We start from the raw sequence: 57,671 nt of genomic DNA on the forward strand, positions 1-57,671 counted from the left end.
GAACAAGCAAACGCAACGAAGGCATAATCAATCCGTTTTTTTGATAAGCCGGCTATGAAAAATAGCTGGCTTTTTTTACGCCAAAGATGATAATAGTAGTAGAGAATCCGAAGGAAAGGAGTAGGCAAATGACGAAACTCAGTATTGAAGACTTAGCAGCAGAATTGATCAGAAAGATCGAAGCGGGTGACATTGGAAATGAGCAGGGGAAGATGCCTAGTGAACGAGAGCTTTTGGCGATTTATCCAGTTTCTCGTTATACGTTACGTCAAGCCCTCAATAAATTGAGCAAGATGGGCTGGATCTACCAGATGCAAGGCCGCGGCTCGTATATTCGCTTTCAAAACAACCAAAAACCGACCATTGAACAAGGAGATCTTGGCTTCAATGAAGACTTGACACGGGGCGAGAAAAACATTCGAACGGTCAAAGCCTCAAAGCGGCTGGTCAAAGTATCAGAGGCGCTGTTTCTTCCAAGTCAAAAACAATTTGCGAAAGATCAACACTTTATCGAAGTCCAACGGTTTCGCACGCTAGATGACAAACCCTATTTGATTGAACGCTCCTATTATATACCTGAAATCGTAGGGGAGATCTCCGAAACGATGATGGAGGGGTCAATGTTCCAAGCTTTGGCAGAAGAAAAACAACTGTCAGTCGCCTTCATCGACAAGTTCATCCAAAGCAAACCGCTAACACAGGAACAAGCTGCGTTCTTTCATCTAGAAGAAGGCATGCCCGCACTGATCGTACGAGACGACAGCTATCTGAGAAATGGGGAGCTATTAGCCTTTTCGATGATCCATTATGATTATCGGATGGCGACATTATACATGCATAAAAAGTTGTTCGTTTAAAGAAAACTGATTTTCAAGAAACGGTTCTTTCTTTTTTTGAAGGCAAGAGAAAAGCAGCCCATTAGGGAGAAAAAAACTTACAGTTGCGGAGCAGCGGACTGGAACTTGCTTTCAAACTGAGAAAAAAGGGATCGCTTCCAATGGATGAAAGATGACTGAGCAAGAAAACTATATAATAGGTAAAGAATCGATCAGCGACCTTGGCTTATAAGGACGCTGATTTTTTTTGTGGGGATTGATCAGCGGTTAAGAAGGCGTGATTGTTGATTCAAGATAAAGATCGTTTAAAGCAGACCATTCGTTTCCTTAATACGAGGATATTTTGCTCATTTTTTAACAATATTGTGTGGATAATCGGCTTGCTCTGACAAATATTTCATCAAGTGAAGAAATATCTGATTTTTCAATCTGTTTTTGCTTTGATACTATCAAATAGACAACAGATGTTCTGCGAACGGAAGCCGTCTTTTCGTTTAATGGCTATTTTATTGAGAAACAGGCCGATTCACTTACTTGATTTCTATCTTCCAAAATAATTGGAGATCGTGGAAATGATGGGATGTGGTGGTTTTTGCTTTCTTTTTTGAGCGAATGACGGCAAGAAGGAAACGGACATCACTGCTCAAAAGGTCACAGCAGAAACGTCAGCTCGTTTGAAAGAACGACCGCGGATAGAACAGCCAAAGTGCAAACTTTCACGAAAGTAGACGTTCAAGCAGACCCATTTGTAGACACACTAAATTGTTCAACGAATCAAATCATCGATGAGTGAGGAATCAGGAGGGGTAACATGGCATTATTTCGCAAAAAGAAAGATGAAGAAACTTACGAAGGCGTTCATGTCTACGACGAGGAATATGATGAAGAAGAGTACGACGAAGACGAGTACGATGATGAAGAATATGATGACGATGAGTACGACGATGAAGAATATGATGACGACGAGTACGAGGGTGATGAGTACGAGGAAGAGGAATATGAGGAAGATGAGTATGAAGATGATGCCCAAGAAGAGCTACTGGCATTAGAAAATACCGTTTCACAACTGACCAAAACCGTCGAACATTTGACCAAGCAATTGGAAAACAAACAAGAATCCATCAATCGGATGGCTTCACAAGCGACGCAACAAGAAAGTATCATTTATGAAAACAAGCAACTGCAAATGCGTTACAACGAGTTACAGCAGCAGTTAAAAGAAGCAGAACGTCAACAAGAAGCCCTCAAAACCAATTATGAGCAGGAAATTGAGCAGTTGACAAGTCAAGAAGACGAATTGATCGAAGTAGAAGAAGAACTCGAACAATTGCGTCAAAGAGAAGATGAACTGCTAAAAGAATTAGAAGCGAAAAGCAAGCAAGTTCAAGCTTTTGAAGAAAAAGCGATTCATTTAGAAGAAAAAGCAGCGATTATCGAAAACTACAAATTAAAAGAAGTCGAAAGCATGCGGCGGATCACTTCGCTTGAAAATGAAAATCAACAGTTGAACTTGCGCTTGCAAGAAGCGGAAGCGAAATATCGGGATCTTGAACGTTCAAGAGTCGAACAACTGGCAGATAAGAATGTTTTACAGCGTGACTTGGAACGTGAACTGGCTAAGGTCGAACAAATGAAGGACGAGCTGGCGACGATTTTGATCGAAGCAAAAGAAAAAGCACGGGAAACCGCTGCTGAAGCAGAACTGGAAGCCGACAGAAGACGTCAAGTGGCGGAAAATGAAGCTCACAAAATCATTTCAGAAGCATCGATGGAAGTGATGAAAATCCGTCAAGAGATCAAGCAATACCAAGAACGACTTACGGCGTTTCATCATGAGTCGAAAGGGTTGTTTGAGCAGTTGATCCAGCATAGCAAAGTGTTGAATCTTCCAGACTAAAAAGAAGGTTATGAGTCGGAATAGACGAAAAGGTCTGCTAAATAATTTCCGAGAGCGACACGACAAAGGAGGGAAACCCACTAGGACCATATATGCTGTATAAGAAATCACAGGCAACAACTACGACTTGATTTCTTATGAGAATGTTGGTTATTGGGACGAATGTGACGAATGATATTTTAAAAATTGCCATCTATCCAACCTTGAGTCCAAATCTTGAGGAATTATTTTACAAACAAGAGGCACTTCCATCAGTAATCACTGCCTGTGACAACCTCTATCAAAAAAAGTGGCCGCTCAAATCGTCGATTCGCAAACAAGTGACGCATTACTTTGAGCAATTTTATTCCATCGAAGCCTTCACCCATCATATCGAGATGGAGATCTTACGGAAAAAAATCGATTACTCAAAATTACGCATTCCCTTGGAACAGCAATTTCCTCAGTTTGTGTGGACGCAAATCGGCATCAATCATGTGTCCGATGAGAAAAGCAATTTGTTTTTGGAGTTTGTACCAATCGCATACACAGAAGAAGAGTTTCCCTTTACGATTCAGTTGGATGCTAGCTTGCAGCAGCAAGCCCCCGCTGGTGTAAGTGATGCGAACGACTTTAAAGAGCAACTGGCAAAAATCGTACAAAGCGTGATCGACGAACAAAATGTCACGTTTGTGAGTCGCCCGAAAGCGCAAGTCCATGAAGAAAAACGGCAAGGCAAAACCGATGCAGTGAAAAAAGAGCTGGAAGACACGCTCGAGTTCCAAAAGGTCAGTGCGGATGAGCCACCAAAGTTCAAAAAGAAAGTTCGCAAAAAAAGCAGCAAAAAAAAACAGTCAAAAAAAGCCAAGCAATTGCCCAAAGTCAACGCCAATGAATTAGCGTTGGAAGAAGAGGCGAAACGAGAACGAGCAAGCAAAGAGCGCTTGCGCTTGGCCAATCAAAAGCTTGAGATCTACATCGAAAACTTAGAAGCCTCTTTGATCAAAAATAGTATCCACTATTTAAACAGCTTGACCGATGAAGAAGACGAGAACTGGCATACGCAATTGAAGATTAGCTTACGAGAATATACCTATCTTTTTCAAAAAGCCAAATACCTGGAACAGGTTTGGCGCATCAATGACAATCTCGTACAAAAGATCGAAAAAATGACGTTGAACGAAAAAGAGTTGACCTATGAGAGAGGACAAGTGCAGCAAGTGGTCGACAACAACCTTTCTGCTAAAGATATCAGCTTGGTTTTTTATGAGTGCAGCGTGATTGAGTCACGGGTCAAATTGTATGAGCGACCATGGTTTAGAAAACCCTACGCACGTATTATGAAGATGGACTATGACAATCTTTTACGAAAAGCCGCGTACTTTGATCTTCTCCAAAGCGAAAGCTATCTATTAGAAAAAAAAGCATTGATCGAAGGCAATACAGACGTTAGGAGCAGTCTATGAGAACCCAAAAGCAAAAACAACGATTCTTATTCTTATACCGCATCTACTTTATTGCTTCTTTGATCCCATTAGCGGTATTTTTGCAGCTGACCGCCTATTTTTATCTCTCTGCCTTTCGAGAATATGTCACTATCAGTCACTTGTTTTTACTCGCTCTTTTGCTAGGTTTTACGATGTATTTGCGGAACAATGCGTTTCATTATCAATTGCTACTTGTGCAGCTCGAGAAAAATGAAAGCAAAGACCATGAACGACCAAAAAAAGGCACCAGCAAGAACAGCCCCAAGGAGGAGGATCAAGAAGATGAAAAAGCCCAGAAGAAACGTAAAAAGTCTGTTAGCGATCGGAGCATTTATCGGAATCATCAATAATCAAACGATTTCTGAAGCCATGGTTCGATCGATCTTAGGTGTAGAACCATCTACTTATATGGAAACCATCGATGCACAACGAGAAAGTCGTGGACAATCGATAATGGATGCCCTCCGACCGGTCTCTTACGAAGGAGCTGACAGGATAACGGAGCCACTTGATACTCCTCCAGAACAAACAAATGAAGGCCTCCCAGAAGAAGCGGAGCAGGCCGAAAAAGGAACGGAAGTCCAAGTCGTAAATGATGTTGAACGACCAACAGATGATGGGCAGACAGACGAGGAAGAAACAGAGAGCGGCACGGATGAAACAGAAGATCAAGAGGCCGAAGACGTTCCGTCGACGCCAGAGCCTTCAGAAGGCGATCAACAGCCGAATCAGCCTGCTAGACCAGAAACAAATGAGGAAGAAACCAACAATACCAACAGCAGCAACAATAGCGGAAACAACCAATCAAATGGGAATCAAACCAATCAGGACAAAGAAAAAGATCCCGATCCAATCACTGAAGAACCAGAATCGCCGATTGATGAAGAAGAGCGGGAAAGCAACTTTCAGTTTTCGGTTTCTCGTAATCTAACGACACAACAATTCATCAATGAGATTGGTTCTGACGCGCAGGATGTTGCCTATAACAATGATCTTTATGCTTCAGTGATGATCGCACAAGCCATCTTGGAGACTGGCTCAGGAAATAGTGCCTTATCCAGTCCGCCAAACCACAATCTCTTTGGCATCAAGGGCAGCTTTCGTGGGCAAAAAGTGACCTTCAATACGCAAGAAGATGATGGAAGTGGTGCGTGGTATACGATCTCTTCCAATTTCCGTAAATACCCAAGTTACCGTGAATCCATCGAAGATTACGCTCGCTTACTAAGAGGAGGCATCACAGGCAACCCGCGCTTTTATGCCCCCGTTTGGAAAGAAAATGCCCCGACCTATCGGGAAGCAACTGCGTGGTTGACCGGGCGCTATGCCACGGACATCCATTATGACCAAAAGCTGAATGCGTTGATCGAGGCCTATGATCTAACCATCTATGACAACGAGCCGACCGAAGAGGTCTTGGAAGAGATTGAACGCACACGTGCACAAGCAATTGAAGCAGCCCGCAAGGAAGAAGCGGAGACGACCCGTTCGTTGTTTGAAGACTTGCAAAGAAGCTCGGCAAATCGTCGAGGCTCAGGGAATTTGCCAGCGTCCATTCGTACCGTCAAGGATCGCTTGCAGGAAAATGCCAATGCCAATACTTATGCAAACCAATTAAGAGGGATGGAACGAGCGGGCAGCGAGGTAGATGCCGATGAGTAATCAGTCGCAAGTACCTAGAAGGAAAAAACGCCCGTCACAGCCTGCCAATCGGGAAAAAAAACGAGAACAATCAGAGGAGACACCAAGAAAACCCAGAATCGAAAAGTTTCAGGCGGAAGGAAAAAAAGCCAGCACTTCTAGTGGCAAGAAACGACCAAAAAAGCCGACCCAAAAAGAACCGACAGGACAGGCGCCTGCGAAAAAGAAACGAAAAAAAGCGGCTGGCACAGCGAATCGCCCAAAATTACCAACCGAAAAGCAGCATCCTAGTAAGCAAAAAGAAAGAGCTGCTGCCAGTACGACCACTGAAACACCACGCAAAAAGAAAAAGCGTTCACCGCAGCAAGCACGTCCAAGCCAGCGCAACGAGCAGGGGAAAACCAAGAAATCAAGTAATCCGAATGCCAAATCAAAAGGGAGCCATAAGCAAGGCAAAAAACCAGCGGAGGTTTCCCAGAAACGACCAACCCCGCAAAAAGGCAAAGCTGCGACGAAGAAACCAACAGCTAAAAAGAAATCTGGTGATCTCGTACTGAAAATCATTTATCTGATTTTCTTGGTTTGTAGCATGACTGTCCTATTTACGTTTATCGGCTTATATGTGACTGATCAAAATGAGATGACGGTTTTCAATCATCGGGTGGTGCGTTTATCAGATAATGGGATGGCGAATCTTGACAGCTCCGCATTACGCACACAAGATTTGATCATTTTAAGAGAACAAGCTTTCACTCAAGTACAGCCAAACGGGATCGGAGTCTTTACAAATAGCTCAGGAACAGGCTATATTGCCCGCCGAGTACTATCGATCGAGGCTGACGAAGAGCAAGGCTATCATTTATCCGTCATTGGTGATGGACAGGCATTTGGGGAAGAAGCCATCGAAGCAGACCGTTTCGTTGGGGAAGTCTCAATGAGTATCAACCATGTAGCAGATGTGTTTCGTTTTATTGATCAAAACTTGATATTATCTATCATCTTCTGTGTATCATTGATCGCCTTATTCATTCTATTAGGCATTTATCTCTTTACTTGAGAGCCGTCATTACTTGAGAAAAGAGGAAACAAGGTTGCAAAAAAAAATAGTGTTAAGAAATAGTATCGCGGGTCTGCTTTTCTTTCTTTTGTTGCTTAGCATCTTGATTTGGCAGAATAATCAGTCTATTCATATTCGTCGTTTAGCGGATGAAAATGAAGTGTTCGAAAAAATCGAGATTTTGGAAGAATGGCAGGAACGAATGACCCTTACAGGGACGACGATCCAACGATCCGTTCGGGTAATGAACGCTAGTGAAGTGCCAGTCTTTGTCCGAGCAAGCTTTGAAGAAGTGCTGCGCTATATCGCGCCAGACAGTGAGGAAGCAGATTTTGAGCAGGCGGCAGATGCGAGTGATGCGCCAGACTTATTACCAGTACTGTCTCGCTTTGATGAAAACGAAATTTTAGCAAGAGGGTATCAGAACGTGACCCAGCAGATCCCAGAACTCATTGGAAATGCTCTTGATGGTCAAGTGATGGTTTGGATCAGCGATGAGACGATCGAAGAGTTGGCACCCACGCCTCCCTTGGATGCCTTCGATAGTGAAGAGATGCAGGAGTTATTGGGGGAATTAGACGCTGAAGAACAGGAAAATCCTGAGAACTTCTACGATCGCACCGAAGGCAATGAAGAAATGGAGGAGCCACCGTCATCAGACTTGATCGATGGTCCACCAGATCTCTGGCAAGAACCGGTCCTTGTCGAAGCTCACTTCAGCTATTCCTTTCGACGAAACCAACAACCGGTCATGCAGAAAATGAGTGGGGAACTGCTGCTGCTCAATCCTGCTGATCCGGTTGCTGAGTGGACCTTTGAAGCAGCCAACTTGACCTATAGTTATTATCTTGAAGGGTATCGTTATTTTGTTCGAAACTGGGCGGAGTCACAGCTAGCCAGCCCCTTTTCCACCGGTGAGGAACCTACGGGATTCACGTATCTCGGAGAACAGGGAACGATTGACCAGTCGTCATTTGATTACACGACGACAGAATCTGGGTTAGGCAGTGCCTTTCAATTGCCAGAGATGATCAGTGCGTTTCCCGATGCTGCTGGTTTGTATCCGACCCAAACGGTGAAAACGCTAAGCAGCTTTGTCTCTGAAAGTCCCGCCCAGATCGACTCAGAAGCCATCATGATCGAATTCGGCTCTTTGAGCGATTACCGTCAGATCGATCGAAATACTTGGATCTATAATCCCGATGATGGCTGGTTTTATTATAGTTTCCCTTTGGACCGATCCTATCAAAGTGAAGACGGTTATGGCGTCACCCGTTCACTGATCGAACAAGTGATGATCGATACAAGTGTCGCAGACGATAGCCATCTTGCCTACGAACTTTTACCGAAAGTCGAAGTCATTCAGGCTTCTGATCGACAATCATTAAGGGAGGTCTTTCAGTTAGACAATGATCGGCCAGAGAGTGCCACTGCGATCATCTATCGGCATTTGCACTCACTTCAATAAGTTGCTAGAAAATAAGTCAAGGAGAGATTCACGTGAAAATGGTCATTGAAGAAATTGAATACCGTTATTTTCTTCAATACGGGAAGTATTTGGATTATTTCTACCAACAATACATGCAAGCGAATGTCGAAGATCCTGATGTTGAAAAAGGGATCGCCGAGATTCAGCGACTGGTTGAAGAAGAAAGGTATCATTATATCAGGGAACGAATTCGCATCACACGCAAAGCCAAAAAAAGTATTCCATTAGCTGACTACCCTGATTTCAATAAACTGATTCACTGGGGGTTCACCCTTAGCAAATTATCTTTTCTTGACCCAGATACAAGTATCAACCAGCTAGAAGAAAAGGATTCTCCTTGATCGGGGGCTAGGCAAAAAGCAGGTGATGAAACTGAAAAACGGCAGACAAGCACATAGAGTACTTGATGAATCAGGGTTCAGCCTTGTTGAGATCCTTGGAGCGATCGTCATTCTCGGGATCGCGATGGTCATGATCGCCATGCTGATCATCCAAAACAACCTGATCCTTAGCTACAATACCCGAATGGAAGAGGCCATCGCAGCACGAGATGACGTCAAGGAATGGCTAATCTACCGAGCGCAGACCCAAGATTTGGCGGATTTGAATATCGGGATCTTTACTGCTCGACCATCTTGGATGATGGGCGATCCAGATGACCCCTCAGAAATTCGCAGACACCATTTGGTCCTCGATAATTCAGGGATTCAATACAATGCGCAAGGGCAACCGATGTATGAAGAAATCCCGATTGCTGTAGATGATCTCAATCGGGGACGATTTATTCGCAAAGTGGTATACGATCATTCTGGCGCTCATTTGCCGCAGCCCTTGGCAAATTCGGAAGAAAATCGCCTCTATATGGGAACGTACTTGTCGGAGAATGAAGAAACCACCAACTATTTAGTCAAGGTCTCCATTCGTGAAGACCCCAGGCATGGACTGCGAGAAGACAGTTATGATCGTCGGCAGCTGGGCATCGGACTTATTATTCAGGTCTTCGATAAACAAACGGGCGCATTTTTGACAGAAACGTATCTGCATTGGGTAGTTGACTATTGAAAGGGCTGGCTGTTCTTGCGGAAGTTGCAAAGGAGGGGCGCAGATGAAGCATCGGTTACAAGATGAGCAAGGAGTCACGCTTGTCGAATTGTTAGGGGCGATCGTGATATTCGGCATTATCATTGCTCTCTTTTCTGGGACACTCTTTCTGATCGTCCAAGCCTCTGTCCGTCAAGGTCGAATTGCTGCCTTTCAAGGGATCGCGAATGAAATCATGGCGCAAGCAGACCAAATCGCCAAAACTGACGGCATCTATGAGCATGCGGGGTATTTAGGAAAATATGATAGTCTTCTTTTCCATGAGGAACATATTGTCAAAACCATGCCCGAAGGAACCTTAGGGGCAGCAATTACGGAAGAGGGCAGTCCGCGAATGGTTGTGACGGATATCACAGATACCAACAATATCCGTGCCAGAGTCTATGATACGAAAGACCCTACCATTAAGTTAAAGATCATTCAACAAAAAAATGAGAATGAAGCGACGCTGACCCATCACTATACGCCAAATTATCGCGATACGTTCAGTATCCAGACCAAATTTTTCGTTTTATTTTACACGGAAACGATCAATTTTGCGGATTATTATGATGATTTGACTGGCTGGTGGCAGATGGAGGATCTGGTCACTGATTACCACGAGCAGATTATCTATAGACGAGAATTTACGATCAATTATCGGGACAATGAGAAAGCAAGAGGGGGGGTACCGGGGAATGGACGATGGTAGACAAAATGAAGCGGGTTTTGCGCTGATTTATGCCCTCGCGGCGATCATTCTTTCCTCTTTGATGATTGGCTTGGTTTTCCTAGTTGCTCGAAATGTCAATTCACAAATTCGAACGGTAGATAGCTTCCGTCGCGTGGAAGATGTACACGAGTATTCCTTTCAACTCGCTTCTCAGGACCTAAAACTGAGAATAGATGATTTAATCACTCGAACCATGCAATCTGGCGGCTTCTATTCTAATAATAATGAATGGATAGACAATCTAGATAACGAATTGAGATTTGTGCTGGATGAAGTCGATGTGAATGAGACCATCGATAATAAATTTTCTTTTACCTCCTCTATCGTTGACTATGAATATAATGAGATCGCCCCTTATGTAATGACGAAATCTGGTGGGGAGCAAGGATGGATCCAAGCAGCCTCGATGCTGCCAGATAAAACCAATCTTCAAATCATTATTCAAATTCAATCGCAAGTCACGGATCAGACGCAATTGGCTGAAGGGCAGCCGCGAGTACATACAGCTTCTGCCGAATATATCTATGAAATGCAGCTTGAAGAAGAAGACCTCGAACAAAGACAAACACAGCTGGATATTTGGCGAAACATTTTTTATCCCTATTACTTACCCTCTACAGTAGGACAAGCGGTATCCGCCGATACTTGGGTTCGAAAATTATTCGAAGTCGCCGATTTCCAGCGCGTACGCCCATCATTTGATTATCTCGCCTTTGAATCGGATGACTTCCTGCAATTTGGGTTTGCCAACAATGTCCTGCAAGATTTTCAAGACGGCAGATTTTTAGATTTTCGTACAAAGCAGATTCTTAATCGGCTGCATTTCGATGGTTCCTTTTTCTTTAATCATGGGGTCCAGATGGAAGGACAGGGAAGCGGGCAGTTTTCGGCAAAAAGTCTGCTTGCGATCCAGAATGATGGCGGACAGCCTAGCAACGGGTTGAACTTGATCAAAGACGTCTTCTTGCAAGCGGGGTTAGGAATGTATATCGATTTGGGCAGTCGATCTGGCAGCCGCTTGGTCTTATCACAAGCATATACGGATATTTTTGCTGGAAACCTATGGATCAATAATACCAATAGTTCGGCTTCGAGAGTTGAGCAAGAAGGAGTTCTCTTTGCTGAAGGGCATCTGAATGTTTCTGCAAATTCACCAGATGCGGGCTCTGGATTAGGCGAATTAAATAGCAATTATTTTAATTTCTATCATCGAGAAGCCACGAAACAAAACCCTGCAGCAGATGGTAGTTTGACGTTTATGAAGCCATCGATGGTTCTGACGAGCAGCAATTTTTATGCAGGGCCAGTCACGGAAGGCTCGATCGTGCATAGTACCGAAGATACGGAACGAAGAATTACTGTTTATGGTGATTTTATGCTGACGAATACGATGATGCCGAGTGGTGGAACAATCGATGATTTCTCGTATTTTCAGAATCAAAATCAATTCACAGTGCCACATGACCCGTCAAGAATAACATTGGATGGCAGCAATACCATGATGGAGGTTCACGGGCTTTCATTTATTGATGCGCCGAAGACTGCTCGAAGACTGGCATTAGCAGAAGCAGGCAGCTCAGCGGTTTTTGATTCTTACTATGAAGATCCAGCGTATTGGAATCAAATCTCCTTAAAAAATGGTGCCCAGCTGATCTTGGGTCATACAGGCGTTGAACCCTTTCATTTAGCTGTGGATAGAGAGTCGACCTTTGTCATGGAAATACTGCCAGATTTGGCATTATTTGACCCGACTTTTTTAGCAACAGGGGCTCATAACCGTCGTCTTGAAGGAACGGTCGTTCTCGTACCTTACTATATGGATGACCAGGTAGAACTGGAAAATCAACTGCAACAATTAGGCGTCAATTATCGCGTCCGCGACTTTGAAAGTCAGGCGCAACCGGGGGAGGTAACGATCCTCAGAAGTTTTTTGGATCGAAACATGTGGTCTGATGATGAAGCATATTTAACCGTTACACGAATGTTTGACTATATCAACAAACTCGATTATTGAAAGGAGGGCGCCAGTTGCCGCAATCAAGTGAAAGAACGCCACGTAGAAAACCTAGAAGGCCTCTCAAAAAGTCAGAGAGTAGTCCAAGTTCAACCACCGCTGAGAAAACACAAACAGGCAACCTGTTTGACTTAGAGATTAGCTCAGAGGTTTTGTCCCTGATCCCCCGCTCGTTTGCCAAACAGCACAGCGTCTTTCCGTTAGAGAAAAAAGGCAATCGTTTGACCGTTGCGATGGCAAACCCTGGAGATTATGCGGCGATCAATGAAATGCGTTTGATCACTGGGTTATTGATTCGTCCGCAAAAAGCCCACAATGCCGATATCCAACAACTGATCGTTCGCGATTACCCTTCTGAGATCAGTTTGGATGGCTTGAGCGACTCTCTCGTTGAAACCATCGATCCAGAAGGCGACTCAAAATTAGATGATTCGCCGATCGTCAAATTGGTCAATACCCTGCTGCAAGATGCAGTGGATCGTGGCGCCAGTGATATCCATTTCGATCCCCAAGAAAAAGGATTAGTCGTCCGCTTACGGGTCGATGGGGAGCTTCGCACCCATGAAAACTTGCCTAAGAGTATTCAGACGGGTGTTACTTCACGACTGAAAATCATTTCCTCCTTGGATATCACCGAAACACGTGTGCCACAAGATGGTCGGGCAATGATTCGTAACGGGGGCAACGTGGTTGATTTGCGGGTCTCGGTTTTACCTGTCATTCATGGGGAGAAAGTCGTGATTCGGGTGCTGGATCGCTCCAGTGGCATTCGACGCCTAGATGAGTTTCGCTTTGAACCGAAGGTATTGGCAACCTTTAAAGCGATTTTGCATAAACCCCACGGGATCATTCTTGTCACTGGGCCGACAGGATCAGGGAAATCATCTTCCCTGTATGCGGCGCTGCAAGAGTTGAACACGCCCGAGATCAATATTATCACCGTCGAAGACCCAGTAGAGTTTCAGCTGCAAGGTATCAACCAAGTGGCAGTTAACAGCAACGTCGGTTTGACCTTTTCCGCTGGGTTACGGTCGATCTTGCGGCAAGACCCCAATGTCGTGATGGTGGGAGAGATTCGGGATGGCGAAACGGCGGAGATTGCGATTCGAGCTTCCATGACTGGGCACTTGGTATTATCCACCCTTCATACCAACGATTCCGTCAGTACCATCAATCGCTTAGTCGATATGGGCGTAGAACCGTTTCTGGTCGCCAATGCGTTAGAAGGCATCTTAGCTCAACGGCTCGTCCGAACCCTTTGTTCTTCTTGTAAGACAGTAGGACCAGCCAGCGACAAGGACAAGCAGTTATTTGAATCCTATGGCATCACGGTTACGGAACTGGCACAGCCTGTGGGCTGTCCAAAGTGTGGCAATACAGGATTCAAAGGGCGAATGGCCGTCCAAGAGCTGTTGACGATCGATGCCAAGCTGCGCCGTATGATCACGAACAAAGCGACCAACGACCAGCTGATGGATTATGTTCAGGAACGAAAGATGCGCTTTTTGTTGGATGATGGGTTAGACAAAGTGCAACAAGGCTTTTCCACCATCGAAGAAGTCTTGAAGGTGGTCGCTGCAGAAGAGTGAGGCGCTGATTGATTTATCGGTGATCCAGGGATCACCGGAGAACTACATACATTGTTTTAAAAGGAAATGCACATAGAAAGGGGCTGGTTTAATGGATCAAACGAGAGTGGCAACACAAGAGCGAGCAACCAAAAGGGCGACGAGAGAAAAAACAGCTCCGACCCGTACCCGCATTCGGGAAAATCGTGAACTGAGAGAAAAAAAACGTGCCCACAGTCGCCAGAGCGATCAAGACCGATCTGTCTCGACGCGGGAGATCATTCAAAAAGCAGAACGGCAAGCAGTGACAAAAACGACGACTGCCAGCAGTACACAGGGCGTCAATCGCAACGAAGCGGCGCAATTTGCTGCCATGTCACCTAAAGAGCGGATCGATCATTGGTTGATGATCGCCGTCGAACAAAAAGCATCGGATATCCATTTAGTCGAAGGCGTACCGCCGATTTTTCGTCGCCACGGCGACTTGCTACCGATCGAAGGGGTGCCGACCATCGACACCAAGGACATCGAAGCCATTGCCGAAATCCTTTGCAACCAAAGGCAATGGGAGGAATTCAAGGGAAAAGGCGAGACCGACTTGGCCTACGAACTAGGCGACATCTGTCGCTTTCGGGTCAATATTTTCCGCCAAAAAGATACCGTTTCGATCGCCTTGCGGCAGATCCCCATCGAGATCCCGAAGTTAAGCAAACTCGGTATGCCGACCGTCTTGCGGACTCTGATCCATAAAAGCCAAGGCTTGTTCTTAGTTACAGGGCCGACCGGTTCAGGGAAATCAACGACACTGGCTGCGATGCTGGATTATTTGAATGATACCAAAAAGACGCATATTTTGACGTTGGAAGACCCGATTGAGTACATCCATAACCACAAAAAAAGCATCGTTGCCCAGCGCGAAGTCGGCAGCGACACCATGTCCTTTGGCAATGGCTTACGAGCTGCCCTGCGGCAAGATCCAGACGTCATCTTAGTAGGGGAGCTACGAGATTTTGAAACGATCTCGATTGCCTTGACGGCAGCGGAAACGGGACACTTGGTATTAGGAACCTTGCATACGTCAAGTGCCCCAGCGACCATTGAACGGATCGTCGATGTCTTTCCTGCCGATCAGCAGACTCAGATTCGTACACAGCTTGCTGGCGCATTACTAGGGATCTTGTCCCAACGCTTGCTGCCAACGATCGATGGCAACGGACGGGTAGCAGCAACCGAGATGATGCTCAATACCCGAGGAATCGCCAGCTTGATCCGTCAAGGGAAAACCCACCAGATCCATAATATGCTGCAGATGGGGAAAAACGAAGGCATGCATACCATGAGCGCTTCTTTAGAAGAACTGGTTGCTGCGGAACGGGTCGATGCCGATGTGGCAGATAACTTAATGGAGGAAGGGGGCGAATAGCCGATGGCACTCTTTGCCTATCAAGGCACCAATGTCCGTGGCGAAACGTTTTCTGGCAGCTTGCGTGCCAATTCCTCCGTCGAAGCCCGCCAAAAACTGCGCCAAAAGCACATCAAAGTCAGCAGCTTGATCGAACAGCCAGAAACCTTGGCGAATAAAGAGATTCAATTGTTCAACAAAGTATCTCTAAAATTATTAGTTGCATACTTACGCCAGTTTTCGACATTGATCGCTTCGGGGATTACGATTGTTGATGCTTGTCGGATGCTTGAAGAACAGCAAAAAAATCCGAATTTCAAGAAAATTCTTGGCGAAGTTCGGGATGAGATTGATGGCGGACGACCACTTTCAGAAGCCTATAAAGCCCACCCAAATGCTTTTCCAGTTTTGTTGACAAGCGTTATCGCCGTTTCGGAAATGTCAGGATCTTTGGAAAAAAACTTAACGGATATGGCGGATTACTATGAGAAAAGTGCTGAAAATCGGAGTGGTCTCGTAACAGCGATGGTTTACCCAATCATTTTGATCTTGATGACGTTTGTTGTAGGTATCATTTTACTAGTTATGATCGTCCCGATGTTTGTCGAAGTATTTGAAAGTTTTGATACAGACTTACCAAGAATTACTGTGATTACCATGGCTATCAGTGACTTTCTTCAAACTAGAGGATGGGTTTTAGCAATCTTTATTGTAGGCATTATGATCGGCTTTTGGCTCATCCGTCGAAATGAAAAAATCGATTTTGCCGTTCATCGTTTCATTTTAAAAATACCATTATTCGGTGAATTAGCGATTAAAAATAATTATTCACTGTTTATGACAACTTTGTCGACTTTACTGGGTAGTTCGGTTGGTATGGTCACAGCGTTGAATATGAGTCGGGATGTCGTGTCCAATAAATCAATCAAGCGAATCATTGATAATTGTGCCTTTCAAATAGAAGAAGGGGGCAAAATGAGTGATATTTTTCGTGGAAACATTAACGTTCCTTTATTAGTCACTCAGATGGTAGAAATCGGGGAAAGTACTGGTTCCCTTGAAGATATGCTGAAAAGACTAAGTATTATCTTTCAAAAAGAAGTGGACGAGTCCAGTAAACGAATCAAAACAGTTCTTGAACCGACAGTGATATTAGTTATTTGTGTCATTGTTGGCTTGATCGTCGCTGCGATCATGGTACCGATGTTTGATCTTTTTGGTGCTATTCAAGGATAACAATTTGGATATTAACAGAGTTCCTAGACATTCTGTTTGATATATATTTTTAGGAAAAGTAGGAGGAGTAAATAAAGTATGCTTAGTGCAATTTTAGTAGAAGAAAAAACAGAAAATCGTTTTAACAAATTAATGAAAGATGAGACAGGTTTGTCGCTGGTTGAGTTACTTGCTGTTGTTGTGATCATTGCGATTCTATCAGGGATTGGTGTGATTGCAATCGGAAATATTATTCAGAACGCCCGTGAAGATGCAGCGATTTCAGATGTTCAGACTGCTTATTCGGCAGCGGTATTGCACCAGTCAACATCTGAAGGTCTTGCTAGTGGAGGAAATAATAATACCTTCACACTTGCTGATGTAAATACTGCTGGTCTTTATAATGGAGGGGGCTTCGCTTCATTATCAACTGTGCAATTCACTATTACATCAGAAGGGACTTTAACAATGGATCTCCCAGCTGCTGCCCTATCTGCGGGAACAAAACCATCTGTTGCTATAACAGGTATGGATCAAGATGCAGTAAGCAGTTTAACACGTGCTCAGTTATTCGGTTCCGGAACACCATAAAACATTTAACATAACCATGAACCAAATTACTTAAGCACTACCACCCCCAGGAAAAAAGGAGTTTTTTATGAACGAAATTTTGCAACAGATCCCAATGGGCCTAATCATTGGATATCTTTTCATCATAGGAATGTGTCTAGGTTCTTTTTTCCTAGTGGTTGGTTGGCGGGTTCCCAAAAAGGAATCCCTGCTGACTCGCTCGCACTGTGATGACTGCCAACAGACATTGGGTGCAAGGGACCTCATTCCAGTTTTATCATACCTTATTTTAAAAGGCAAGTGCCGTAAGTGTCAAAAAAAGATCCCGCTGATTGCTTTTCTTTATGAAGTGTTGATCGGCATGCTATTTACGGGTACGACCTTGCTGTTTTGGGGCACTGCTGAAGTGATTGCCGCTTGGTGTTTATTAGCCTTATTAGCCATTATTTCTGCCAGCGACATCTTCTATCAGCTGATCCCCAATAAAGTGTTAGCCCCTTTTTTCGCCGGAGGGATCGGTTTACGGTTGATCCAACCGCAAAATGAATTTTGGTGGTATTGGCTCGTTGGCTTCTTTGCTGGCTTCTTGCCATTGTATCTCTTAGCGGAGCTCAGTAAAAAAGGCATGGGTGGCGGCGATATCAAATTATTTGCCGTCTTAGGTGTGTATATCGGCCCAGTGCAAGTCTTGACGGTTTTATTTGTCGCTTCTTGCTTGGCAGTGATCTTTTACGTGATCCAAATGCTACGGGGCAAAGTCAAAAGCCGCTACATTGCTTTTGGTCCCTTTATCGCCATTGCTACAGGCATGGTTTATCTTGGCAGCGGCTGGTTCCTTTGAATCGGGTTGCTGACCTTGGCGTTTGCTTGATTTGCTAAGCAAGCGTTGTACATAGAAATAACGTTGGTGCCTTCATAAAAACCAACAAGAAGAAAGCAGGTCCTCGTATGTTTGGCAAAAAAACAATTCCCCGCTTAGTTGGGATCGACATTCAAAAAAACTGCATCCGTTACTGTACCAAAAAAGGTGATCGCCTCAAATACGGCGAGCTGGTCGTGAATGGTACGATTTTTAAAGATGATAAGCTGCGCAATCCTGATAGTCTTGAAGCCGCCTTCAATGAGATTGCCAAACGCTTGGGATTACGCACGATGAGTGTGGTGATCACGGCGCTGAATTCTCGTCTGCTGATCAAACAGATCCCTATCGGCAAGATGAACTCGGAAAAAGAGATTCGCGAGTACTTGTATTTTGAATTGGGGGAGTCCATCTCCTTGCCTTTTGAAAACCCGATTTTTGATCTACTGATCCTAGGCAAAGGCAATAAACAAAAAGTGCCAAAAGAGAAAAAGAAAAGGGCCAGCAAGAAGGAAGAAAAAGCAGAGCCGCAAGCTGTGGTCATCCAGCGGAATCGGTTTACCATCAATGGCAATGTGCCAGTCGTGGTCACATCCGAGCCGATTTTGATTCAACTCGGCGACACATTGAAAAAAGGCGGCCATCAGCTGATGGGCGTCGATTGCAGTTTTCTGGCGTATAGTCGTATGTTTCAGCGACAGATCAACTGGAGTGAAAATTTCGTGCTGGTCGAGTTAGATGCTGGCATCGCCAATATCACCTTTTTTGAAGAATTGGTGCCGACCTACTTGCAGTATGAAGATTATAATCAAGCCAATTGGAAATATATTGAAAAAGCCCAATCTGTGCAAGTGAGCTTTAGGGAAAGCGCGGAGATCCAAGCTCTGGAAGGGTTGGCAGAAACCCTGAATTCGGTGATTGCTTACTATTATCAGGAAATCTCACCTGACTGTGAATTGAAAAAAATCTACTTAGTCGGCGGTCATCCAATGCTGCGGAAAGAAGTCCAAGAAATTTTTCATGACGTGTCTTCTTTGCCAATCAAAATGATTTCCGCAAAAGTAAGTGAAACCAGCAAGAAAAAAATTCCCGACCGCTATGTCTTGGCTGCTGGATTAGCGACGAAAGAGGTGTAACCATGAACATCAATCTATTGCCTAATAAATTTATCCGTAATCGGGCGTTTGAAGTCATTCTTTCGGTGTCGCTTCTCCTTTCGTTAGTTGTCGTTGGGGTTTGTGGGTTAGGCTTTTGGTATTATCAACGTTTGGTGACCAATAATCAAAGCAATATCATGTCTAGTCAAGCAGAGCGTATCGTCTTTCAGCGCCAGTTAGAAGAGATGTTGGCGTCAAAATCTCAAGACCTACAAGAATTCATTGCCCTGCAAAAGCAAGAGAAATATTTCACGGCACCTATTATGGAGACTTTTGAAGAAGTGGCATCAGGGATCAATGTGACCATCAATTCGTACAATTTGCTGCTAAATGGCGAGGGGACAATGTCCGAAACAGCCCAAGACGGCACACCATTGTTTCCTTCGGTGAACTTGGCGGTCCAAGGGGATGTTTATGAAAGTCTGATTCGCCTTAAATCGGCTTTTGAAGCAATTGATTGGGTACATCATGTGACTTATCAATCCTTCTCTCATAGTTCAACGCCGCAAGATGGGCGCATCACTGTCTACCTCTCACGAATCGATGCACCACAAGTGATCAGTGAAGACAGCGAAGAAGAAAGCGAGGTGGAAGCGGATGACTAGAGTCTTTTTCTCCAAAAAACACATCATCATCTCCGCGGTGATTGCACTAGTTCTTGCTACCTCCGTACTCATTTTCTGGCTATTTTTGCTGAACCCCAAACGTGCCGAAGGGATCGAATTGGCTCAGGAATTAGCTGGGATCGAAGCTGAGATCCGCGACATTCAAGAACAGCTGGTCTACCTGCAAGGGGAACCAGACCTTCTTTCATCAGAGACGGTCAATGAGGTGCCGATCATTCCCAATGGCATGGCGATCGAGTCTTATTTTACCGATCTCGCTGCCCTTGAAACGGAATTGCCGATCACGATTTTGCAATCGACCTTTAATGAGGAGATGCTTTACCCTACACCAGAACAAATGGCAGATCAGACTGGTGACAATCCTTTGGCTACGCAATTTCGGGTCACAAGGATCGGCTTTGACCTCCTGAGTGAGACGAATGAAGGAATCGTGCGTTTTATTGATCGGATGGAAAACCTGAATCGCTTTTTAAAAGTTGAATCAGTCGAATATCGGCAAGGAAGCAATACGTCAGGAGCAGATGCGTTTTCGGCAAGTGTCGTTATCAAGCTGTATTATCTATCAAGCTTTGAAACGGGACAAGAACTGTCGGAGTAATCAAAGGAAAGGGGTGCCTAGATGAAATCATTTACTGTTCTAGCGACTGTCTCGAAAATCAAACTGGCTGCCGCTGCATTAGGGGTTTTTATCGTTATTTCTGTCTTGTATGCGGTCTTTGCTATCCATGGTGGCAATTCTTATGAAGTGTCCGGTCACTTTGACCCAGAAACAGGACAATATGTATTGACGATCGAATCGGAACAAGCTGCGGGCGAGACGCTTTTCTTGATGGCGAATCATGAAGCGCTGGTGTCATTAGAAATGTTTGAAATGCTTGAGCTGGAAGAAGCGACCTTGCATCCAGCTGAACAAGAGGGTGTTTATGGTGTGGAAATCGAAGTGGCGCCTACGGAAGAAACGTTGTCCTTGGCATTACCAGTCTCTTTAGGAGAAGAAGACGCCATCGAATTTGTTCTAAAGCGGGGAAACCGGACGCTGCAAAAAATCGCTCCGCCTTCTCTCGAGGAACGACAAGCCTTGCGATTGGAAGCTGACAAGGCTGTAGAAGAAGCAGCCTTGCTTGACATTCAGCAGCAGGAAACCAATGAGTCAGCGGCAGTCGAACTGCTTTCAGAACGGGCGACGCAAGGAGAGCGTGCCGAAGTTTCGGACTATCAAGAGCTTCGGGCTGCTTTTAGTGATTCATCGATCTCTGAAATCGTGTTTCTCGCTGACATTACCGCTGATTATACGGATGAGGCCAACAATCGTTTAACAGCGTTGGATCGGTCGGTGTCCATCGATGGGAATGGCTTTACCTTAACCACACCGAAGCGTTTCAACACGAACGGGACACCAAACTATAGCACGAATCCTACTGGACGTTTCTTTGAACTGACGACTACCCATGATCATCAGCCAGCGGTCTTTGAGTTGAAAAATATGACGATCGATTTTCAGGGAAACAATCTAGGATTAAACGCGTTGATCTATCAACAATCGTTGGCAGCCTCAGCTTTTTGGACGGTCAAAATAGAAAATATCGAGGCAAAAAGTGGTGTGCTAGAGGGAAGTACGGGCAATAATTTCCTTTATTTGCAACAAGGAAATCTCGAGATTCGCGGAACGTTCCATTGGGTGGCTCACAGGAACCCAGCCGCGGGCAACAGTTCAGATACTGGCAGCTTTAATGTCAAAAGTGTCTTGATCACAGATGAGGCGGATGTCAAGATCTCAAATACGCAGCCGATTTTTCGGCTCCGACCAGACAACAATAATATCTCAACCTCGTTTCGGGTCAATAAGGGTTCCAAAGTAGACCTCTACAGCGTCCAGCGACAAGTAATTTGGGCGAATCTTGAAGGACGTACCAACGAGGTTATTTTTGAAGTCGAAGGTGAAGGCACCGTCTTAAATGCCTCGTCACAAATGGACTTAGCAGGAGCTGACGGTGCAATCATTTCCTTGATTGGACGGCGGGATGAAACGCAAAATAAGTTTTCTCGTACGATTATTTCTGGTGGTGCGGTCGTAAACTCGTATTCTAGAGCGCCCAGTCCCACGAATGGTGTACCGCAAGGAACCCCTTCTTTTGTCAATCAAATTTCAAAAGCGGGAGCGACCACCAAACTCGGTGGCAATGTGACGGTGACGGGAGAAGGGTCGCAGTTCAATCTGTTTGGCGATGGGCAAAATCATGACTATGCTTCTGTCATGCGGTTTCGCTTAGTAGGGGAACAGACCTTTGTGCTTGCCGACCAAGGGAGAATGAATATCGTCAAATACCATGGCAATGCGGCTGCAGTGCGGATGTATGGTCGAGATAACGAGTTCTATGTGGAGTCAGCCGGCCAATTGAACATCTTTAACCATGCAGGCACCAGGACTGCGGCAGATGACGGCATCTATATTGATGAAACAGGCTTTGCCGTATTCGATCAGTACAATGATGAAGAACGAGAATTTGATCCGTCAGCCGCTTCCACCATTACTGCCAGTAATGGTGCAGATAGAGCAGGTCGACAAGGGATTCAGTTTCCCCTTGATGGCAGTGGAACCTCGGTCTTTAATGCAAAAGACGAAAACAGTCGAATTCATATTTATGCTCACAGGGGACCAGCAGTTTGGGGACAAAGTGGTGGGTTCGAATTTCTAGCTGGCAAAGATGCTACCTTTCGAATGGAGGGGCATACAAGTGGAGCCAACAATGGTATTATCAGTTCCACCAATGTAAGTAATTTCACTATCGACGAACCACTGTTTTATGACTTCCGAAATAACCGTCCGAATGGCGGACAAGCATTCTCAAACACAAATCGCAACAGTACCTTTACGTCTAATCGTGTTGGACTAGCGGTTTGGGAAAAACGCAACGGAGTGAATCTAGATGGTGATCCGGACAATTTCTGGAATCCATTGAGCTATCAACTAGGCAATGTCAATTTTGCACAAATCGTTAGTCCGCAGCCGGGAGAGCCTTTTTCAAATGAATTCAACAGTACGACTTTTAGGGGCGGAAATGCCTACACACGATTTTCTGCTAATAATTACCCGCCAATGATCCAGCACTTAGTGACCCCGACCAATGCCGATAAAACCTTTTATGCCAAAGCGGTCGTTCCGTATGAATATACGGGGGCGATTCGTGATGCCTGGGAAGATGAAGTCTGGGTGGAAGTTGCTTTGAAGGACGAAGCAGGCAACCAGCTTGAAACGCAATGGCTTTCCTCCAAATCAACTGTCGATGTTTTTGGTGAGGTGCATAATGGTGTGATCGCATGGACGCGGGACGACTTTTTCAAGACAGGTCAACGTTTTGAAGTGCTGCGTGCCCATCGGGGATTAGACCCCACGATGGAGGGTGTTGACGATTCGATTTTTATTCATGCAACAGAAGAGAGTATTGCCGCTTTGCCTGATGCGGTCGTCGTGGATGTACGACCACCGACTGGTTTGCAAGTGGCAGAGGATCAGGTCTTTAATGAACGAACGACAACAGTTTCGGGGATCATGGATTTTCATTCTCCGCAAGACGACCAGTCAAAAGAGCGCGTCGCCATTTATGCGAGTACCGCACAAGGATTGATCCGTGATGCTTCAGGCGACCCATATGTCATTACGCTTGATGCCGAAGAGGGCAACTCCGTGCCATGGCAGTATCAATTGCCTCGTCGCCTTGATTCTGAAGAGGATGTGTATATCGAATTTTACGCGAAAGATTTCGCAAATGATCGTTACGACGATTTCGTAGGAACATTACCAGATACGACCACGACGGAACCCAATGGGCAGTTGGGGAGCACGAATCCTTCCGCCAGCGATTACGAGGACTATTTAGGGTATCGTGATGCCATTGGCGATGATCGTTTCCCACCAGCGCTCTCCTTTGAAGTCACCAGTATTCGACCTTCTGACCCATCGATTACGTTACGAGTACCGCAAAGCTTTGATCGTGATGAAGAAGGCAATCCGATTATCACCGTCGGCAATCAAATGATCTTGCGGACGATCGTAGAAAGCAACGATGCGCGAAATTCTGGGAAAGACGATATTGAGAATGCTGTCGTGACGCTAGATATCTCTCCGAATTTATTGACGTTCTTAAATGTCGATGCGCTCGTGTATCAAGACAATGTCGCCTCGGCTAGTCTTTCTGGCGATCGTATCACGATCCACTTAGAACGCCCGATCGCACCTGGAGATCGCATAGAATGGAACTTGACTGCTCGGGTGGATGAACAATCAGCTGCTGGGAACGGTCTGACCCCAGTAACGATCAACGGTAGAGTTTCGGGGAATCAGCCAGAGACGGAAAACATCCTGGTAGGGGAAGACAGTTTCACGCTACAGACAGGTACACGTGCTGTCACTGGTGAGTTGATCAACCTTGCTGTTCATAACAATCAGCTGCAGATTTTTTATTCCAATCTTAGTACCTTTGACGTCTATATGGATGGAACCTTTTATCGAACATACAACGTGCAGCAAAGACCCGTCACGGATTCTGTCACCCTTGATATTCCTGTCCATGACATCCGTAATTTGATTTCTGTGCGCTACAAAGATGAAAATGGCGCAGACCGTGTTTCTTATTGGAACAATATCTGGGACTTCATCGATTAAACGTGAATAACCTGTTTTAAAAGCTAGAAGAACAGTCTTTCACTGCTGGATCCGCTTATTGCTGACCGAATTGCCTTGGTCAACAACGTGGGGATCTATGTAGGAAAGGCTGTTTTTTGGTGGGGAAATGACTGAAGGAAAAGGAGAAAGCAGGGTTTTTGTTCCGCAGGTTTTTTCGTGCTAGACTAAAAAGCAGAAGCACGTGAAGCAACAGCAAAACGAAGGGAACAAAGAAAGGACGTGCCGCAATGGCAACAACAGCCAAAGAAACCAAAGTACATGATGTATTTGAATCGATCGCTTCCCGTTATGATCGAATGAACGGTATTATCTCCTTTCAGCTGCACAAACGGTGGCGCAAGGATACCATGAAACGAATGGCAGTACCAATGGGTGCGGAGATATTAGATTTATGCTGCGGTACCGGGGATTGGGCGTTTGCATTGAATGAAGCGGTCGGTCCGACTGGGCAAGTGACCGGCGTTGATTTTAGCGAAGAGATGTTAACGGTTGCCAAAGAAAAGGCCCAGAAAAAGCAACAAACGCAGATCCAGTGGCAGACTGGCAATGCGATGGCATTAAGCTTTCCAGACGAGCACTTTGATTATGTGACGATCGGGTTCGGGTTGAGAAATGTCGCGGATCGCCAACAAGTCTTGGCAGAGATCCATCGGGTGCTGCGCCCAGGCGGGAAACTCGTTTGTCTCGAAACATCACAGCCCACACTGATCGGCTGGCGGCAACTGTTTACTTTTTATTTTCACCATGTCATGCCGTTATTTGGCAAACTGTTCGCCAAAAGCTATCAAGAGTATTCCTGGCTGCAGGAGTCCGCACGTGATTTTCCTGACAAGGAGGCATTGAAACGAGAATTTCAGGCAGCTGGCTTTGATGTGTTGCAAGTCAAAAGCTATGCAGGGGGTGCGGCGGCGATGCATCTAGGGGTCAAACCCTAAGCTTGCTTTCCCTTTGTGCGAGAAAAAACGAAAAAATGAAAGAGACCATCATGCCCTTTATGGCTTGATGGTCTCTTTGCGTTGAGCAATTCAGAGAGTGATTGTTATTTTTTCTTTGGGTTTAAAACAATGTTGGTGTATAACCCAATGGTCACCACGTAATAAATGGCATAGAGGGCGATAAAGATGCCAAAAGGTAACCATAGGTCATGGTACGGATCGATCATCAAGGTGGTGAACATTTTTAGACCGAACAAGACATGGATCATTCCTAAGATACCAGGAACTAGGAAGAGCACGCCAATCTCTTTGCGGATCGAGCTTTTTAGTAAACGTGTGCGGGTACCGATTTTTTTCAGCATCGTGTAACGTTGGATGTCGCTGTTTGCCCCTGAAAGAATTTTGAACATCAGGCAGCTAGCTAACATCGTCAAGAAGGCGATACCCAGGAAGAAGCCCATAAATTCAAAACCAGAGAAAATCCCGTTATAGCTGTCGTAGGCGAAGACCCGTTGTGAGAAATTCATATCGGCGGTTTCTGAAGAATTTGCGTCTTGATTTGCTTGCGCCAAATCACGCAGCCCATCGTAGCTTGCTTGGAAGTCTTTGACTTGTACCATTCGCAAGCTGGTTTCCGATGCATTGACCGCATCAAAAGCGGTTTGATCGATGACTTGGATCTCCTTACCTCGTTGTTCTGGTAAGAGGTAGCTACGCAATTGGTCTTGGGCGGTCACATCAGAAGCTAATTGATCGCCAGTCAGCTTGTTGTAAGTAACATCGACACTCAACTGATCCATACTGGAGCTGAGCAAGTTGTTTTCGTTGAATTGTTCCTTCACGTAATAAATGGTGTCATCTGTTTCTTTCATGCTGTAGGTCACATCAAGGGTCGGGTTTAGCGCGTTGACTTTTTCGTCAGAGGCGTTTTGGGCATTGTTCAAATACAAGTCATAAGGGGCAACAGTTTTTGCTAGGATAGGGATCTCGTTTTTAAAGCCAAGACCAACCGTCAAGGCTCCTAATGCTAGAGCAAAAAGCATCGCCACCATCGAAAGCATCTGGGTATACTCACGAATCCGAAAGCTTAATTGCGACAAGGTGAAATTGTTTAACTTTTTCAACGCGATCGTATCGTTCTTCTTTAATAGGGATAAAAGAGCGATGATCACCGAACGAAAGACTAGGTATGTGCCAAGAACGATCGTGACAAGGGCGATGCCGATCCCGATCAATTGGAAGGTCATCAAATCGCTCATCATATAATAGCCGATGGCTAAGGAACAAAGACCTAAAATGGTTTGCAAGAAGAGCAAGAATGGCCGTTGTTTGACTTGTGCCGGCGTGCTTGTTTCTCGTAATAATGCTAAAATCGATTTTTTGGCAATTGCCCGTGCATTGAAGATGGCAGCAATCAAAAAGAGAACCGAGAAGAAGACGACGGTTACGATCAATGCTTCTGGACTAAATGCTGCATAATGGGTGATCTGCAAGTTTAATTGATTGACTAGCAAAGTATTGACACCACTTGCTAAGCCGATCCCTAAGATAGAGCCGAAGGCGGTGGCAACGATACCTACCATAAAGGTTTCGATAAAGATCATTTGGGCGATCTTTCGTCCTTTGGCTCCTAACATCATAAACATGGCATAGTCCTTTTGTCGCATCGCCATCAAGAAAGAATTGGCATATAAGATGTAGGCAAAGGTAATGATCCCTAAGAGGACCGAGCCAAAACGAAAGACGAAGACCACCATACTGATGATCGAGTTGCTTTTTAAAAAGGCTTCATTGCTCGCCATTGATTCGAACATATAAAAGATGGCTGAAGCCATGACTAGACCAGAAAAGAGGACGATATAATCCTTCAACCGAGCTTTGATCCCGGTAAGTGATAGTTTCCAAAGCATGTGTTCTTCCTCCTTATTGTTCCAAGTTTCCTAGAATGACAAGGATCTGGCGGTAAAACGCTTCGCGGCTTTGATCCTCACGTTTGACTTCTTGATGGATCTTTCCGTCCTTGATAAACAAAATACGTTGGCAATAGCTGGCAGAAAGGGGATCATGAGTGACCAATAAAATCGATACTTGGTCATTGGTATTCAAGTCGTCCATCATATTCAATAAGTCTTTCGCACTTTTTGAATCCAAGGCACCTGTCGGTTCATCCGCAAAAAGGATCGTTGGTTCCGTGATCAAGGCTCGAGCGGCTGCCACCCGTTGCTTTTGTCCACCAGAGATCGCTGCTGGATATTTGTCGAGAATATGTGTGATGGACAAGCGTTCTGCGACTCGTTTGATCCGTTGTTGGATGATCTTTGGTTTGACTCCTTGTAAAGACAATGGGACAGCGATGTTTTCTGAAGCCGTCAAGTTTTCTAATAGATTGAAGTCTTGGAAAATAAAGCCGATTTCACGGCTGCGGAAATCTGCCAAGGCATCGCCTTTTAGTTTGGTGATATCGCTATTGTTGATGCGAATGGCACCTTTTGTCGGATGATCCAACGTTGAAAGAATGTTTAGTAGGGTGGATTTCCCTGAACCAGAAGCCCCCATGATCCCAATGAATTCGCCTTTTTCAATATCAAAGCTGATACCTTTTAAGGCTTCGGTTTGTTTTTCGTTGGCTTTTCCGTATACTTTGGTCAGTTCATTTGCTTGAATAATTTTTTCCATCGTTGCGTTACGCTCCTTTTAATTGGGTTAATGCTTTGGCTGGGATGTCTTTTTCTTTGACCTCTTCATAGCCAGTTACCCCTTTTTTTTCGTTCCAAGTAAGCTTCAAATAGGCTTCTTTGCGCAATGGTCGTTCTTGGAAACCGTTGAAATCAAGGGTTTTGCTTTTGCCGTTCTCATCATACCCTGGCAATTCGTAATGGTATTGCGTATAGACATTCCCATTGTCATCCTTAGAAGTCGTCTTTTCACCATCTGTGGTGATTTGGACATAGTAGCTGTCGCCGCCCATGATGACGGTTTGTGCGACTTGCAATGCGCCGAACCCTATGAGGAGGAGCGCTGCAAGTCCAATCAGAAGTTTTTTCAACTATCGGTCACCTCGTTTTTTATTATGATGAAAGTATAACGCTGGTTTTCTGAAAAGTAGTGTGAAAAATCTATCAATAAACTTTCATTTTTGTCACGACAAACGAACAAAAAACGTTTCTAAAGGGTGAAGGTCACCGCTTAGAAACGTTTTTTGCGTAGGGCTTTTCAGTTGTATTTTTTGCGATACAATTCAACGATCAATTGCTTATCCTCGTACATAATGGATGCTTCGTCGATCATTAATCCTAATAGATAGTAATCTTTTTCTTCATGGATCGTTTGATGACCGCCTAACAGCTCCACATAATAATTTTCTAATGTGCTATCTCTTGGTGTGTTGAGCATGTCGATAAAATGTTCTAAATCAGAGGGCTGCTCTGGAAATTGACCTTGCACAACTGCTTTAAACCCCTCTGCTTCAAAGGCCATCTCACTTATTATCTTTTGACAGTCATGGGACAAAAAGTAGGTGACCACTTCATCGACGATTCGCCGTGCCCGTTCTTTTTCAATCATTTTCTTCTCCGCCTTCTGATTTGCTGGTATTCATCTAACAATGGTACCATTGCTGCCGCGACAAATCCACTGGAAAAGCCATTATTGTATAAGTTCAATCCTCCATGTAAATAGGTGATATTTGTGACCAAGGCTGCATGGACTACCCCAGCGATTACGCCAGCAATCGGACCATAGTACCCACTGATGGGGGCTAAACTGGTGCCGAAGATCGCTGTCAGCAATAAGCTGAAGGTCGACACGTCAGAGGTCAAACCGACCTTGGTTGCTAAAACCACCCCAATCATGACAGGCAAACTATTTCTCCAGTGATTTCCGAATGCACTGAAGCCAATCACGGTCAGTATTGCGCCTAAAAGGGGACCAGATAGTTCGCCTTGTAAGAAGAAGACAAAGAACAGCATCAACATCCCCATCATCGCCATGTTCATCATCGTGACCCCAAGGGAAAAAATCGTGACATAGTCCGTCATTAGTTTCCCTGACGTTTGAAAAAGCTCAGGCAAGCCTTTGAGGGATCGCTGGTTTAGAAGATACCCGATAAGAAACATGGCAAGACAAAGAATGAGCAAGAACCCAGTCAGGTAATAGTGATACTCCGTCGTCAACTGTTTGTTTGAATAGACTTCTAAGTCGAACAGGCGTAAAAAACTCGTGAAAAACATAGTGATGATGCCAGTAGCAAACCCGATATTATACAAAGAAAAACCTTGGTGGAATTGTAAAAATTGAGCTGCTAGAGGAGGGAGCGCCAAACCGATCAATAGACCGATCCCATAACCGAAAGCGATCCCGACTGGTAAAGGCAACCCTAAACCGAATGCTAAGTAACTGATCACCGGCGAGGCGGCACTGCCAAATAAGGCAACCAGTGAATATTGTGTTGCGGGGCGTTGCTGTATGTAAGAGTATAAATAGACACCAAGTGGAATGGGAATCGAGTTAAAGATGTTTTTTCCAAAAAAAGAAAAGCCAGATATGGTAAAAAAAGCAGCGATCATTGGTCCACTAATAATCGTTCCTTGCTTTTTCGCAAGGAGGATACTGATCAATGTCAATAAGCCACTGTTTAAAAAGGCGCTTCCAAGATTGCCGATCGCAAAATAATCAGAAATCAAATTGCTGGGGGCATTTAAGATTGCCAGCGAGCCTTGCCACAAAGCTTGAGGAGGGGAAGCAACCAAGCCAATGAGGATCAAGACGATGCTATACGCCAAAAGCAAGCGCTGGGTTAAGAGCTGTGAGATAGGTGCAAAGGGTTTCGATTTTGTTTGTAAGAAAACTCGTTTATCTGCCATAATTTCATTGAACGCTCCTTTTTTTCATAGTATCACACCTTTTAGCGACAAAAAAGTTTTTTTTGACAGTTTTAAGCAGCGGGAGGACAAGAGAAATGAGAACCAAAAAAGGGAGAAAAAGAAAAATTTAAGAAAATGCGAATAAAAATAACGGCGATCTATCAATGAGAATCGCCGTTTTGTCAATAATTTCATCAATCGGTGAAATTATTGACAGAAAGAATTTTACGAAAATTGTTATAATTTAGTTAATCTCGTTCAGATTTTCTAATAAAAAAGCCATTTTAAGATAAAAAAACTGTTTGCTTGGTTTTTTTATTCGAAGATCGAGTGGTCACTGAATCACGAGGAAGGGATTTAAATAAGGAGGAAGAGTATGAAGAAAACGAAGTTTGGCATGATTACTTTATTGGCAGCGCTTGTTTTAGGGGCTTGCGGACAAAGTAACGGAGGTGGAACAGGTTCGACAGATACAGGAGAGTCGTCATCAGACGCTGCAGCATCAGATATCGGTACTATGCCATTGGCAGTAGTGAACGATGGTGAAGTAATGGATGGCGGTACATTGGATGTGGCAGTCGTCATGGATACTCAATTCCAAGGATTGTTCCAATGGGAGTTCTATCAAGATACTTATGACAATGATTTTATGTTACCAAGTCACGAACAGCTCTTTTTAAGAGATGCAGATTTTAAAATCGTTGATGGTGGAGCGGCTGATCTTGATTTAGATATTGAGAATAACATAGCAACAATCACTTTACGAGATGATTTGAAGTGGTCAGACGGGGTAGATGTCACAGCCGAAGACGTTATTTTCTCATATGAAGTAATTGGTCACAAAGACTATACAGGAATCCGTTATGATAATACCTTTACGAATGTGGTCGGAATGGAAGAGTATCACAATGGAGATTCAGATACGATTTCGGGAATTACCGCTGTCAGCGATAAAGTTGTTGAAGTTGAGTTTAAAGAAATGCATCCAGGAATGATGCAACTAGGTGGTGGTGTCTGGTATTCGGCGTTACCAAAGCATACCTTTGAAGGCATTGAAGTTGCAGATATGGAATCTAGTGATCCTGTTCGTAGCAACCCAATTGGCTTTGGTCCTTACCAAATGAGTAACATTGTTCCAGGAGAGACTGTTGAATATACTCCGAATGAGCATTATTACGGTGCTACACCATCGTTAGATAAAATTGTAATGCGTGGCGTTCCTTCCGCATCGATCAATGAAGCATTGAATGCTAAACAATATGATCTTGCACTGAAAATGCCTACTGATACTTACGATTCCTATGCGGATACTGATGGATACCAAATTTTAGGCCGTCCAGAACAATCCTATACGTACCTTGGATTCAAATTGGGCACTTGGAATGAAGAAACAAATAGTGTCGAATACAATCCAGAAGCAAAGATGGCAAATAAAGCGTTACGTCAAGCAATGGGCTATGCAGTAGACAATGATGCGATTGGTGAGCGTTTCTATTATGGCTTACGCTCAAATGCTAGCACACTGATCCCACCAGTTTATGGCTCATTGCACAACTCAGAGCTTGAAGGATACCATTTAGATTTAGATAGAGCAAATCAATTACTAGATGATGCAGGCTTTATCGACGTAGATGGCGACGGCTTCCGTGAAGATCCAGATGGCAACAAATTGACCATCAATTTTGCTTCAATGGCAGGTGGAGAAACTGCGCAACCATTGGCGGATTACTATGTTCAACAATGGCAAGAAATCGGTTTGGATGTTCAGTACTCAACAGGGCGTCTGATCGACTTCCAAGCCTTCTACGACAAGTTGAAAAATGATGATCCAGACATCGATGTTTATCTAGCTGCTTGGGGAACAGGATCCGACCCGTCTCCAACCGGTCTATGGGGACCAAATTCTGCCTTCAACTACACTCGTTATGAGTCTGATCGCAATACAGAATTATTGGCAGCCATCGATTCAAATGACTCATTTGATGAAGAAAAACGCAAAGAAGCGTTTGATGCGTGGCAAGAATATATGTTGGAAGAAGCGTTTGGTATTCCAACACTTTATCGTAACCAAGTATTGCCGATCTCTGATCGTGTTGCAAACTTTACGTGGGCATATGATCCAGATCATAATCCATGGGCGACTATCGGTGTGACTTCAGAATCTCGTTAATCGGTTAGTAAATTACACAAATGAATCGGCAGCAGCATGCTCGTTGCTTTTGCCAAACAAAACCAGTTAGGTCTAAAACCTAACTGGTTTTTTTCTTGGTCCATGCAGACGGAAGAAGCAAGTCGAATGTTGAACCCTTCATTTCGAGCGGGTGTTTCGTGGGCGGGTTGGAGTGACATTGACGAAAAAGCTGAGCTCCGTTGGAAGATCAGCTTTTTTTGTTAGATAACATTACATAAATGCCCATTTAATAAGCGGCTAAATCGCACGATTGGTAACAGCAGCAAGCAACTGTTGGAGATCGTCTTTATGGTTCTGGTAACCCGCTTGTTCAATAACGACTAAGGTGTTTTTTAGAATCTCTTTGTTCAACTGAGCGGATTGCAAATACGAGTATATTTCCTGATACAGCACTTGATGGATTTTCAAATAAAAATAGAGGGGTGTATTGGGGAGCGGTTCAGACAAGAGCAGAAACTTGTTTAGTAGATAGGCATCTTTATTTTCGCTGGCAAAGGCACAGCCGTTTAAGATCACGACACTTAACAGATTTGCATAAAATGGATCATTGGCGTAGTGAAGAATTTTTTTGATCCCATGATCTAAGTAATAACTGATCGTTTCTTGGTCAAAAATAAATAACAAATTTGAGAATAAATTTAACTCAAAGCGCCCCCAGGTTTCGATATCAAACAAGTATTGCTTTACCAGTTCGACTTCTTGGGTGTAAGCTCCTTGATTCATCAGAAATGATTCACGGTTGAGCAGCAGCAATCCTTGGACATACAAAGAATAATAGAAAAAATTTTGTGTCTCAAAGTAGCGTTTTTCCAGGCTAGTCAAGTAGTCGAGAGTCAGTGTTCGCTCATAGTAACGGGTATAGAAATCTTGCACCAGCTGACGTTTCTGATCCGTGACTTCGCTGTCGATCAACAGACTGAACTCATGAACCGTAATATTCATTTTGTCTAAGTAGTCAAACAAGGTTTGTGAAGAGAGGTTTGTTTTACGATTTTCGAATGAAGAAAGGGTGGTGCGTGAGGAAATACCTTCGGCAAGCTTGGCTTGCGAGATTTTGCGATCTGTGCGCAGTTTTTTGATTAAAGAGCCTTGCTGTTTCATGGGGGACCTCCTTAATTGTGACGCATTTCTGAACAATGTGATTTTAATAACATGTTATCAAATATAATAAGGTATAGCAAATAATAAAGGAGGTAGTTTTTCATGGAATTTGAACCATTCGGCCCTTGGGAAATCAACCCATTTAAAAACTAGTACTGCCTTTTCTGCGAAACCTTATCGTTGACCTTTCAATGATAAGTCTTGTGACTGTTTCCTTTATGATAGGAACAGCATTTTCCTCGCTTTCTGCGGTCTTTATCGCAGGAACGAGCAACATCTTGAAGAATCGAAAGGGTATTTGATTGCTTCCCCCTCTCAAAGACACCTTTTCGTTTGTGGAAGTCATGAAGCGCATGAATCGCTAAAAGCGGTCAGTCACATTGAATGTCTGTCATGCACCAGACCTTCCCCAATTCTTTGATTCTTTGTGATTGATCGTTTTTTGTAAAGCATCATCCTTCTAGCTATGACCGTAATGTACGAAGATTACGGTTTTTTTTGTTGTGTGCTGTTGGATAAAATCTGCAAGAGTTGTCACAGAGGGTTTATACAGAAAAACCCCTCACTATCAGTAAAAAATCCACTTCAAATAAGAGTGAAACAAAGCCGAAAAGGAAAAAAGAAAAACGTTTGCAAAAAAAGTGTTGACATTTTTTCTCAGAATGAGTACTATTATCTCAACGGAACATGAGAGTGTTCTCATTACTGGATTCGTTACTGTTCGGCAGGCAAGACCAGAGGAAAAAAGTGCGTTGATTACCCAAAGTTTCTTGGGTTGTACACTTTTTTGCTTTGGTCTTCTTTTTTTGCTCCATTATTTCTAATAGCTAAAAAAAGAACCGGTTCCAAGGTAAGGTCCAGTCATTGATCAGCAAAGGAGGGGAGAAGTAAAACGCAATGAACTGCCAGCTAGTTTTGACGATAGCCTGCAACACTTTCTAGAGCAGTCAATCACCTCGTCACTTAACGGCATGTCAGAGAAAGAAAAAAATACAAGACCTTCTGCATAGACGTCAAAGGATGCAACGTTTTTTACGGGCTATGCTGATCAAGGAGGATCGTTCGTGAAGATTATCAAGAGGATCAACAACAATGTTGTACTTTCAAAAGAAGATGAAGTTGAAGTGATCCTAATGGGAAAAGGGATCGGCTTTCAAACGAAACCGGGTGACCCGATTCCAGCTGAGCGAATCGAAAAAAAATACTATCCAGAAGATGATTTGACAGTGGAACATATGTCGAAAGTCATGACGAAGGCTGACGAAAAACAAATGGCCGTCATTTATGAAATCGTGCGTCTTTTTCGGGATAGTGTTGGAACCGATTTCAATCCAAATGTTTATTTCACACTGATGGATCATATCTTGTTTGCCATCAGTCGTCAAAAGCAAGAAATTGTTTTGACCAATCCCATGCATTGGGAAATCAAGAAAATTTATGCCAAGGAATATGCGGTCAGTGTCCAAGCGGTCGAGTTGATCCGCAAAGAGCTGTATCCCGATTTTTCACAAGAAGAAGCTGCGTTTATCACTTTGCATTTCGTCAATGCGCAAATTGAAAAAAGCGCCAATCAAAGTGCTTATGAGCACACCGAGTTGACGAACAATATTTTACGGATCGTTAAGTACAGCATGAACATCGAGTTTGATGAGAATTCTTCCTACTTCCAACGGTTCGTGACCCACATTCGCTATTATTTAATTCGACAAAGTCAAGAAAAAGAAGAGCCAGTATTGGCAAATCCAATGATTGCCTTGGCCTTCAGCAGCTATCCAAAAGAAAAAGAAACCGCAGATTCGATCAAAGAATACTTATTTGAACAAAAGGGCTGGCATGTCAACGATATGGAATTGATGTATTTGATTCTGCATATCGGTAACTTAGCCGCTCACTCAAAATTAACCTAAGAATGGAAATGGATTCGTTACAGTTCGGCTGGCAAGACCTGCACTTTCTTACAATACTCGATGAGGAAACCCGTCACTCTTTTTTTAGGGGATCTCTCATGCTTGTTTATTGTAGAAATGGCTGGTCTTTTTATTTTTATTAAATGACCAATAAAAAAGGAGCAATCAAAATGGCAAAATATACTGAATTAGCGCAAGACATTTTGGCCCACGTTGGTGGCAAAGAAAATGTCTCATCTGTAAAACACTGTGTGACTCGCTTACGATTCCACTTAAAAGACGAAAGCAAAGCGGACACTGATTATTTGCAAAAACGTGACGGTGTCGTGACCGTCGTCAAAGCAGGCGGACAATACCAAGTCGTTATCGGCAATCATGTGCCAGATGTTTATGATGAAGTGTTGAAAGTCGGCGGATTAGCCGATGGTGGCAGTCTTGATATCGATGAAGGCGACGGGCAAAAAGGCAGCTTGTTTGACCGCTTTATCGATGTTATCTCAAGCCTGTTCCAACCGTTCTTAGGTCCATTAGCGGCAGCCGGTATCTTAAAAGGGATCACGGCGTTGCTGGCAGCAACTGGGATGGAAGCGACCAATGGTATCTATGTAGTAATGAATACTCTAGGCGATGGTTTGTTCCAATACTTACCAATGATCTTAGCCGTCACTGCAGCGAAGAAATTCAAGATGAACACCTATACAGCATTAGCGATCGCAGGGGCGATGGTCTATCCTGGCTTAGCAGAAAGTGTGGCTGAAGCGAGCAAAGTCTTCGGTCTAACCTTGACCTTACCAGCAGGTGGCTACTTTAACAGCGTACTGCCAATCATTTTAGCGATTTTTGTCGCTTCGAAAATTGAACAGTTTATGCGCAAAGTTACACCTGATGTAGTCAAAATGTTTGTGGTTCCGTTTGTAACGATTTTGATCACTGTGCCGTTGACCTTCTTTGTGGTAGGTCCAGTCGCAAATACAGCATCTAGCTGGATCGGTGTTGCTTTCCAAGCGGTGTACGATTTCAGCCCAATCATTTACGGCTTTGCTTTAGGGGCATTATGGCAAGTATTAGTTATGTTTGGTCTTCACTGGGGTCTTGTACCATTGGCGATCATGGATATGGCACAAAACGGCTCTTCGATTATTTTGACCGCAGCAGTGCTACCATGTTTCACGCAAACGGGTGTGTTAGCAGCGATTTGGTTGAAAACGAAAGAACCAAAAGTCAAACAAGGCGCAATGCCAGCATTGATCTCATCGATCTTCGGTGTGACTGAACCTGCGATCTACGGGTACACGTTGCCAATGAAAACACCATTTATCGTTTCTTGTTTAGTTTCAGGTTTCGTCGGTATCTACTTGTCAATCTTTAACGTCACTGGTTATGCAATGGGTGGTATGGGGATCTTCTTGTATCCTGCATATATCGATCCAGCAACAGGCAGCTTCCATAGTGTGATCCACTTGGCGATTGGTACAGTGATTGCGATCGTAGCGTCATTTATCATCATGATGTTGTTGAAAGTACCAACATTGTATACAACTGTTGATTCACCAGTCGACGGTCAAGCAACACCAGCAGCGCCAGCGCCAGAAGCAAAAACCGTTTCTGCCAGCGTCAAAGATGAAACAGTCAAAAGCCCAGTAACTGGTCAAGTGGTTGCTTTAGCAGATGTGGAAGACAAAGTCTTTTCTTCAGGTGCTATGGGAAAAGGGATCGCCGTTGAACCAGCGATCGGTGAAATCACTGCGCCAGCAGATGCAGAAGTCAAAATCTTGTTTCCAACAAAACATGCCATCGGTTTAGTGACAGAAGATGGAACAGAACTATTGATCCACATCGGCATGAATACGGTAGAACTTGAAGGCAATCACTTTACTGCCTACATCAACCAAGGAGACAAAGTCAAAGCTGGTCAAAAATTGATCTCTTTTGATACAGAGGCGATTCGTGCGGAAGGCTATTCCTTGCTGACACCAGTCATCGTCACGAACTCTAACGACTACAGTGACATCCAAACGACACAGTCAAAAGAAGTAACAGCGCAGGACGATTTGATCGAAGTCGTAAAATAAATGCGTTTAACGGCACGTCGCTGGATCAGTAAGAATGCTTTCTTGCTGATCTGCTGTGTCGATTATTAAAGAAAAAGAAAGTAGGCTAATCATGACAGAAAAACAATTTCCAAAAGGCTTTTTATGGGGCGGCGCCACTGCAGCCAACCAATTTGAAGGAGCATGGAACGAAGGCGGACGTGGTCCAGCGACATCCGATACAGCGATCGCTGTCAAACCAGAAGACCGCAAAAACATGGCAGAATTTGCTGCACCAATGACACGGGAAAAAGTTTTGTTTGCCTTAAATGACAAAGAAGGCTTGTATCCAAAACGTTGGGGGTCAGACTTCTACCATCGCTACAAAGAAGACATCGCCTTGTATGCAGAGATGGGCTTCAAAACCTTCCGTCTGTCCATCGCTTGGTCAAGAATTTTTCCAAATGGTGACGATGCTCAGCCAAATGAAGAAGGCTTGCAATTTTATGACAATGTGTTTGATGAGTGTGCGAAATACGGGATCGAACCCTTAGTGACTCTCTCTCACTACGAAACACCTATTGGGATCGCGTTAAACTATGGCGGCTGGAAAAATCGCCAAGTGATCGATTTGTTCGTCAAATACGCAGAAACCGTGTTGACCCGCTACAAAGACAAAGTCAAATACTGGTTGACCTTCAATGAAATCAATATCATGGGGATCTCTGGCTATGTTGGTGGTGCCTTGTTATCCGAAGACGGCACACAAAACCTTTCTGACATGTATCAAGCCGTGCATCATCAATTTGTGGCTTCTAGTTTAGCAACAAAATTTGCCCACGAAATCAATCCTGACATCAAAGTAGGGATGATGTTGGCACGGATGCAAGCTTACCCAGCTACACCAAATCCAGCAGATGTGATGGAAGAAATCAAACGTGACCACGAGAATCTCTTCTTCTCTGATGTCCAAGTTCGTGGGAAGTATCCAGCATATACGAAGCGCTTCTTTAAAGAAAACGGCATCGAAGTGACCTTCGAAGACGGCGATTTAGACATTCTTGCGCAATACCCTGTCGACTTCATGTCCTTTTCTTACTACATGAGTTCTATTGCCCGCCACAATCCTGAAGAAGGCGGCGAAGCAACTGCTGGCAACTTTTCTTTAGGTGAATCAAACCCTTACTTGGAAGCCTCTGACTGGGGGTGGCAAATCGATCCAATCGGCTTGCGTGTGACTTTGAATAACTTGTACGACCGCTACCAAGTACCGTTGTTTATCGTTGAAAACGGCTTAGGTGCCTTGGATACGGTGGAAGAGGATGGTTCGATCCATGACAGCTATCGCATCGATTATTTGAAGGCGCATATCGAACAAATGTATGAAGCGATCGAAGATGGTGTGGAATTGATGGGCTATACGCCTTGGGGTTGTACCGACTTAGTATCGGCTTCCACGTCAGAAATGTCGAAACGCTACGGCTTTGTCTATGTAGACGCGGATGATGAAGGAAACGGCAGCTTTGACCGTTCCCGCAAAGATAGTTTCTACTGGTACAAAGAAGTGATTGCCACCAATGGCGGTAGTTTGTTACAGGATTAAAAACTACACCAAAGCGGCTCTCTTTTGTGAGAGCCGCTTTTTTTGCTGGGTTTAGAGAACAAAGAAGAAAAAGGGAATCAGCAGCTGCCATCCCAGATAAATTAAAGATACAGTCAGCGCCCACTTCTTCATTTTCGGCTTAGGCACAACGGATTCAGGCATCAAATACACAAGGGAAAAAACCGTGAGAAGAAATAGCAGGGTCAGTGGTTGGACGACAAAGGTCAGCCTGTTCATAGGAAACGCTCCTTTCAAGAGGTTTGATGATTCTTTGTTACGATGTGGTAATTTACAATTTTATTATATATTTAATGTTTTGGAAACGCAATGTGTACGTGGGGAGCGCAAGTGTCACAACGAAAGGAATCAGAGAGCAAGGCTTGGCATGCCGTTATCGGCGAAAAGTGATTTTTTCATCAAAGCAGACTGAATAAGAATGAGTGAGGATGAACAATAAAAAAATCCCCTTGAAAGGGGATCATGAGCCGAAATCCTTACGAAGGGGATGAAAGGAGCTACTTCATAGGTATAGCTCGTCTTTGTTGTAGTCAAAAGGCATTAAGAGGGCGTTTTGGCGGGAGTCAGGCGCAGCTGCAGTCAACGTTTTCTACTACGCAAATAAAAAATATACCCAAGCAGACTAGCAGAAATCAAGAAACCCATAAAATAAACGGTTAGTTTCATATCTGGCATGACATAGGAGTATTCTAAGATTTTACAAACAAAGATGATCAAAGAAACAGTGATCGTTAGAGAAACCCATGTGAAACGCGGCAGTCGTTTTGTTAGGAAGACCAAACCTAACGAAAAAAAGATGACTGGTACCCAAAAGATCAAGCGAGCAAGTTGGATCATTTTATCTCTCCTCATTCTTTCTTATTTGAGTAAAAGGATAACGTAAATATTCATTTTTTTTAAATAATATCCATTGGTTGTGAAAAAAATAGTTAATAATCAGAAGGGTATGTGAAGACCCGCTAATGTTTTTAGTGCCGCGAATAAACAGCATTTTTTTTAGAAAACGAGCATGCTTTTTATTACTTTAGAAAGTTTCAGCACATATTACAGACACCAAACACTGGATGATCGACAGCCACCACAGTCATCCCGATGTTTTTCTACAGACCGCAAAGGAGATGGAGGCCTTTCGTCGGGCACTCCTCGAACTGCTAGAAAAGTAGCAAAATCAACCACTGCACACAAAAATTTCATTACGATTTCCCAGCAGAATGATGAGATACCTGGGGGCGTTTTCACTACTGAGTCATGCAGCATTTTCGTTTTACTAAGCATCTGTTTTCTTACAGATGCTTTTTTTCTGGTGAGCGTTTCGTTTCTCATTCGCTCCATCTTCCTTTACACTTTTAAGTAAGGTCATAACAAACGATGACAAATAAGAAGTAGAAATAATCAAGGAGGAAACGAGCATGTCAGAAAAAATCAACAATCCGTTAACGAAGTATTATGATGGCAAATTTGAAAAACAGGTGCAAGAAGCACCGGCGATTCAAGGAAAGATGCAGCCAGTACCTGATTGCGGGGAAGAAAGCTACGCAGGTTCAGGCAAATTAGCTGGACGCAAAGCATTAGTGACCGGTGGTGATTCTGGTATTGGTCGAGCAGCAGCGATTGCTTTTGCCAAAGAAGGCGCCGATGTTGCAATCAACTATCTTCCTTTTGAAGAAGAAGACGCGCAAGAAGTCAAGGCAGTCATTGAAAAAGCCGGACGCAAAGCAGTTTTGATCCCAGGAGACTTGAAAGATGAAACTTTCGCTCGTCAATTGGTTCATGAAGCAGCCAAAGAATTAGGCGGGTTAGATACGTTGGTTCTAAATGCTGGGATGCAACAAGCGGTGAAGGACATCAAAGAGTTGACTACGCAACAAATTCAAGACACCTTTACAACGAATATCATCTCGATGTATTGGACAGTCCAAGAAGCATTGGATTACTTACCAGCTGGTGGAAGCATCATCACGACCACTTCGATCCAAAGTGCGGAACCAAGCGCCCATCTTTTAGACTATGCAGCCACGAAAGGTGCCATTACTTCCTTTAGTAAAGGGCTAGCTGCGCAATTAAGTGAAAAAGGCATTCGGGTCAATACCGTTGCGCCTGGTCCAATCTGGACGCCACTTCAAATTTCTGGTGGACAACCACAATCTGCGATCCCAGAATTTGGTCAAAAAGAATTGATGAAACGTGCTGGACAACCAGTCGAATTAGCACCAGTCTACGTTTTCCTAGCCTCTGATGAAGCAAGCTATGTAACTGGTCAAGTGTACAGTGTAACGGGTGGTAGCTTCTTCGCTTAACAATCCCTGGATAAACTTGTAGGAAAAAAGCTCGAGCAAAGATGCTCGGGCTTTTTTTGCGGATGAAAAGGGAATCGGCAGCTTACTTTCCTTGTTTGGCAAACATCTTGGTCATCATCAGTTGATTGATCTTTGCAAAAACGGCTGCCCACTCTTGTTCGGCTTGTAGGTTAGACAGTAAGACTAATTTTTCGGAAAACATCACTTCTTCATAGCTATCGGTGATTAAAAGATCGGCTGCTTCCATCTGGTTAACAAAAGTCACTGATGCTTTGGAATAAATCGAACGGATCCTTGTCTCGATCATTTGCTTTGTGCGGTATTGGATCGTCGTTTGAATATAGATCGACACGGTCGGGGGCGTATTCATCTGTGTTTCCAAATACAAGAGATGCGCGAGATAAGGCAACTGTGTCTGTTCAAAATACTCTTTGTCCAAGTCAGCAAATGGATACCTTTCAACATGGGTCAGTAAAAGTGTGCAGATTGCTTCATAGGTTTTGTCTTTCGAAGGAGTGTTTTCGGTCAACAGTTGGTGTTCGAGCTGCCACACTTCCAGAAGATCGATGCCGATAATGATCGATAGATTGAAGACCAGCAGACAGCTGCTTAATAGTTTTTCAAATTCGGCGACTTCTTGACTTGGAGCAAAGGTATCGTGCCAATCTTTGATCATTGCAGTGAAAAAGCGCACAAGATCGGTATCAGAATGTTTGATCTCTTGGATGATCGCTTGATTCTTCGCTTGGGGAATCACCCCTGGCAAAAACACATGCAAAAAGAAATTTAAGTAAAGATATTCTGACTGAAGCGTCTTTTCTGAGGCATAATCGGCACTCAAAAAAAGCGATTCGAGGATTTCCTCTGGTAAAAAACAATAAAAATTCATCAATCCCATGTATTTTTCAGGGATCGCTGGCAAATATTTTTTCTGGATCGTTCGGCTGACCACTGCTTGCCAAAATGCAGCGAGTTTATTTTTCGTCAACGGATCAAAGTGAGAAACAGCAAAGAACGCTGTAAACTCTTCGACATTCTTATGGGAAACGCTCGGCAATAGCCACAAATCAGCAGGCGCACTTTGGGTCAAGAAACTGTAGGTGAAAATACGGATATCAAGCTCTTTTCCAGCAAGAACGATGCGATTATTCAGGTCTGTTCGAATTTGGATTTGAAACTTTTCCAATAGTTGATTGATTTTCTTGATCAACCGATACATATGCGATTGGCTGACATGCAAATCCAAACATAATTGCGTCAAGGTCATTTGCGGGCGCCCAATCAAGTAATGAATCAAGGTATATTGTGTGGAGTTGAGCAAATAATGATACATCAATTTTGCATAGAAAGGTTCATCGTCATCTGCTCGATCAACAAAATACTGATTGTAATGATTTTTTGATAGAAGCAGGTGAGGGGAGAGCAGCTGCAAATCTTCATTTAAAAAATAAATATATTTTTGCAGACTTTTTTGTGGGATGTTCAAAACTTCTGACAGTTGGACCAATGTCACACCATTGGAATTACAGACAACTTTGAAAATCTCTAATTTCTTTTCTTCTGCGGGAGAAATGAATTCTCGATACATAAGGGATTCTCCTTTTTGGCGTTTTTTTTACGCTAAATCTGTGAACCGTATGATAACCATGATGGATTATACTTATGATAGATGAGAATAGAATGAAAAAACACCAATTAAATTATTATTTTTTAAGGCTGTTTTTTCGATTAACCTCGGTTTCTCATTAAAAAAAGTGAAGGAAGAGATGAAAATGAACAAAAAGGCAGTAATGTTAGGTTTGGTCGGAATGGGTTTAGGAATGGCGCCGACTGCGGCAGCTGCAGCAGAAGCGAATCCAACGGCTTCAATGACGAGTCAAGCAACGCTAACGATCGAACAAGGAATCTTGTCACTGGATCAGGTGACTAATTTTAACTTCGGTACAAGCAGTATCCAAGAGATCGCTACCGATGAACAAGTGATTCAAACAACGTCGAATGAAGTGACATCGATCACGGATTACCGTGGGCCGAATCAAGCTGGCTGGCAGTTGACGGCGCAATTATCGAAAATGACGAATGCGAGCGATAACGAGCTGGCAAATGCCAAAGTCACTTTAAATGGTACAACGGCTTCTGGCGATGCAGCGCTAGTCTCGGGCACCGAATTGATGGTAGGGGCAACAGATCCAACGCTGATTGCTTCTGCTAATGGCACAACTGGCTTAGCAACCAATGACTTTAACTTTTCCAATGCTTCATTAACCGTACCGAAGCAAAATGTGAACAGCGGCACTTATAGCGGCACGATCACTTGGACATTAGCGAACACGTATCAAGCAGAGTAGGAAAGAAAGGGCGACAATGAAAAAACAAATCAAGTGTTTCATACTCATTAGTTTTTTTATCAGTTTGTGTTGCGTTACGAAAGTCACCGGTCATGCACAGACCACACGGTTCACTGTAACCCCTGAACTTCCCCAAAATCAAGTCAGTGACGTCACTTATTTCGACTTACTGGTAAATCATGAGACCGAACAGAACTTGACCGTTGCCCTTCATAATACAAGTCCAGACCCGTTGACCATTAAAGCATCCGCACTAAATAGTTATACGGCCTCTACTGGGATTATTGCGTACCAAGCAGAACAGACCGCCGAAGAGAATCAAGGAATCTCTTTTAGTGAATTGATTGAAAATCCAAGGCAGACGATCCAACTTGCCCCTGGAGAAAGCTATCAGGTTCATTTTACCCTTTCAATGAAAGGAAAAGAATTTGCAGGAGAAATACTTGGTGTGTTTGCCTTTGAAGAAGAACCGTCAGAGACAACTGAAAGCCAGCAAACAAATCTGCAAGCCAACTATAAAATTCAGCAAGGGGTCCGCTTGCGTCAGAATGTGGCAACCATGCCTGATCCCCAATTGTCTTTGATTAATTCTGAGGCGGCGGAAAGAAATGGTTCTGCTGCTCTCAAAAGCAGTATCCGCAATAGTCAGCCCACAGCATTTGGCAAAATATCTGTGAAAACGATCATACGTGAGCAAGACAGCGGCAACAAAGTTGGTGGTTTTTCTGCAGAGAATTTTCAAATAGCTCCAAATTCGGTTTTGGAGCTATTTAGTGCCTTTGATCAGAACATTCTCGAACCGGGGACCTATCTGTTACGGATCGAGTTGAATGCGCCTAAAGGAACGTGGGTGTTTGAGGATTCGGTGGTGGTTGATCGCAAGCAAGCCAACCTTATCAACCGTCAGACAACATTAGGTGCAGCGTATCTTCAAAAACAGTACTGGTTCTATGCTTTAGGGATACTACTCTTCCTGCTTGTCTTGCTTCTTTTGTTCTTTTTGTACAAGCGACGCAAAAAAGCAGAAGCAGATGATGCACCGGCAATGCAAGAAGAATCAGAATGAAGAAAGTAGGGGACAGCGATGAAAAAGTTTGGCATTAAACGATGGTTCTATGTACTTCTTTTTAGTTTCTTTCTGATGGGCTGGCGGCAAGAGACAATCTATGCTGCGGTATCTGTTCCGGACTTTCCTACGTTGGCGATTGACGATTCTTTGATCACTCCTGTGGGGCAAGCGGGTTCGCCACAAGGAGAGTCAGGATTCAATTATGTTCAGATCAATGATGGAACTACTACCAATTCCAGTGGTGGTGTTTGGTTTAATAAGCCAGTTTCCTTTACTCGCTCCTTTCGCTTAGAAATGGCATTTTGTATCGATAATACAGCAACGGACAGTGATGGGATCGCTTTTGTGATGCAAAGCAATGGTTTAAATGCACTGGCGCAACAAGCGGGACCGACGATTGGTGTCTGGTCAAATTCGGGAGGAGCGACTCCTTTAAGTACTGGGGCGATCCCCCAAAGTTTTGCGATTGAATTCGATACATTTTATAATAATGCAGGGTTGACGGGGGACGGAATGATGGATCTTGATGTTCCTTCCGGCCATCATATCGCTTGGAATTTTCCAGGTTCAAATGACGCATATACCACCGATGGTTGGCTGATTATTGACAAAGTCTTAAACCATCGAGATACGGTATCCGTACCAGATATTTCCGATGGGCAGTGGCATATTTTTACAGTAGTCTTTGATCAGCCGACGCAAACGTTGCGTTACACCGTACCAGATTTCGGTGTTGATGTGACGGTTCCTGTTGATGACACCTTCAAATCGAATTTGAATCTCACCAATAGTGCACCGGTCTATTTTGGTTTTACAGGTGCAAACGGGGGCTATGTTCAAGAAAAAGCTGTGGCCTTTGTCGATGTTGAAGGACTAGTAGAACTTGATATGCGAACCGGTGTTTTTGAAAAAGACCCAGTCAAACTATTGTTGGATACTGGTACGACACTTGCCCAGCCAGCCACTGTCGACAATAGCAAAACCATTACTTATGCGACCTATCTCTCCTATAAAAGCACCAGTGATCTAGCTGACTTGGAATCGGGAATCTTGCTCTCATCGCTTTTTCCAGAAGGACTATCATTAGTTCCCGAGGCGGTTTATTTTGGGAAAGCCAGTGAAATCATGGTTAATGGCATGCCTGAAGGCGGAACTGCCTTGCCCTTTGCCATTGAAAATGGACAATTGGTTGTGACACTGCCCGACATGGTCAAAGGGAATGAATACATCGTTCACTTTTCCGTCAATTACACAGAAGCTCCGCTCGATCAGAATTTAGATGTAGCCATCCCTGTCCAAACTGTTTTTAATGGAAATGCTTTTGTTTCCAGTATGACATCAGGTGATCCAGAAACTCATTATTATCAAATGACCGGATCCTTTCCACCGACTCTTTCAACAGGTTCGGCGTCATTGGCAGAAGCAAAAGCAGACCTGCAGATCGTGCGGCAAAAGCGCAATTCCTACATACCGATCACGATTGATGACCAAAATTCGACCCAAGCCAAAATATATGTCACGGATTTCTTTACGGAGGATAAGACAATCACCGAAACGGATTTCTCTGAAGCAGCGTTGGTTGAACGGGGAACATTGTCGGAGCCATTGTCGGATACATTGGCACTAGACACCTCAGATCTAGAACCGGGCACAACCTATTATCTTGCGTCTTATGTGATCGATACAGAAGGCAATCGATCGGCGACACGTTATTATGGCATTGACTTTCGAGGAATCGTGGTATTTGAGCGTGCGCCTGCTTCAATCAACGCAGCGGCAGTGACCTTGAATGAACTCGCAAGATCCATCAGAGACGATGGCTTTGCTTATTTAACGATTTCTTTTGATCAAGAAGCCCTTTTGTCTGTCAGCAATACCAGCGAAGGGACCTGGCAGTTAAGCGGCCAGATGACTGATTTTATGCAAAATCAGCAACAATTAGCGGAGGAAATCCAATTGGTCCTCTATGATCCGGTGACCAATCAGCTGGTGGCTTCTGTCACTTCTGAAGAACAAGTGATTTTCCAACAGCAGCCAACAGGATCAACGGACTTAACTCTGGATCTTCAGGAATATGATTGCTACTTTCGCTTTGTTCCCAAGTTGGATTTGATAGAACCTGGTACCTATTCAGGTACGGTCAATTGGCAGTTGGAGAGTACGATTGTAGACAAATAAAAAAACGCCATTACGGCGTTTTTTTTATTAAAGTTCTCAGTCGATCACTGCTAAGCTTGTCGACTTTTCGCAATTTTTAAAACTAATGATAGGCCTGCTAAAGCAAAACTGCCGTATTTAACGAATTTTTCCAAGGAATCTAAAGTTTGCTGTTTTTTGCGTTTGCAGTCCGGACAGCTTTTTTCATTGCCAGTTAACTTCTTGCCGCATTTACAATGGTTCTTCATCTTTGCTCCACTCCTCGTCTCGTTTATTTTGATGATTTTCTCTACTTTAATTATACATGTTGCTGAAGGTTCTGTCTGAAATTATGCTGTCTCCGTTTTTTGTGAAGGGCAATAAGGGCTGCTGGTTGTTTGTTTCAAATCGATCGCTGATAAGGGATGCGATCCTTGGCGGTTGATTTTTCGTATAGAAGAGAGGCAATCTATCTAAAAAAGGAGGGAAATCTGACAAATTTCTCATTTTCAGATGTTGCTGATTCGCTTTGCTTATCAGTTCAGCAAAATTTTGCTATTGTGGAGTAAGATTGAGGAATCAAAAAACGACTTCTCCTTTTTTTCTTGATTCTATCCTTAATCTGAGAACGAAAATCACCGATAGTATGCTATATATAGGAACAGGGAGCCATCCTTGACGATGTCGAATATGGCATTTGAATGAAAGGATTGATGAAATAAGTGATTTCTTCAATAATCTATACGGACACAAAGGCTTATTTGGATAAGGTGGTCGATCAAGCACTGTTGGATTTGTTAAAATCTGATTATCCCAAAGTCTATGATCATGTACAACAATTGATTGCTAACTTTGAAGAAACGATCCAACAAATTGATCACTCAAATTTTTGGCAATTGATGCCAGAGATTTTAGGCTATGATTCACGCTTTGTCTTGTTGAACTCGCTGCAATTGTCAGAAGACAAATTTTTGACGGAAATCGAGGTTATTCAGATGATCGAACGCGATTATCCGAATTTGAATAAAGAGTTTTGTGGCTATTCCTTAAAAGAAAAAGAGCACGAAAGCCTGATCTTCAACATCCAATAAGCGGTTCTTCTTAGGATCACTTGATAGAAAAGAAAGCGACTAGCGCATCTAGTCGCTTTTTTTTTATGGAGAAGAAGGAGAATTAAACGTGTTATTTATCATTAAAATAAAAATTATTTTGAAATTATGAATAAAATAGATTATTATTGGTATATAATCCTTTTAGTGAAAGAAAAAACAATCGTAAAATGAAGAGGATAGATAGCTTATGTCAATAGCTAAGATTGTTTTGATTAGAAAATAAGAACCAGCCTGATTGGCATGGAAAGGAGCAGTTATGGATTACTTGAGTTTTTCAAAAAAAGAGTGGGAAGTCTTAGTTTGTTTTTGGGCTGTGGATGAGCCGCTATGCTGTACCGAATTTAGTGAACGCTTCGGCTTGAATCGCAACACGTCATTGTCAGTGATTCGTAAGTTAGTTAATAAAGGGATACTTGAGATCGCAAGTATCAAGATGAGTGGATCAGTTTTGGCTCGTCGTTTCCAACCAGCCGTCACCGAATTGGAGATTTTGCAAAGTGGTTTGACGGAGGAACAAATTTTTGAACTGGTAAAAATTGCGATCAAAAAAATTGAAGACCCAGAACAATTAACTCAGTTGCGAAGTGTTATTGGCGAATTGAAAACCAAAGCTTCGTAGGTCATCCCGTTTTCTTCGCTGTTTGTTAGTGAAGGTTTAAAAGATAAAAAAATGATCCACTGTGAAAACAGCGGATCATTTTTCTTGTTCTTGAAATTTTTGGACCATTTTGGTCGTCAATTCGTGGAGGACTGACAGTTCTTCCGGTTCAAGGGGCAAGAATTCAGTTACTTTGTAGGGGATCTCTAGCGCTTGTTCATGGAGTCCTTTGCCTAAATCAGTCAAAGTGACCCGCAAGGAACGTTCATCGTCTTGATTTCGATTTCTTACTAGGTATCCTTTTGCTTCAAGCTTTTTTAAAACCGGTGTCAGTGTACCAGAATCTAGACATAATTGCTTCCCCAATTCTTTGACACTGATCGCTTCATCTTCCCATAACACCAACATCACTAAATATTGGGTATAGGTCAAATTCAACGGGTCCAGTAAGTCTTTGTACTGTTTGATAATTTCTTTTGAAGCGGCGTATAGAGGAAAACATAATTGGTTTTCTAACGCTAAGACATTCATGTTTTCACCCCTTTTTCTAACATCCGCCTCTTATCATAGCTGTTTTTTCAACGAAAGTCTACTCGCTAACGGCTTTGACAGTCACTTCAATGTTGCCAGCTGTAGCTTTTGAGTAAGGACATACGGTATGAGCGATTTCAAGCAATTCTTGTGTTTCTTCTGTTGATAAACCTTCGATTTGACCTTCGATCTCAACGCCTAAAACAAAGCTTGATTCACTTTCTGCGTATAAAGTCACTTGTGCACTGACAGTTGAAGCACCGTCGATTCCTTTGTTGCTTTTCACTAATTCAAGGGCACTATTGAAACAAGCACTAAACCCAGCCGCAAAAAGTTGTTCTGGATTGGTGGCATTTTCAACACGTTTGCCAGGTGCAGTGATGTTTAGCTCAAATGAATGATCGGGACTGTGTACTTCTCCTGAACGGCCACCAGTGTTAATCATTTTAGTAGAATACATTTTTTTCATCATTTCTTCACTCCTATTTTTTATATTTTGTACAATTAGATTGTATGCAATTTAATGAGAAAATGCAAGGAATTGGTTTTCGTTCTATGTTTTTTTTCTAAAAAAAAGCGGAATCTGCATAAGTTTACTGTTCTCTTGGGTGAAACATGCTATCATAGTTAGTAACACTTGTAATAGATTAACAAATGAGTTTGAAGCTTCAAATTTACTGCATGAAGGCAAAGAGGGTGAAAATCATCGTAGATTATATGGAAAAACGAGCGGTTGGACGTTATTTTCGATCGCTGACGGATCATTATTCAGGCTATATCCGTCTTTATGGCACCTACACAGAATATCGGGTGATTGCAGGGATTCCTGCTGAAAATGTCATGTTAGAAATTATCGGGGTTGAAAACGGTGTCTTATTGACCCGTGTTAACAATACATTATTTGAAAATGGAAGAGGGTTTTTACAATGATCATTATCCAAATTATTTTAGTTATCTTCGTATTAGTGGTTCTGATTTGGCTGATCGCAAGCACTGCTGTGATCGTTCGTCAAGGGGAAGTCAAAGTTGTGGAAAGTTTTGGGAAATATGTTCGAACGTTGGAACCAGGTCTTCATTTTCTTGTTCCGATTTTATATACCGTAAGAGAAAGAGTGTCCTTGAAACAGATTCCTCTGGAGATCGAACCGCAAAGTGCAATTACGAAAGACAACGTAATCGTGCAGATCGATGAAGCAATCAAATACCACGTCACAGATGTTCGTGCCTTTGTTTACGAAAATGAAAACTCCGTTATCTCAATGATTCAAGATGCCCAATCAAACTTACGGGGGATCATCGGGAAAATGGATCTGAACGAGGTTCTAAATGGAACTGAAGAAATCAACGTGGCTCTATTTACTTCAATCAAAGACATCACTGCTGGCTATGGGTTAGCGATCGACCGGATCAATATCGGGGAAATCAAAGTTTCCCAAGAAATCATTGAATCAATGAATAAATTGATCACAGCTTCAAGAGACAAAGAATCCATGATCACAAGAGCCCAAGGGGAGAAATCTTCTTCAGTCTTAAGTGCCGAAGCCAAAGCTTCTCAAATGACGATCGACGCGCAAGCTCGGGCAGAACAAACCCAAATCGATGCAGAGGCGCGGGCAAAACGTGTACGGATCGATGCTGAGGCAGAAGCGGAACGAATCGCGAAAATCACTGAAGCTGAACGCAAACGGATTTTAGCTATCAATGAAGCAATCAAAGAAAGCCAGCTAGACGAGCGCTCCTTATCTTATCTAGGGATCGAAGCCTTTAAAGACGTGGTCAACAGCAATACCAACACGGTCATTCTACCATCCAATATGACGGAACTAGGAAATATTCCAGTCGTCAAACAACTTTGGGAAAACGCACCATCTAAATCAGCAGAATAACTTCTAAGCGCAACAAATGAAAAAAGCTCAAATGCACCGAGAACAAACCGGCGCATTTGAGCTTTTTTATTTCGTTTTGTCTGCCGATTGATTATCGACGATCAACAGGGCAATCATGACATAACCGATCCAACTGTCCCGAGAATATAAGATGTAGCGAGGGGACCAAGAAGCGGCATATTTCTGTTTGTATTCTCGTAGCCCTTCAAAAGAATAGAAGCGAGAACCAAACGTGTAAACGAGATAGGCGATCCGCTCTTGCAAGAAACTACTGCGGAACGTACCAACATTGGCTAATGGTGCCATACCTAAATCGAATTGTTGGTAGCCTTGTTCTTTAAAATAATCAAACAGCTGAATAAACAAGAAATCCATCGTTCCGTTCGGGGCTTTTTCAGGATCGTGACGCATCAGATCAATGGAAGCTAAGCCTGTCTGATAGGTTGGCATAAAGGAGGCAAACGCGACGATTTCTTGTTGCTGATTACGGACGACTGCAATTGGTGCGGTACTCAGATAGGATTCTGAAAAGAATCCAAGGGAGAACCCTTTTTCTTTCCGTCCATCTAGCCAGTTATCAGAAATTTCCTTAAGAGTGGCAAAGGTTTCGGCTGAAAAGGGTGGGGTGAGCACATCAAAGGTAAAGCCTTCTTTGGTGATCTTGTTGTTCAAAGCCCGCTGTCCCTTCATTTTCTTTCCTGAGAGGGTGAAACTAGGCAGATCCACATAGGCTTTCTCACCGAATTTGATAAAGTCATACCCGAATTCATGCAGCAGCATCACCATTTCTTCACTACTTTCATAAAAGACTGGCAAGTAATTCCACTGATCCATCTCTGTTAGAAAAGTTTCCAGTGCCTGGGGAAAGTCTGCTTGCTTCCCAGAAGGATCACCCATGACTAAGCATTTATTATTAAAGGTCGTAAATTGAAAAAAGACCGTCGGCTCGCCGATTTCTGGATAAACGTACACTTGCTTGTCTTTTAAATAGACAAGATGGCTGTCGCTATTGCCGCCATAAGTGTTCAAAACATGCTTCACTTTATCGGTGGCGGCACTGACGCCGAGTTGGTGCTTTGGTCCCATCAAGTAGCGTGCAAACAACAGCATCGCAACGGCGACGAATAAAATCGCAACGAAGCCTTGGAGCCATAATTTTTCAGAAGGGAAAAGCAAAAAATCCATCGAATGGTGATGTGTCGGATGCCGATTGATATGGGGCATATTGTAGACCCCGATAATGACATAGAGGATCGTCAACGAACCAATCAGCAACCCATCGATCGTTAGCCATTCCCAAGCGAAAACCAGTTGTTTTCGGAATAACTCGCTTTTTGAAAAAATCATGATCGCCAGTAATAATAGAAGAAACAGCATGGTCGAAAAGCGGAAACCCGCAAAAATAGCATAGCCGATCGTTGCTGCAATCAACAAAAGCGTCGGCATATACGCGCGACTGACACGGGCAGAGATGCCGCGACCGGCGATCAAAAAGAGATAGCCGAGAAAGATACTCGGGTACTGCATCACAAAATTCAAGCGAATCGGATTGAGGTGGGCTAACCATTTGATTTGATCAAAGGCTTCTGGGATCGTGGCGGAAAGCACCAACATCGTTCCAGTCAGATAAAGCAGCAACACTTCGATCTTGTGGAACACTTCCAACAACAAGCTTTTTGGAATACCAGAAAAGCGCTGGTTGAGGGAGACACCGACATTTTTTGAGAAAAAAAGCAAACCGATCAAAAAGGGAATGATGTAATAAAACAGACGGAACAGCAAGAGCCAGGCAATGACACTTTCACGGGGAATCTGTAGTGAACCCATTCCCATAATCATCATGACATCAAAGGTTCCCAGTTCGCCAGGAATCATCGAGACGATCCCAATCACGGAAGCAGCGATGAAAAGCGGCAACAGTTGAAACACATCGACCGAGAGACCCATCAACAGACCCGTCGTAAAGAAGGCGGCAAAAACACCTAGCCATTCCAATAAGGAAGCGGCGATCAGCTGCAGACGATCACGTCGTTGCAGCCCACCTAAGTAGGCATTTTTTTTGGAAAAACTAAGCGCATAGACGATTGGAAAATAAAGACTGCCGCCTAAAAGCCAGATCCAATACTGTTGGAGATAATCGGTCGTGGGACCGAAGAGGACGAATGCCAGCGCTGCAAGCGATAAAATCGAAAGACCAGACATCAAGTAGATAAAAATCTTCGATATTGCTTGGGCAACGTCTTTGCCTTTTTTTCCTTTGCCATAAAATTCCGACCGTAACCCGATACTGATGAAACCGCCAAAGCCGATCAAATTGTTCATGGTATTGATGATCCAGCTGGTTTCTAGTAAATAACGGCGATCAGGCTTGTCCCCTAGCAAGCGATTCAAGACGATATCATATAAGACCATGGGAAAGACACACAGTAAGCCAATGGCAGCCATTAAAGCCACTCGCCAAAGAGATAGCTGCGCAAACAATTGTTTTAGTTGATCAATCGAGATCGTCTTGCTTAACGAAAGCAGCTCGCCGAACACGATCACGGCGACTGCAATTAAGAAGAGTGTTTTAAACAGTGAGCGGTGGTCGCGGAGCCAAGTAAAGATTCTCATAGTTATTCACCGACCTTTTCTAAAAAAGATAATACTTTCGTGTTAAATACCTCTGGATTCTTTCGTGCAAAACTATGTCCTTGTCCTTTGACGACGATAAAATTGGACTGAGGGATACTGTTTGCAATATAAAAAGAATGGGAAAGCTTGATCGAATCACGTTTGCCGACCAAAATCAATGTCGGCACACTGAGGTGATTCAAATCGGCTGTAGATAAACCGATTGGACGAAACAACAATCCCAAAATAGGCAGAAAGCCCCGCATGCCTTTGGAGAATGGGGAACAAAGCCAAACGATCAGATATTGCAAGACACTGCCGATTCGAGAAAAGAGCCTCACACCTCGCGGTTCCGTGTTGCCAGAGTTTAAAATCATGCAGCTGACATGCTCTGGGTAAAGATGGCAAAAGACCATCGCCAGATTGGCACCATCGCTAAATCCTAGTAAGGCGATTTTCGTTAGCTTTTCTTGCTGAATAATTGCTAAAAGATCTGTTGCCATTTTAAAAAAATCGATTTTCTTCTGCGTATTAGTGGATTTGCCATGCCCTCGACTATCGATTAAATACAGTTGATGTTTTTGACGCAAGGCGTCGACCTGCTTTGAGAAATAGGCACTGCTGCCGCCATTTCCGTGCAGTAAAAAAAGAGGGCGTCCTGAACCGGTTTTCTCGTAATAGAGGACAGACCCGTCCGGTAAGGGCGCGTAACATTTTTCAACTTCCATTTTTTCACCTACTTTCTAAGAGTATACCTTGAAGTCAGGGACGATCACAAATATATCACTAGATAAAATGAGAAAAAATAACAATCTGCTCATCTTTTTTTTACCAGAAGTTCAGGAAAAGGCTTTTTTCTTTACAATGTAAAGAAAAATAATTGGTAAACATAATTAATTTGTTTTCAGAAAATTCTTTACAAATGGACGATCGTTGTCTATAATCGAACTAACTAATTGAGAATGATTTTCATTTACGAAAGAGAGGCTAGCCAATGACCACTATAGCAGATGTTCTGATTATCGGCGGAGGACCCACTGGACTCTATGCGAGTTTTTATGCTGGATTACGTGATCTATCGGTCGTATTGTTTGAAGCACAAGCCGAATTAGGCGGGAAGATCAATTTCTATCCTGAAAAAATGGTCTGGGATGTGGGTGCATTGCCGCCAACCAAGGGAAAGAAAGTCAAAGAACACTTGATTGAACAGGCCAAGTTGTTTGATCCAACGATCTATCTGAAAACGAAAATCATTTCATTGACCAAGGAAGACGACCTTTTTTATGCAGTGGATGACCAAGGAAGGACCCATCTTGGACGCACCGTTTTAGTCTGTATCGGCGGCGGTGTCGTTTCTCCGCAAAAATTGCCATGTTTCATCCATAATAATGTCGACAACTATATCCACTATCAGTTTCCTGACCAGCAAGCGATCCAAGGCAAGCATCTAGTGATCTCTGGCGGCGGTGATGCGGCAGTGGATTATGCGATCGAAGCAGTGTCTTATGGTGCCAAAGTCACCCTGTGTTACCGAGGAGAAAAATTGAAAGCCCATGAAGCACAAGTAAAGAAGATGAAAGCAGAAGGGATTCAAGTGCTGATGAATCACACCATCGATGGGGTGAATCAAGCAGAAACATTCAATATGGTTCTACGACTAAAAAACAGTGCCAACCATGAGACGATCGATTTTTTATGCGATCATCTACTGATCCAACACGGGTATGACCGTGACAGTGGCTTGTTAGATAAAGTCTCCTTTGATCTTGCACGCCATGAAGACTTTTACCTCAATTGCGAGATTCCTACAAAAACTAGCCATCCCGGTGTTTTTGCAGCTGGCGACATTCATTATTTCAAAGGCAAAGTGAATCTTTTGGCGGGAGCCTTTCAAGATGCTGCGCAAGCAGTCAACCAAATCAAACACTATTTAGAGCCGACCAGTGTCCCGCAGGCGATGGTTTCTTCCCATAATGAGAAATTTAGTGAAAGAAATCGACAGCTGCTGGTGAACGAGTAGCAGCGATTCTTTGTGAAAGAAAAAAAGCAAAAAACAGGATTCCCTTTGGAGTCCTGTTTTTTGGTAGCCTCAGAACAGAAATTCGTTTCACTAGAAGTGAATGTTTGCCACTCCTAAAAAATAAAATCTCTCAAATAAATGATGCAATTGATGAAAATTTCAGCTATTATTTTCAAGTTGACTATTTGGAGGGGATGACATGAATCAAACAAGATACGCAGAATTAAAACAAGCAGAAAGAGGCGCCATCTTAAGTATCGTTGCTTACATTTTGGTTTCCATCGCCAAACTTGCCATCGGTCGTTTGGCAAACTCTGAAGGACTATGGGCAGATGGGTTGAACAATGCGACGGATATCGTAGCGTCGATCGCTGTCTTGATTGGTTTGCGTTTGGCTCAAAAGCCAGCAGATGAAGACCATAAATATGGTCATTGGAAAGCAGAAAGCGTGGCGAGTCTCGTAACGTCCTTGATTATGCTGGCAGTCGGTCTGCAGGTCTTATGGTCTTCCATTCAAACGATTCTACTCGGAGAAACGCAAAGTCCCGATATGATCGCGGCAGTCGTCGGTATCATTTCAGCTATTTTGATGTATGGCATGTATTATTATAATAAGCGATTATCCGCTCGCGTAAAAAGCTCCGCTCTGCTAGCAGCTGCTAAAGACAATCGCAGCGATGCGTGGACGAGTATTGGAACGGCGCTCGCTATTTTTGCCGCCTCATTTGGTATCGGTTGGTTGGACAGTTTGACTGCGATCGTGGTTGCTCTTTTGATTATCAAAACCGCCGTCGATATTTTTCGTGAGAGTGCCTTTTCACTTTCTGATGGGTTTGATGAATCGTTAGTCGTGGAGTATGAAGCGGCAATCGCTGGTTTTTCTGAAGTGAAATCTGTCAAATCGATTCGAGGAAGAATGTATGGCGCCAATGTTTTTCTCGATGTCGTCGTGACGATGGACAAATCTTTGACGGTTGAAAAGAGTCATAACGTTGCAGATGCTATTGAAGATCTCTTAGCTGATCGTTTTCAGGTGTTTGATACTGACATCCACATCGAGCCTGCTACCGAATAAATTTTCTGGCAAAACCTTGATAGGACAAGGATGTAAACCACCCGTTTCCTGTTTGTAAACTGAAAAGTTCTTACGGAACCTGCTCATTCATGGCAAACTAGAGGTAACAAAGGAAGAAAGTAGGGAGCCCTATGAATAATAAGCAGGTAGTAGAAAATGAATTAGTTATTTCTTTAGATAAAATGGATGAAACAGAAATGATGGCACTTTGCCAACAATATATTGCGGCTATTGATGATAGCCAAGTCCTCTTCGCTTTACTGAAAAAAGTTCAAGCCTCAAAAGCAGCAGTAAGTAAATAAAAAACAAACCGGCATCTTATGCATTGATGTTTCCCTCAGCGAAAGCGAAAGGCGCATTGATCAACAGGAAAAGATGCCGGTTGTTTTTTAATTTATTTGAGTCTTTTTAAAAACTTTTAAAGGACGTTTAATAGTGCGATTAGCCCATAGATGATCAAAGAGGCTATTCCTAGAGGAACAATGCGTCGGAATATAATCTCTTTCAAGCGCTTGCCTGCTTGTCGTTCTTTTTCATAGTTAGGATCATGGGCATGCGCTTTAAATTGCTGAGGAGAACGAGAGAAGATCAAGCCGTTGGTCATCGATAAAACCCAGCCAATCAACGCCAGGAAGAACGAAACAAAAATGATTGCCAGTAAAAGTAGTTGCAAGAGCTGCATGGTGTTGCTACCTCCTTTTCGTCACCATTTTTTCACTTCTAGTTTACCATCTTTTGAGACATTTTGGGGTCTTTGTTCCACGTGCCCTTTCTTTTTTTTCCTTATCCCTTATAATAGAGATATTTATAAACGAGTTTTTGTTTCGTGCAGCAGAAAGAAGGGGTTCTTATGGCAATCACAAAAAAAATCGTTCAATCACCTGAAGATTTCCAAACGTTGGATCGTTTGATCAAAGAAATCTGGCCAGAAGTGTTTACACCTATCATAGGGTCCGATCAAGTCGCGTATATGCTGGCTCATTACCAATCACCAGCAGCGATTCAAAACGAAGTCCAGCAAGGAGCAGTCTATCTTTTGTTATTA

At 43.5% G+C, this 57,671-nt stretch carries 53 protein-coding genes (2 of these 53 running past the window's edge); 38 read left to right on the forward strand and 15 right to left on the reverse strand.

Annotated features, from left to right (window positions below; translation table 11 throughout):
- From celB to IGJ44_RS06205, 22 genes are all read left to right on the forward strand, one after another.
- A protein-coding gene (celB, locus tag IGJ44_RS06100; protein WP_010747912.1) for a PTS cellobiose transporter subunit IIC crosses the window boundary here: on the forward strand, window positions 1-27 show its 3' end. Its footprint begins 1,329 nt before the window's first position; only the last 27 of its 1,356 coding nucleotides appear in the window; its start codon lies beyond the left edge, outside the window; its stop codon occupies window positions 25-27.
- Between the two features lie 101 nt (window positions 28-128).
- On the forward strand, window positions 129-857 hold the full coding sequence (locus IGJ44_RS06105; RefSeq protein WP_074536894.1) for a GntR family transcriptional regulator: 729 nt from the start codon (window positions 129-131) through the stop codon (window positions 855-857).
- A 790-nt stretch (window positions 858-1,647) separates the two neighbouring features.
- Window positions 1,648-2,733: a DivIVA domain-containing protein gene (locus IGJ44_RS06110; RefSeq protein ID WP_430606396.1), complete on the forward strand. Its 1,086-nt coding sequence runs from the start codon at window positions 1,648-1,650 to the stop codon at window positions 2,731-2,733.
- Between the two features lie 137 nt (window positions 2,734-2,870).
- Window positions 2,871-4,178, forward strand: a complete 1,308-nt coding sequence (locus IGJ44_RS06115) for a hypothetical protein (protein ID WP_194192986.1) — start codon at window positions 2,871-2,873, stop codon at window positions 4,176-4,178.
- Window positions 4,175-4,549 (forward strand): hypothetical protein, encoded by a 375-nt coding sequence (locus IGJ44_RS06120; RefSeq protein WP_005235091.1) that lies wholly within the window; start codon window positions 4,175-4,177, stop codon window positions 4,547-4,549. The genes IGJ44_RS06115 and IGJ44_RS06120 overlap by 4 nt, the downstream gene beginning before the upstream one ends.
- Window positions 4,482-5,861, forward strand: a complete 1,380-nt coding sequence (locus IGJ44_RS06125; RefSeq protein ID WP_430606398.1) for a glucosaminidase domain-containing protein — start codon at window positions 4,482-4,484, stop codon at window positions 5,859-5,861. The genes IGJ44_RS06120 and IGJ44_RS06125 overlap by 68 nt, the downstream gene beginning before the upstream one ends.
- Window positions 5,854-6,897, forward strand: coding sequence for a hypothetical protein (locus IGJ44_RS06130; protein WP_430606399.1), 1,044 nt, complete (start codon window positions 5,854-5,856; stop codon window positions 6,895-6,897). Before IGJ44_RS06125 ends, IGJ44_RS06130 begins: the two co-directional genes overlap by 8 nt.
- A 13-nt stretch (window positions 6,898-6,910) precedes the next feature.
- Window positions 6,911-8,365, forward strand: a complete 1,455-nt coding sequence (locus tag IGJ44_RS06135) for a hypothetical protein (protein ID WP_430606401.1) — start codon at window positions 6,911-6,913, stop codon at window positions 8,363-8,365.
- 38 nt (window positions 8,366-8,403) lie between these two features.
- Window positions 8,404-8,727, forward strand: coding sequence for a hypothetical protein (locus IGJ44_RS06140; RefSeq protein ID WP_016610400.1), 324 nt, complete (start codon window positions 8,404-8,406; stop codon window positions 8,725-8,727).
- A gap of 25 nt (window positions 8,728-8,752) precedes the next feature.
- Entirely contained in the window at window positions 8,753-9,448 is a 696-nt protein-coding gene (locus tag IGJ44_RS06145; protein WP_061054319.1) for a type IV pilus modification PilV family protein, read from the forward strand.
- Between the two features lie 43 nt (window positions 9,449-9,491).
- Window positions 9,492-10,178, forward strand: coding sequence for a type II secretion system protein (locus IGJ44_RS06150; protein ID WP_430606404.1), 687 nt, complete (start codon window positions 9,492-9,494; stop codon window positions 10,176-10,178).
- Window positions 10,165-12,213, forward strand: coding sequence for a type II secretion system protein (locus IGJ44_RS06155; protein ID WP_430606406.1), 2,049 nt, complete (start codon window positions 10,165-10,167; stop codon window positions 12,211-12,213). Before IGJ44_RS06150 ends, IGJ44_RS06155 begins: the two co-directional genes overlap by 14 nt.
- A gap of 14 nt (window positions 12,214-12,227) precedes the next feature.
- Window positions 12,228-13,802, forward strand: a complete 1,575-nt coding sequence (locus tag IGJ44_RS06160; RefSeq protein ID WP_008378687.1) for a GspE/PulE family protein — start codon at window positions 12,228-12,230, stop codon at window positions 13,800-13,802.
- A 91-nt stretch (window positions 13,803-13,893) separates the two neighbouring features.
- Window positions 13,894-15,204 (forward strand): type IV pilus twitching motility protein PilT, encoded by a 1,311-nt coding sequence (locus IGJ44_RS06165; protein ID WP_008378685.1) that lies wholly within the window; start codon window positions 13,894-13,896, stop codon window positions 15,202-15,204.
- Window positions 15,205-15,207: 3 nt separating this feature from the next.
- Window positions 15,208-16,419, forward strand: a complete 1,212-nt coding sequence (locus IGJ44_RS06170; RefSeq protein ID WP_430606408.1) for a type II secretion system F family protein — start codon at window positions 15,208-15,210, stop codon at window positions 16,417-16,419.
- Between the two features lie 78 nt (window positions 16,420-16,497).
- Window positions 16,498-16,989 carry a pilus assembly FimT family protein gene (locus IGJ44_RS06175; RefSeq protein WP_016613456.1) on the forward strand — a complete coding sequence of 164 codons (492 nt, stop codon included), beginning with the start codon at window positions 16,498-16,500 and terminating at the stop codon, window positions 16,987-16,989.
- A 67-nt stretch (window positions 16,990-17,056) separates the two neighbouring features.
- Window positions 17,057-17,809: a prepilin peptidase gene (locus IGJ44_RS06180; protein ID WP_008378680.1), complete on the forward strand. Its 753-nt coding sequence runs from the start codon at window positions 17,057-17,059 to the stop codon at window positions 17,807-17,809.
- Between the two features lie 107 nt (window positions 17,810-17,916).
- Complete coding sequence (gene pilM, locus IGJ44_RS06185; protein WP_430606410.1) at window positions 17,917-18,963, forward strand: type IV pilus biogenesis protein PilM; 1,047 nt, start codon at window positions 17,917-17,919, stop codon at window positions 18,961-18,963.
- Window positions 18,964-18,965: 2 nt separating this feature from the next.
- Window positions 18,966-19,589: a hypothetical protein gene (locus IGJ44_RS06190; RefSeq protein ID WP_430606412.1), complete on the forward strand. Its 624-nt coding sequence runs from the start codon at window positions 18,966-18,968 to the stop codon at window positions 19,587-19,589.
- Complete coding sequence (locus IGJ44_RS06195) at window positions 19,582-20,208, forward strand: hypothetical protein (protein WP_430606414.1); 627 nt, start codon at window positions 19,582-19,584, stop codon at window positions 20,206-20,208. Before IGJ44_RS06190 ends, IGJ44_RS06195 begins: the two co-directional genes overlap by 8 nt.
- 21 nt (window positions 20,209-20,229) lie before the next feature.
- Window positions 20,230-24,273: a pectate lyase-like adhesive domain-containing protein gene (locus IGJ44_RS06200; protein ID WP_430606416.1), complete on the forward strand. Its 4,044-nt coding sequence runs from the start codon at window positions 20,230-20,232 to the stop codon at window positions 24,271-24,273.
- 248 nt (window positions 24,274-24,521) lie between these two features.
- The gene (locus IGJ44_RS06205) at window positions 24,522-25,229 is read left to right on the forward strand and encodes a demethylmenaquinone methyltransferase (RefSeq protein ID WP_151196002.1); all 708 of its coding nucleotides are present in this window, start codon (window positions 24,522-24,524) and stop codon (window positions 25,227-25,229) included.
- Window positions 25,230-25,333: 104 nt separating this feature from the next.
- On the opposite strand, the gene IGJ44_RS06210 is transcribed toward IGJ44_RS06205, so the two are convergent.
- The 5 genes from IGJ44_RS06210 to IGJ44_RS06230 all read right to left on the reverse strand — a co-directional run bounded on the left by IGJ44_RS06210 (window position 25,334) and on the right by IGJ44_RS06230 (window position 30,091).
- Window positions 25,334-27,139: an ABC transporter permease gene (locus tag IGJ44_RS06210; protein ID WP_430606418.1), complete on the reverse strand. Its 1,806-nt coding sequence runs from the start codon at window positions 27,137-27,139 to the stop codon at window positions 25,334-25,336.
- 13 nt (window positions 27,140-27,152) lie between these two features.
- On the reverse strand, window positions 27,153-27,905 hold the full coding sequence (locus tag IGJ44_RS06215; protein ID WP_005225671.1) for an ABC transporter ATP-binding protein: 753 nt from the start codon (window positions 27,903-27,905) through the stop codon (window positions 27,153-27,155).
- Window positions 27,906-27,912: 7 nt separating this feature from the next.
- Window positions 27,913-28,275: a YxeA family protein gene (locus tag IGJ44_RS06220; RefSeq protein WP_010747916.1), complete on the reverse strand. Its 363-nt coding sequence runs from the start codon at window positions 28,273-28,275 to the stop codon at window positions 27,913-27,915.
- Between the two features lie 167 nt (window positions 28,276-28,442).
- Entirely contained in the window at window positions 28,443-28,793 is a 351-nt protein-coding gene (locus IGJ44_RS06225) for a hypothetical protein (RefSeq protein ID WP_167822916.1), read from the reverse strand.
- On the reverse strand, window positions 28,790-30,091 hold the full coding sequence (locus IGJ44_RS06230; protein WP_167822915.1) for a DUF1576 domain-containing protein: 1,302 nt from the start codon (window positions 30,089-30,091) through the stop codon (window positions 28,790-28,792). The genes IGJ44_RS06225 and IGJ44_RS06230 overlap by 4 nt, the downstream gene beginning before the upstream one ends.
- A gap of 376 nt (window positions 30,092-30,467) precedes the next feature.
- Here IGJ44_RS06230 and IGJ44_RS06235 point away from each other — a divergent pair, with 376 nt between their 5' ends.
- The gene (locus IGJ44_RS06235; RefSeq protein WP_167826730.1) at window positions 30,468-32,261 is read left to right on the forward strand and encodes an oligopeptide ABC transporter substrate-binding protein; all 1,794 of its coding nucleotides are present in this window, start codon (window positions 30,468-30,470) and stop codon (window positions 32,259-32,261) included.
- On the opposite strand, the gene IGJ44_RS06240 is transcribed toward IGJ44_RS06235, so the two are convergent.
- Together IGJ44_RS06240 and IGJ44_RS06245 are read right to left on the reverse strand one after the other, a co-directional pair.
- Window positions 32,258-32,440 carry a hypothetical protein gene (locus tag IGJ44_RS06240; RefSeq protein WP_430606421.1) on the reverse strand — a complete coding sequence of 61 codons (183 nt, stop codon included), beginning with the start codon at window positions 32,438-32,440 and terminating at the stop codon, window positions 32,258-32,260. The genes IGJ44_RS06235 and IGJ44_RS06240 overlap by 4 nt on opposite strands.
- 79 nt (window positions 32,441-32,519) lie before the next feature.
- Window positions 32,520-33,383: a helix-turn-helix domain-containing protein gene (locus IGJ44_RS06245; protein WP_167826729.1), complete on the reverse strand. Its 864-nt coding sequence runs from the start codon at window positions 33,381-33,383 to the stop codon at window positions 32,520-32,522.
- Between the two features lie 1,064 nt (window positions 33,384-34,447).
- Here IGJ44_RS06245 and IGJ44_RS06250 point away from each other — a divergent pair.
- From IGJ44_RS06250 to IGJ44_RS06260, 3 genes are all read left to right on the forward strand, one after another.
- Window positions 34,448-35,290: a PRD domain-containing protein gene (locus tag IGJ44_RS06250; RefSeq protein ID WP_005225677.1), complete on the forward strand. Its 843-nt coding sequence runs from the start codon at window positions 34,448-34,450 to the stop codon at window positions 35,288-35,290.
- Window positions 35,291-35,460: 170 nt separating this feature from the next.
- Window positions 35,461-37,362, forward strand: coding sequence for a beta-glucoside-specific PTS transporter subunit IIABC (locus tag IGJ44_RS06255; protein ID WP_010747921.1), 1,902 nt, complete (start codon window positions 35,461-35,463; stop codon window positions 37,360-37,362).
- Between the two features lie 91 nt (window positions 37,363-37,453).
- Window positions 37,454-38,923: a glycoside hydrolase family 1 protein gene (locus IGJ44_RS06260; RefSeq protein WP_015509445.1), complete on the forward strand. Its 1,470-nt coding sequence runs from the start codon at window positions 37,454-37,456 to the stop codon at window positions 38,921-38,923.
- A gap of 51 nt (window positions 38,924-38,974) precedes the next feature.
- On the opposite strand, the gene IGJ44_RS06265 is transcribed toward IGJ44_RS06260, so the two are convergent.
- On the reverse strand, window positions 38,975-39,160 hold the full coding sequence (locus IGJ44_RS06265; RefSeq protein ID WP_430606425.1) for a hypothetical protein: 186 nt from the start codon (window positions 39,158-39,160) through the stop codon (window positions 38,975-38,977).
- A 360-nt stretch (window positions 39,161-39,520) separates the two neighbouring features.
- Window positions 39,521-39,778, reverse strand: coding sequence for a hypothetical protein (locus IGJ44_RS06270; RefSeq protein WP_005225681.1), 258 nt, complete (start codon window positions 39,776-39,778; stop codon window positions 39,521-39,523).
- Window positions 39,779-40,350: 572 nt separating this feature from the next.
- Here IGJ44_RS06270 and IGJ44_RS06275 point away from each other — a divergent pair.
- Window positions 40,351-41,238, forward strand: a complete 888-nt coding sequence (locus tag IGJ44_RS06275) for an SDR family oxidoreductase (protein ID WP_005235175.1) — start codon at window positions 40,351-40,353, stop codon at window positions 41,236-41,238.
- Window positions 41,239-41,320: 82 nt separating this feature from the next.
- On the opposite strand, the gene IGJ44_RS06280 is transcribed toward IGJ44_RS06275, so the two are convergent.
- Window positions 41,321-42,826, reverse strand: a complete 1,506-nt coding sequence (locus tag IGJ44_RS06280; protein WP_074535633.1) for a helix-turn-helix domain-containing protein — start codon at window positions 42,824-42,826, stop codon at window positions 41,321-41,323.
- 184 nt (window positions 42,827-43,010) lie between these two features.
- Here IGJ44_RS06280 and IGJ44_RS06285 point away from each other — a divergent pair, with 184 nt between their 5' ends.
- The 5 genes from IGJ44_RS06285 to IGJ44_RS06305 all read left to right on the forward strand — a co-directional run bounded on the left by IGJ44_RS06285 (window position 43,011) and on the right by IGJ44_RS06305 (window position 48,522).
- Entirely contained in the window at window positions 43,011-43,586 is a 576-nt protein-coding gene (locus IGJ44_RS06285; protein ID WP_205821223.1) for a WxL domain-containing protein, read from the forward strand.
- 16 nt (window positions 43,587-43,602) lie between these two features.
- Window positions 43,603-44,652 (forward strand): DUF916 and DUF3324 domain-containing protein, encoded by a 1,050-nt coding sequence (locus IGJ44_RS06290; RefSeq protein ID WP_074535635.1) that lies wholly within the window; start codon window positions 43,603-43,605, stop codon window positions 44,650-44,652.
- An 18-nt stretch (window positions 44,653-44,670) separates the two neighbouring features.
- The gene (locus IGJ44_RS06295; RefSeq protein ID WP_074535636.1) at window positions 44,671-46,833 is read left to right on the forward strand and encodes a lectin-like domain-containing protein; all 2,163 of its coding nucleotides are present in this window, start codon (window positions 44,671-44,673) and stop codon (window positions 46,831-46,833) included.
- A 680-nt stretch (window positions 46,834-47,513) separates the two neighbouring features.
- Window positions 47,514-47,882: a DUF7006 family protein gene (locus IGJ44_RS06300; protein ID WP_015509452.1), complete on the forward strand. Its 369-nt coding sequence runs from the start codon at window positions 47,514-47,516 to the stop codon at window positions 47,880-47,882.
- 277 nt (window positions 47,883-48,159) lie between these two features.
- On the forward strand, window positions 48,160-48,522 hold the full coding sequence (locus IGJ44_RS06305; protein ID WP_074535637.1) for a hypothetical protein: 363 nt from the start codon (window positions 48,160-48,162) through the stop codon (window positions 48,520-48,522).
- Window positions 48,523-48,597: 75 nt separating this feature from the next.
- Here the strand turns inward: IGJ44_RS06305 and IGJ44_RS06310 are convergent, their stop codons facing one another.
- On the reverse strand, window positions 48,598-49,032 hold the full coding sequence (locus IGJ44_RS06310) for a MarR family winged helix-turn-helix transcriptional regulator (RefSeq protein ID WP_010747933.1): 435 nt from the start codon (window positions 49,030-49,032) through the stop codon (window positions 48,598-48,600).
- 58 nt (window positions 49,033-49,090) lie between these two features.
- The gene (locus IGJ44_RS06315; protein ID WP_026008061.1) at window positions 49,091-49,501 is read right to left on the reverse strand and encodes an organic hydroperoxide resistance protein; all 411 of its coding nucleotides are present in this window, start codon (window positions 49,499-49,501) and stop codon (window positions 49,091-49,093) included.
- Between the two features lie 185 nt (window positions 49,502-49,686).
- Here IGJ44_RS06315 and IGJ44_RS06320 point away from each other — a divergent pair, with 185 nt between their 5' ends.
- Window positions 49,687-49,962, forward strand: a complete 276-nt coding sequence (locus IGJ44_RS06320) for a hypothetical protein (RefSeq protein ID WP_016620494.1) — start codon at window positions 49,687-49,689, stop codon at window positions 49,960-49,962.
- Window positions 49,959-50,918, forward strand: coding sequence for an SPFH domain-containing protein (locus IGJ44_RS06325; RefSeq protein WP_074535638.1), 960 nt, complete (start codon window positions 49,959-49,961; stop codon window positions 50,916-50,918). The genes IGJ44_RS06320 and IGJ44_RS06325 overlap by 4 nt, the downstream gene beginning before the upstream one ends.
- A gap of 66 nt (window positions 50,919-50,984) precedes the next feature.
- Here the strand turns inward: IGJ44_RS06325 and mprF are convergent, their stop codons facing one another.
- Both mprF and IGJ44_RS06335 read right to left on the reverse strand, forming a co-directional pair.
- Window positions 50,985-53,531, reverse strand: coding sequence for a bifunctional lysylphosphatidylglycerol flippase/synthetase MprF (gene mprF / locus IGJ44_RS06330; RefSeq protein WP_074535639.1), 2,547 nt, complete (start codon window positions 53,529-53,531; stop codon window positions 50,985-50,987).
- A 2-nt stretch (window positions 53,532-53,533) separates the two neighbouring features.
- The gene (locus tag IGJ44_RS06335; RefSeq protein WP_005225694.1) at window positions 53,534-54,259 is read right to left on the reverse strand and encodes an alpha/beta fold hydrolase; all 726 of its coding nucleotides are present in this window, start codon (window positions 54,257-54,259) and stop codon (window positions 53,534-53,536) included.
- 266 nt (window positions 54,260-54,525) lie between these two features.
- On the opposite strand from IGJ44_RS06335, the gene IGJ44_RS06340 reads away from it, so the two are divergent.
- From IGJ44_RS06340 to IGJ44_RS06350, 3 genes are all read left to right on the forward strand, one after another.
- The gene (locus IGJ44_RS06340) at window positions 54,526-55,551 is read left to right on the forward strand and encodes an NAD(P)/FAD-dependent oxidoreductase (protein ID WP_074535640.1); all 1,026 of its coding nucleotides are present in this window, start codon (window positions 54,526-54,528) and stop codon (window positions 55,549-55,551) included.
- Between the two features lie 199 nt (window positions 55,552-55,750).
- Window positions 55,751-56,626: a cation diffusion facilitator family transporter gene (locus tag IGJ44_RS06345; RefSeq protein ID WP_430606432.1), complete on the forward strand. Its 876-nt coding sequence runs from the start codon at window positions 55,751-55,753 to the stop codon at window positions 56,624-56,626.
- A 131-nt stretch (window positions 56,627-56,757) separates the two neighbouring features.
- Window positions 56,758-56,928: a hypothetical protein gene (locus tag IGJ44_RS06350; RefSeq protein ID WP_005225698.1), complete on the forward strand. Its 171-nt coding sequence runs from the start codon at window positions 56,758-56,760 to the stop codon at window positions 56,926-56,928.
- Between the two features lie 116 nt (window positions 56,929-57,044).
- Here the strand turns inward: IGJ44_RS06350 and IGJ44_RS06355 are convergent, their stop codons facing one another.
- The gene (locus IGJ44_RS06355) at window positions 57,045-57,308 is read right to left on the reverse strand and encodes a hypothetical protein (protein WP_074535642.1); all 264 of its coding nucleotides are present in this window, start codon (window positions 57,306-57,308) and stop codon (window positions 57,045-57,047) included.
- A gap of 168 nt (window positions 57,309-57,476) precedes the next feature.
- Here IGJ44_RS06355 and IGJ44_RS06360 point away from each other — a divergent pair, with 168 nt between their 5' ends.
- A protein-coding gene (locus IGJ44_RS06360) for a GNAT family N-acetyltransferase (protein ID WP_074535644.1) crosses the window boundary here: on the forward strand, window positions 57,477-57,671 show its start. It continues 291 nt past the right edge of the window; the window shows 195 of its 486 coding nt (coding positions 1-195); it begins with the start codon at window positions 57,477-57,479; its stop codon lies beyond the right edge, outside the window.

Source organism: Enterococcus sp. DIV1368d (assembly GCF_050542975.1).
Lineage (GTDB): Bacteria > Bacillota > Bacilli > Lactobacillales > Enterococcaceae > Enterococcus_D > Enterococcus_D casseliflavus.

Bases quoted from the DNA above. Each gene is read 5' to 3' on its own strand.
- IGJ44_RS06105 (WP_074536894.1), top strand. From the start codon at position 129: ATGACGAAACTCAGTATTGAAGACTTAGCAGCAGAATTGATCAGAAAG.
- IGJ44_RS06110 (WP_430606396.1), top strand. From the start codon at position 1,648: ATGGCATTATTTCGCAAAAAGAAAGATGAAGAAACTTACGAAGGCGTT.
- IGJ44_RS06115 (WP_194192986.1), top strand. From the start codon at position 2,871: ATGAGAATGTTGGTTATTGGGACGAATGTGACGAATGATATTTTAAAA.
- IGJ44_RS06120 (WP_005235091.1), top strand. From the start codon at position 4,175: ATGAGAACCCAAAAGCAAAAACAACGATTCTTATTCTTATACCGCATC.
- IGJ44_RS06125 (WP_430606398.1), top strand. From the start codon at position 4,482: ATGAAAAAGCCCAGAAGAAACGTAAAAAGTCTGTTAGCGATCGGAGCA.
- IGJ44_RS06130 (WP_430606399.1), top strand. From the start codon at position 5,854: ATGAGTAATCAGTCGCAAGTACCTAGAAGGAAAAAACGCCCGTCACAG.
- IGJ44_RS06140 (WP_016610400.1), top strand. From the start codon at position 8,404: ATGGTCATTGAAGAAATTGAATACCGTTATTTTCTTCAATACGGGAAG.
- IGJ44_RS06145 (WP_061054319.1), top strand. From the start codon at position 8,753: ATGAAACTGAAAAACGGCAGACAAGCACATAGAGTACTTGATGAATCA.
- IGJ44_RS06150 (WP_430606404.1), top strand. From the start codon at position 9,492: ATGAAGCATCGGTTACAAGATGAGCAAGGAGTCACGCTTGTCGAATTG.
- IGJ44_RS06155 (WP_430606406.1), top strand. From the start codon at position 10,165: ATGGACGATGGTAGACAAAATGAAGCGGGTTTTGCGCTGATTTATGCC.
- IGJ44_RS06165 (WP_008378685.1), top strand. From the start codon at position 13,894: ATGGATCAAACGAGAGTGGCAACACAAGAGCGAGCAACCAAAAGGGCG.
- IGJ44_RS06170 (WP_430606408.1), top strand. From the start codon at position 15,208: ATGGCACTCTTTGCCTATCAAGGCACCAATGTCCGTGGCGAAACGTTT.
- IGJ44_RS06175 (WP_016613456.1), top strand. From the start codon at position 16,498: ATGCTTAGTGCAATTTTAGTAGAAGAAAAAACAGAAAATCGTTTTAAC.
- IGJ44_RS06180 (WP_008378680.1), top strand. From the start codon at position 17,057: ATGAACGAAATTTTGCAACAGATCCCAATGGGCCTAATCATTGGATAT.
- pilM (WP_430606410.1), top strand. From the start codon at position 17,917: ATGTTTGGCAAAAAAACAATTCCCCGCTTAGTTGGGATCGACATTCAA.
- IGJ44_RS06190 (WP_430606412.1), top strand. From the start codon at position 18,966: ATGAACATCAATCTATTGCCTAATAAATTTATCCGTAATCGGGCGTTT.
- IGJ44_RS06195 (WP_430606414.1), top strand. From the start codon at position 19,582: ATGACTAGAGTCTTTTTCTCCAAAAAACACATCATCATCTCCGCGGTG.
- IGJ44_RS06200 (WP_430606416.1), top strand. From the start codon at position 20,230: ATGAAATCATTTACTGTTCTAGCGACTGTCTCGAAAATCAAACTGGCT.
- IGJ44_RS06205 (WP_151196002.1), top strand. From the start codon at position 24,522: ATGGCAACAACAGCCAAAGAAACCAAAGTACATGATGTATTTGAATCG.
- IGJ44_RS06210 (WP_430606418.1), bottom strand. From the start codon at position 27,139: ATGCTTTGGAAACTATCACTTACCGGGATCAAAGCTCGGTTGAAGGAT.
- IGJ44_RS06215 (WP_005225671.1), bottom strand. From the start codon at position 27,905: ATGGAAAAAATTATTCAAGCAAATGAACTGACCAAAGTATACGGAAAA.
- IGJ44_RS06225 (WP_167822916.1), bottom strand. From the start codon at position 28,793: ATGATTGAAAAAGAACGGGCACGGCGAATCGTCGATGAAGTGGTCACC.
- IGJ44_RS06230 (WP_167822915.1), bottom strand. From the start codon at position 30,091: ATGGCAGATAAACGAGTTTTCTTACAAACAAAATCGAAACCCTTTGCA.
- IGJ44_RS06235 (WP_167826730.1), top strand. From the start codon at position 30,468: ATGAAGAAAACGAAGTTTGGCATGATTACTTTATTGGCAGCGCTTGTT.
- IGJ44_RS06240 (WP_430606421.1), bottom strand. From the start codon at position 32,440: ATGTCACTCCAACCCGCCCACGAAACACCCGCTCGAAATGAAGGGTTC.
- IGJ44_RS06245 (WP_167826729.1), bottom strand. From the start codon at position 33,383: ATGAAACAGCAAGGCTCTTTAATCAAAAAACTGCGCACAGATCGCAAA.
- IGJ44_RS06255 (WP_010747921.1), top strand. From the start codon at position 35,461: ATGGCAAAATATACTGAATTAGCGCAAGACATTTTGGCCCACGTTGGT.
- IGJ44_RS06260 (WP_015509445.1), top strand. From the start codon at position 37,454: ATGACAGAAAAACAATTTCCAAAAGGCTTTTTATGGGGCGGCGCCACT.
- IGJ44_RS06265 (WP_430606425.1), bottom strand. From the start codon at position 39,160: ATGAACAGGCTGACCTTTGTCGTCCAACCACTGACCCTGCTATTTCTT.
- IGJ44_RS06270 (WP_005225681.1), bottom strand. From the start codon at position 39,778: ATGATCCAACTTGCTCGCTTGATCTTTTGGGTACCAGTCATCTTTTTT.
- IGJ44_RS06275 (WP_005235175.1), top strand. From the start codon at position 40,351: ATGTCAGAAAAAATCAACAATCCGTTAACGAAGTATTATGATGGCAAA.
- IGJ44_RS06280 (WP_074535633.1), bottom strand. From the start codon at position 42,826: ATGTATCGAGAATTCATTTCTCCCGCAGAAGAAAAGAAATTAGAGATT.
- IGJ44_RS06285 (WP_205821223.1), top strand. From the start codon at position 43,011: ATGAACAAAAAGGCAGTAATGTTAGGTTTGGTCGGAATGGGTTTAGGA.
- IGJ44_RS06290 (WP_074535635.1), top strand. From the start codon at position 43,603: ATGAAAAAACAAATCAAGTGTTTCATACTCATTAGTTTTTTTATCAGT.
- IGJ44_RS06295 (WP_074535636.1), top strand. From the start codon at position 44,671: ATGAAAAAGTTTGGCATTAAACGATGGTTCTATGTACTTCTTTTTAGT.
- IGJ44_RS06305 (WP_074535637.1), top strand. From the start codon at position 48,160: ATGGATTACTTGAGTTTTTCAAAAAAAGAGTGGGAAGTCTTAGTTTGT.
- IGJ44_RS06310 (WP_010747933.1), bottom strand. From the start codon at position 49,032: ATGAATGTCTTAGCGTTAGAAAACCAATTATGTTTTCCTCTATACGCC.
- IGJ44_RS06315 (WP_026008061.1), bottom strand. From the start codon at position 49,501: ATGAAAAAAATGTATTCTACTAAAATGATTAACACTGGTGGCCGTTCA.
- IGJ44_RS06320 (WP_016620494.1), top strand. From the start codon at position 49,687: ATGAGTTTGAAGCTTCAAATTTACTGCATGAAGGCAAAGAGGGTGAAA.
- IGJ44_RS06325 (WP_074535638.1), top strand. From the start codon at position 49,959: ATGATCATTATCCAAATTATTTTAGTTATCTTCGTATTAGTGGTTCTG.
- mprF (WP_074535639.1), bottom strand. From the start codon at position 53,531: ATGAGAATCTTTACTTGGCTCCGCGACCACCGCTCACTGTTTAAAACA.
- IGJ44_RS06335 (WP_005225694.1), bottom strand. From the start codon at position 54,259: ATGGAAGTTGAAAAATGTTACGCGCCCTTACCGGACGGGTCTGTCCTC.
- IGJ44_RS06340 (WP_074535640.1), top strand. From the start codon at position 54,526: ATGACCACTATAGCAGATGTTCTGATTATCGGCGGAGGACCCACTGGA.
- IGJ44_RS06345 (WP_430606432.1), top strand. From the start codon at position 55,751: ATGAATCAAACAAGATACGCAGAATTAAAACAAGCAGAAAGAGGCGCC.
- IGJ44_RS06350 (WP_005225698.1), top strand. From the start codon at position 56,758: ATGAATAATAAGCAGGTAGTAGAAAATGAATTAGTTATTTCTTTAGAT.
- IGJ44_RS06355 (WP_074535642.1), bottom strand. From the start codon at position 57,308: ATGCAGCTCTTGCAACTACTTTTACTGGCAATCATTTTTGTTTCGTTC.